This is a genomic window from Pseudochelatococcus sp. B33, assembly GCF_053570585.1.
This window is the reverse complement of the sequence record NZ_JBSEFH010000011.1, coordinates 55,704-113,374: the sequence shown is the minus strand read 5'-3', so window position 1 is coordinate 113,374 and position 57,671 is coordinate 55,704. Positions and strand designations below refer to the sequence as shown.

The following is a 57,671-nucleotide window of genomic DNA, read 5'->3' as shown; positions in this document are numbered from 1 at the left end:
GCGCGGTGATGCTGATAGCGGGCCTCGCCTGGATCGGCATGCTCACCTCGCTCAACGTCGCCGCGCAGATGGCCTCGCCCGGCTGGGTCAAGGCGCGGGCGCTCGCGGTCTATCTCCTCGTCTTCCAGGGCGCGATGACCGGCGGCAGCATCCTGTGGGGGACGCTCGCCGCGCGCACCGACGTCGCCACCGCGCTCGTCGTCGCGGCTGTCGGCCAGGCGGCGGCGCTCCTGCTGGCGCTGCTCTGGCGGCTGCCGAAGGATACCGGCGTCGACCTTTCGCCCTCGAACCACTGGGCCGAGCCCGTGGTCGCCGTCCAGCCCGCCGGCGACCGTGGCCCGGTGCTGATCGAGATCGAGTACCGGATCGAGCCCGGCCGGGTGGCGGAGTTCATCGCGGCGCTGCGCCGGTTCAGCGCGGTGCGCCAGCGCGACGGCGCGATCCGCTGGGACGTGTGGGAGGATACCGCCGAGCCCGGGCGGGTGGTCGAGTGCTTCATCGTCGAAAGCTGGCTGGAGCACCAGCGCCAGCACGCCCGTGTGACCCACGCCGACCAGATCGATCAGGAAATGCTGCATGCCTTCCATATCGGCGACAGGCCGCCTCTGGTCAGGCATCTGCTGCGGCCACTTTGAACCAGAGGAGGCGGTCACATATCCTTGAAGCCCTCTTCCTCGATATCCTCGGCGCCGACGGAAGCGAACTGGTCGAGCAGCCAGGACGCTGCTGGCGCCGGCGGGGTGTCCCGCTTCCAGATCCCGGAGAAGCGATAGGTGCCGCCGGGGTGATCGGGCACCGCAAGCCGGAGAAGCGTCTCCTCGGCCAGATCGGTCTCTATCAACGGCAGCGGCATGAACCCCCAGCCGATGCCCTCGCGCAGCAACGCGTGCTTCGCGCCGAGGTCCGCGAGCCGCCAGGTGCGCAGGCTCAGCACCGAGAAATCGCGCCCCTCGGTGAATCGCGACCGATCGGTCAGCACGAGCTGGCAATGGTTGCGCACCTCTCCGGGGGGAAGCGTCTTCATGCGGCCGAGCGGGTGTTTCGGCGCGGCCACGGGCACCATCGGCACCGACCCCGCCGGCATCGACTCGATGCCGGCGACGCCGGCCGACAACGGGCCCGAGATTCCGATCTCCGCTTTGCCCTCCAGAACCATCGCCGTGACCGCGCCCAGCGCCTCGACATGAAGGCGCAGGGCGACCGTCGGATATTCGTCGGCGAAGGTCCGCAACATCCTCCCGATCCGTTCGGCCGGGATCATGACGTCGACCGCCACGTCGACCTCGGCTTCCAGCCCGTCGAGAAGGCCCTTGACCTTGGCGCGCAGGCCCTCGATGCCGTGCGCGAGCGCGCGGGCTTCAGCCAGCACCGCGCGTCCCGCGGCAGTGAGGCGCGGCCTTCTCGTGGCCTGCCGCTCGAACAGCTCGAGGCCGAGCTGCTCCTCAAGATTGCCGATCGCGTAACTGACGACCGAGACGGCCCGGTTGAGCTGACGCGCGGCGCCCGCGAAGCTGCCCGCATCGACGGCCGCGAGAAAGATACGCAATTGATCGAAGGTGGGTGTGCCTGGATTGGCCATCTGTTCAACTCCTTCGAACGGGGTGAGCGGATGATCGGGTATCGGCGGACTATGCCTTCTTGAGGAATGCGCCGATGGCACCGATTTCTTCCTGCCGCATTTCGTGCCCGCCGTCGTGCAGGCACAGGTCGACCCTTGCGCCCTGGTTTTCGAAATGGAGCGCCAGGGATTCCGTCAGCGAAAGCGGGCTGATGGGATCGTGCCTGCCTGCCGTGACCAGCACCCTGAGCGACGCCAGCGCCGGGTTGGGCTGCGGGGTCCAGGGGATCAGCGGATGCATCAGCACGACGCGGTCGAACAGCTCAGGCGCATCGAAGATCACGGAGGCCAGGATGTTGGCGCCGTTGGAGTACCCCAGTCCGTAGACGGCCCCGCCTTTGTGCGCCTCGCGGTGAGCGCGGATGAAGCCCGCCATTCTGTCGGTCCGGACGGCGAGATCCTCCATGTCGTAGACGCCCTCGCCCGTGCGGCGGAAAAACCGGCTGGCGCCGCGTTCGGAAACGTCGCCGCGCGGGGCGACGATGCCGGCGTCGGGCAGGATCTGCCGGATGAGACCGGTGAACTGATGCTCGTCGCCACCCGTGCCGTGGAAGGCAAAGACGAGCGGCGCGCCCGGCACGGGCGGCCTGGCGATATGATGATAGGCATTCAGGGACATGATCATGCTCCTTGTGCGACGGGCCCCCGCCGGCCGCCGCCGGCGGGGGCCCTTGCATCTAGTCGTTGATCGGCGGCAGGATCTGCTCGATCCGCTCGCGCAGGTGGGCATACTGGGCGGGCACTTTCAGCGCCTCGCCGAGATGCGCGGAATCCTCGTCGCGGTCGAAGCCCGGCTCGTTGGTGGCGACCTCGAAAAGCACCCCGCCGGGCGTGCGGAAGTAGATCGCCCGGAAGTAGTCACGGTCGATGACCGGGGTGACGTGGTAGCCGGTATCGAGCAGCGCCCTGCGGACGTCGAGCTGCGCGGCGCGGTTCTCGACCGCGAACGCGACGTGGTGAACGGAGCCGCCGCCCTGGTGCGCCGGCGTGGCGCCGGGCAGGACCTCCAGGTCGACGATATCGGCGTCGTTGCCGCCGCTGATCGCGTAGCGCGTCAGGGCGCCCTGCCGGTCGACCTCCTCATAGCCCATGAACTTGAGCAGTTCGCCCGTCGCGCCGCCGTCGCGCAGCCGCATGGTGACGCCGCGGAAACCGTGCACGCCTTCCCCGGACGGCACAGGACCGCCCGCGAACGGCGCCCGGCTGTCGCCGTCGATCTCGGCCAGCGAAAAGCCGTCGCCGTCGGGACCGAGGAAGCGCAGGCGCTTCTCGCCGAAGGCCTCGTATTCCTCAAGGCCCGCGAGACCGCGGCCGGCGAGCCGATCCTTCCAGTAGCCGAGCGCGTTGCGGGGCACCGAGAAGACCGTTTCCGAGACCTCGCCCGTGCCGCGTTCGCCCTTCGAGAGATACGGAAAGGGGAAATAGGTCATGACCGTGCCGGGCGTGCCGATCTCATCGCCGTAATAGAGGTGATAGACGGAGGGCTCGTCGAAGTTCACGGTCTTCTTGATCCGGCGCAGACCGAGCAGCTTGGTGAAGAAGTCGTTGTTCGCCTGCGCGTCCGCCGCCAGCGACGTGACATGGTGCAGGCCCTTGATCTGGGTAAGCATCGGATGCTCCTCGCATGAGCGCGGCGGACAGGGAACCTCGATCGGCACCGCCGCGCCATCTCATTGTTTCTGCATCAAATTCACCCAAGAACGCGATCCGTTCGTTGGTTTGATGCTCCGGGTTGCCGTTCCTGATGCGAGAGATAACGGTTGCGATATCGAAACAGAACAGACATAATCTTGCATATATTGTTGCGAAATACGTAATGATCCCCCATGGGCGAGCTGGAGTCCCTGCGCGTTTTCCTCACGGTCGCCGAGCACGGCAGCTTCGCCGGCGCGGCACGCCAGCTCGCCATGACGCCGGCCTCGGTGACGCGCACGGTCGCGGCGCTGGAGGATCGCCTGGGCGTGCAGCTCCTCGTGCGCACGACGCGGCAGGTCTCGCTGACCTCGGCGGGAGCGGTCTATGCCGCGCGCGTCGCGCCGCTGTCGCGCGGACTGGCGGCGGCGGCCGAGGAAACCCGGGAAGCACAGGGCATCACATCGGGCAGGATCCGGATTGCCGCGCCCATGTCGCTGGGACTGAAGGTCCTGCCGGCGGTGCTGTCGCAATTCGCGACCCTCTACCCGAAAACGCATGTGGCGGTGAATCTGTCCGACCGCTTCGTCGACATCGTCGAGGAGGACTTCGATCTCGCCGTCAGGATATCCGGCCCGCCGTCCGACAAATCCACGATCTGGCGCAAGATCTGCGCCGTTCCCCGCGTGCTCGTGGCCGCCCCCGCCTATCTGACGACGAGGGGCACGCCCGCGGAGCCAGGCGACCTCGCCGGGTTCTCGTGCCTGAGCTTCGAGGCCGACGCGCGTGAGGAGACGTGGGAGCTGTCGAAGGGGGCGAGCCGCCACAGCCACAGGGCCAAGGGCGCATTCAGCGCCAACAACGGCGATTTTCTGGCCGAACTCGTCATCAACGGCGAGGGCATCGCCCTGCTGCCGCGCTTCATCGTCGAGGACGACCTGAAGGCCGGCCGGCTGGTCGAGGTGCTGGCGGACTGGACGACGCCGCAGATCTGGCTGACGCTCTACTACCCGCCCTACGAGCACCTGCCGCTGCGGGTGGCGACCTTCTCGGATTTTTTCGAGACCTACGTCGTCGAAACGCGTCCGCTGTGAGCGGGCACACGCCTTTGAACAGGAATTCCGCCAGCAATTACAATTAATTAAGGCAATTAATTCATCTAATACAGTATTTAAAATGTTATTCCATGGCAATATATGGCGAACAGGTGCCTTTTTATTTATTGTCAGAAGTTCTTTGCCGGTTGACCGGCTTAGAGGCAGGCAGTAAGGTTCGTTCTGCCCAATAGATCATCCTTCAATTCGGAGTGGAACGCGCATGTCTGCCGGATCGTTTGCTGATTTCCTGAATGGACTTCGTGCCTACCATTCCGCGGTAAACTGGGAGTTGTATCAATCCGGCGTCATCGCCGAGGGGCAGATCATAAGCTGGGTCGGGCAGGACGACTGGGGCGCCTACCTCTCCGGCAATCTGAGCTGGCGCGATCTGCAATACCGTTCCGTCAGCGCGCTGGGCTTCGTGGGCTATCAGTTCGGCGAGGCCCTGCTGATCGACCTCGGCTACTACACGGCGTCGGCCTATTACGGCAATGGCGCCGCGTCGAATACGTGGGGTGGCGCGTTCACCGGCAAGGACGGCATCCACAGCCTCGACGACCTCAAGACCGGCATTCAGGAGTCTGTCGTCCTGGCGGCTTTCGGCCATAGCCTGGATGTGCTCGCGACCGGTCTGGCCGCGCAGGGCAAGACGCTCGCCGACTACATCGGCACCACGGCGACCTACGTCGACGATTCAGGCGCTACCGCCAGCGTGACGCTGACGCAAAGCGGCATCCTGGCGGCCTCGCTCCGGAGCGGCGCCTGGTCCGTGCTCGATTTTCTCCTGAACGGCGCCGTCGCCACGGACGCCACCGGCAACGCCATCCTGCAGCACGCCGACCGGTTCGGCGACTATGACATCATCGACCCCGCCATCCTGGTCGCGGCCTATCAGGCCGGCGGGACAGTGGCGCTGGCCGAGCAGTTCTGGCAGGTCGACATCGACGGCGATGGCGTGGTCGCCGCCTATCAGGGCGTCGACGGGCAAGATCCCGCCGACTACGACGCCGGCGGCGCACCGGACGCGGGCGATGTCATCACCATCAACTGGTTGTGGGACACGCATATCGTGCTCGACTTCGACCCCGCGACCCACAGGCTCGATTTTCACTGGTTCGCGGCCGAATACTTCAGCATCGCCGAAGACGACGGCTCCGTCGTGATCTCGATCCCGGCGACCCTGCAGACCTACACACTGCGGGGCGTGACGCTCGCCGACCTGTCGAGCGACAACATCCTGAGCTACGACGCCGAGACGCTCGCCAAATGGGCCGATGCGATCGACGCCGCCGGCGAGCCGGAGCCGGGAACCGGCGGCGACGGCCCCTCGTCTCCCATCGTCGCCGCCTATTACACCGAATGGAGCACCTATGCTCCCGACTACGACATCGCGGACGTTCCCGCCGATCAGCTCACCCACCTCATCTACGCCTTCACCCAGATCGACGCCAACGGCGAGCTGGCGCTCTTCGACAGCTACGCGGCCGTCGAGCAGCTCTTCAGCGCTGCGGACAGCGTCGACGGCGTCGCCGACGCGTCGGGCCAGCCGCTCGCGGGCAACTTCAACCAGCTCGCCAAGCTCAAGGAAGCGCACCCCCATCTGAAGGTCCTCGTCGCGGTCGGCGGCTGGACGCTGTCCGGCCCGTTCAGCGACGTGGCGGCGACGGCGGAAGGCCGGGCGACATTCGCCGATTCCGTGATCGACTTCCTCACCACCTATACCATGTTCGACGGTATCGATTTCGACTGGGAGTTCCCCGGCGGCGGCGGATCCGCGGGCAATCCCTCGCGCCCGGAGGACGGGCTCAACTACGCCCTGCTGCTCGCCGAGGTGCGCGCGAGGCTCGATGCGCTCGAAACCGGGACCGGCCGCACCTACGAAATTTCCATCGCCTCACCGGCGGGTTTCGACAAGATCGCGAACTTCAACCTGGAGGGCATCGCCCAGTACGTCGATTTCTTCAACCTGATGGCCTACGACTTCCACGGCCACTGGGACACGACGACCGGGCACCTGGCGCCGCTCTATTCACCGACGGGCAGCCCCTACGACATCGCCACGGCCGTCGATCTCTATCTCGCGGCGGGCGTCGATCCCGGCCAGATCGTGCTCGGCGCGCCGGCCTACACCCGCGCCTGGAGCGGCGTTGCGGACGGCGGCGACGGCGGCCTCTACGGCGCTTCCACCGGCCTTCCGCCGGGCACGTGGGAGGCGGGCACATACGACTACAAGGACCTGCTGGCGCAGCTTCAGGACCCCAACGGCGGCTGGGCGCTGTACTGGGACGACGACGCCCAGGCCGCCTATCTGTACAACGAGCAGCTCGGCATCTTCTCGACCTTCGAAACACCCGGATCGATCGCCCTGAAGTCGGAATGGGCGCAGTCGCTCGGCCTCGGCGGGATGATGTTCTGGGATGTGTCGGGCGATACCGCCAGTTCCGCCCAGAGCCTCGTCCACGCGGCCCATCAGAGCTGGATCGAGGGCAGGACGCTGGCCGAGATCGCGGCCGCCGCCGGTCTCGATCCCGATGTCGTCATCGGCGGCAACGGCGCGCTCGACAGCGTGCACGCGCCTCCCTCCGTCACCGACACGGCGACAGTAGAGGACGACGGCCTGCCGACGACCACGGCCATCACCTGGGCCTGGGGCACCCACACGGTGATCGATTTCGATCCCGGCAGCGATACCCTCGATTTCGGCTGGTTCGCCGCCGAGCATTTCGAGGTCGTGGAGCAGGACGGATCGGTCGTGATCCTGATCCCGTCCAACAACCAGAGCTATACGCTGCAGAACGTCTTGCTGGCCGACCTGTCGATCGACGACATCACCGGCAACGACGCCTCGGCGCTGGAAGAATGGCGGGCGGTCCTCGACGCGGCCCACGCGGCGGCCGATCCGCTCCCGCCCGGCTATGAGCCCTTCTTCGCCTGAGCGATCCCGGCACTCCCGCTCTTCGCTCAGGCGCCGCGCGGGCTTGACCCGATCTCAATGAGGCACGCTCATTGAGATCGGGTACTACAGCGGCACCACGAGCCCGTCGCGGATGGTGATCTGCCGGTCCATGCGCTCGGCCAGGTCGAGGTTGTGGGTCGCGATCAGCGCGCCGAGACGCGAGGCGCGCACCAGCGCGATCAGGGTCGCGAACACGTGGCCCGCCGTCCTGGGGTCGAGATTGCCCGTGGGCTCGTCGGCGAGCAGCAGCCGGGGCGCGTTGGCGACGGCGCGGGCGATGGCGACGCGCTGCTGCTCGCCTCCCGAAAGCTCCGCCGGGCGATGCTCCAGCCGCTCGCCGAGCCCGAGGAAGGACAACAGCTCGGTCGCCCGCGCCCGCGCGGTCTCCCGGTCGAGGCCGCGGATCAGTTGCGGCAGGCAGACGTTCTCCAGCGCCGAGAATTCCGGCAGCAGGTGGTGGAACTGGTACACGAAGCCGATCTCCAGGCGCCGCAGGCGGGTGCGGCCCGCGTCGTCCAGATTGACGGTCGGCTGCGCGCCGATATAGACCTCGCCCGCGTCGGGGCGCTCCAGCAGGCCGGCGCAGTGGAGCAGGGTCGACTTGCCCGAGCCCGATGGCGCGACGAGGGCGACGATCTCGCCCGGCCATACGGCGACATCGACGCCGCGCAGGATCTCCAGCGTCCCCTGCCCTTGCCGGTAGCGGCGTTCGACCCGCGACAGGAACAGGGCGGGCGGCGGCGTGCTGCTCATGGTGTCACCCGTAACGCAAGGCTTCGACGGGGTCGAGACGCGCCGCCCGCCAGCTCGGATAGATGGTGGCGGCGAGCGACAGCAGCATCGCGGTGATCACCACGGTCGCCACCTCGCCGGGCTCGATGACCGCCGGCAGGCGGCTGAGGAAGTAGATCTCGGCCGAGAACAGTTCCGTGCCGCTCAGTGACGACAGGAAGGCACGGATGGACTCGACGTTGAGCGTGATCAGCAGTCCGAGCAGGAAGCCCGCCAGCGTGCCGGTGATGCCGATGGACGCGCCGGTGATCAGGAACACCCGCATGATGGCGCCGCGCGTCGCACCCATGGTGCGCAGGATGGCGATGTCGGTGCTCTTGTCCTTCACCAGCATGATGAGGCCGGAAATGATGTTGAGCGCCGCCACCAGCACGATCAGCAGCAGGATCAGGAACATGACGTTGCGTTCCACCTCCAGCGCCGAAAAGAACGTGCGGTTGCGCTGGCGCCAGTCCGTCATCATGATCTGGCGCTCGGCGACCTGATCGATCGCGGTGCGCACCTCGTCGACGCGGTCCGCGTCCTGCGTGTAGACCTCGATGACGCTGACGTCGCCGTCGCGGTTGAAATAGGCCTGCGCCTCCTCCAGCGGCATGTAGACGAAGGCGGCGTCGAATTCCGACATGCCGATCTCGAACACGGCCACGATCGGGTAGGACTTGATGCGTGGGGCCGTGCCGAAGGGCGTCGCGGCCCCCTTGGGCGAGACGATGGTGATGCTGTCGCCTGCCCGGAGGCTCAACTGCTCCGACAGGCGGCGACCGATGGCCACGCCCCCCTTCTCGTCGAACCCCTCCAGCGTGCCCTCGCGGATGGTGCCGGCGATGAAGGGAATGGCGGTGATGTCGCGCTCGCGGATGCCCCGCACCAGCACGCCGCCGGCGTTGTAGGGCGAGGAGGCGAGCGCCTGCCCTTCCACCATCGGCACCGCCCGCACGACCCCCGGCAGCGCCGCGACCCGTTCGGACACGGCCTCGAAGTCGCGCAGCGGCGAATCGATGGGGGCGATGAAGATGTGGCCGTTGACGCCGATGATCTTGCTGAGGAGTTCCGCCCGGAAGCCGTTCATCACCGACATGACGACGATCAGCGTCGCCACGCCCAGCATGACGCCGGCGAAGGAGAACCCGGCGATGATCGAGATGAACCCCTCGCGCCGGCGCGCGCGCAGATAGCGCCACGCCAGCAGCCACTCGAAGGCTGCGAACGGCGGCGTCGCACTGGGCGCGCCGGTTCCGGCCTCGTTCGATTGTGCCGTCGCCGTCATGACCGCCTCGCCCGTCGTTTCAGGATCATGTGCAGGTCACGAGGCGATGCGCTCCACCGCGTCCTCGACGGACAGGAGCTCGCGCTCGCCGGTGGCGCGGCGCTTCACCTCGACCTTGCCCTCGGCCAGCGATTTCGGCCCGACCAGCACCTGCCACGGCGAGCCGATGAGATCGGCGGTGGCGAACTTCCCGCCCGGCCGCTCGTCGCGGTCGTCGTAGAGCACGTCGAAGCCGCGCGCCGTGAGCGCCTTCTCCAGCCGGCGCGAGGCGAGATCGGTCGCCTCGTCCCCCACCTTGAGATTGAGCAGGCTGACATGGAACGGCGCCACCGGATCGGGCCAGATGATGCCGGCGTCGTCGTGGCTCGCCTCGATGATCGCCGCGACGAGCCGCGAGGGGCCGATGCCGTAGGACCCCATGTGCAGGATGTGCTCGCGCCCGTCCGGCCCGGCGACGGCGGCCTTGAACGGTTCGGAATATTTGGTGCCGAAATAGAAGATGTGCCCCACCTCGATGCCGCGCGCCGACACCTGCCTGCTCGGCGTGATGGCCTCGAAGGTCGCGGGATCGTGCTTCTCGGACGTCGCGGCATAGAGCGACGTCCAGCGGTCGAAGATCGCCTGCAGCCCCGCCTGGTCGTCGAAATCTGTATCGGCGGAGGGAACCGGGAAATCGAGGAAATCCCTGTGGCAGAACACCTCGCTCTCGCCCGTCGAGGCGAGGATGATGAACTCGTGGCTGAGGTCGCCGCCGATGGGGCCGGTGTCCGCCTGCATCGGGATGGCCTTGAGCCCCATGCGCGCGAACGTGCGCAGATAAGCCACGAACATCCGGTTGTAGGAATGGCGCGCGCCCTCGGCGTCGATGTCGAAGGAATAGGCGTCCTTCATCAGGAACTCGCGCGAGCGCATGGTGCCGAAGCGCGGCCGGATCTCATCGCGAAATTTCCACTGGATGTGGTAGAGGTTGAGCGGCAGGTCCTTGTAGGAGCGCACGTAGGCGCGCACGATGTCGGTGACCATCTCCTCGTTGGTCGGGCCATAGAGCATCTCGCGGTCGTGCCGGTCGCGGATGCGCAGCATCTCCTTGCCGTAGGCCTCGTAGCGGCCGGACTCGCGCCACAGGTCGGCCGACTGGATGGTCGGCATCAGGATCTCCTGCGCCCCCGCCCGCACCTGCTCCTCGCGGATGATCGCCGTGATCTTGTTGAGCACCCGCAAGCCCAGCGGCAGCCAGGAATAGATCCCTGCCGCCTGCTGGCGGATCATGCCGGCGCGCAGCATCAGGCGGTGGGAGGCGATCTCCGCTTCCTTGGGCGTTTCGCGGAGGTTCGGGAGGAAATAGCGGCTGAGACGCATGGTGGTCCTGACTGGCGATCCTGGACGACGGACGGGTGGAATCGATTACAAGCCTTTATAGGGCAATACCATCTGTTGCGCATCCTGCACACAGCTTTCCGCAGCCGCGGAGCGGTTCGCCGGGAATTGGCGCGGGTGCGCCGCCGATGGGCGTGCGCGCGGCGGCGGCCGGGCCGGTTCGCATGACACCGGTGACGCGCATTCGGCCATCGGATGATGCGGGCCGACCGTTCTGCATAAAAAGATGACAACCTTCGACGAATGTCGTATGAGTCCCGTCGGCTCGCGGACCGGAGGCTCTATCTATCTGCCGGTGCGGCCCAAGTCTCGGGAGGAAATCCGTCGCGCGTGGCCAACGCCGCTCCAAAAACCAGCGGCCATCGGCGTTGCGGCAGGGTTGAGAATTTGTTCATACTTCACGGGCAGAGCTTCGGCTCTGCTCTTTTGTTTTGGCGGCAGGCTCGAATCGGTGCGCCGAATACAATTTATATGTCAAATAGATAGACTATTATCCTCATGGAACGGATTATCGCACCTCGCTAGAGCGACACGATATTGATGAGCAGCATCACGACGGCGAAGATCACCGCGGCCAGGATCGTCGTGATCAGGGCCTTGCGCCACAGGCGGGGCGCCTGCGGCGCGCCGGGCTCGGTGCCGGGGGTGACCTCGTCCTCCCACTGCCCGCGCACACCCAGCGGCAGCACCGCAAACAGCGTGATCCACCAGATGATGAAATAAAGGGCAAGCATGCCCACGATGGTGTCCATAATCTCACACCGCGTCCGGACCCAAACGATAGCGATGATCTCACAATAGTGAGATCCAGACGGTAATCATCAGACGGTAATCACGTGGACGTGGCAGACGGGCTTCTTGCCCCACTTGCGCTGCACCTCGGCGCGCACCGCCCGCTCCACCGCGTTGACGACGGAATCCGGATCGCGCCGGCGCGCCTTGGGCAACGATTCCAGCAGCTCGATCACGGTCTCGCCGATCACCTCGTCGAACACCTCGCCGTCCACCGTCACCGGCGGCAGGCCGCTCGAGCCGATGGAGACGTCACCGGCGAGTTCGCCGCGATCGGACAGCGCGACGCCCACCGACACCACGCCGGCGAACGACAGCTTCCGGCGCTCGGGAATGGTGCGCTCCTGCGCGTCCACCAGCAGGTCGCCGTCCTGATACACCCGCCCGACGGGCACTTCGTCGATGATGCCGGCCTCGCCCGGGGCGAAGCGCACCATCTCGCCGTCTTCCGCCCGCAGGACGACCTGCACGCCGTGCTTGCGCGCGAAATCGCGCTGGCCGGCCAGATGCATCGGCTCGCCGTGCACCGGCAGCACGATGCGCGGGCGCACCCACTGGTACATCTGTTCGAGTTCGCCCCGGCGCGGATGGCCGGAGGCGTGCACGAGCGCGTCGTGATCGGTGATCACCTCGACGCCGCGGCGCACCAGATTGTTGATAATGGTGTTGATCGCCTTCTCGTTGCCGGGAATGGCGCGCGAGGAGAAGATCACCCGGTCGCCCGCGGCGAGCGAGATGTCCGGGTGGCTGTCGGTCGCCACCCGCGCCATGGCGGCGCGGCCCTCGCCCTGCGAGCCGGTGAGCAGCGCCACCACCTTGTCGCGCGGGAGCTGGTCGTACACCTCGGGCGACAGAAACGGCGGCAGGCCGTCGAGGTAGCCGAGCTCGGACGCGACGGAGATCACCCGATCCATGGCCCGGCCGACCACCACCACCTCGCGCCCGGCCCTCCGCGCTGCTTCCGCCACGGCGCGCACCCGCGCCACGTTGGAGGCGAACGTCGTCACCGCCACCCGGTGCGGCGCGGCGGCGACGAGCTCCGCCAGGGTGTCGGCCACTTCCGTCTCGCTGTGGCTGAGGCCGTCGCGCAGCGCGTTGGTGGAATCGCAGATCATGGCGAGCACGCCCTCGTCGCCGATCGCCTTGAGCCGCTCCGCATCCGTCGGCCTGCCGACGAACGGCGCCGGATCGATGCGCCAGTCGCCGGTGTGCAGCACCGTGCCGAGCGGCGTGCGGATCGCGAGCGCGGTCGCCTCGGGAATGGAATGGGCCACCGGAACGAGCTCGATGTCGAAGGGATCGAGCGCGACGCGCCCGTTCTGCGGCACCACCTTGAGCGGTATCTTCGGCGCGCCGGGCTCGGACAGGCGGCGCGTCTCCAGGAGCCCCGCCGCGAAGGGCGTGCAGTAGACGGGCACGCCGAGCTGCGGCCACAGCCGCGCCAGCGCGCCGATGTGATCCTCGTGCGCATGCGTGATGACGATCCCGAGAAGATCGTGCCGCTCCTCGACGATGAAGCGGATATCGGGGAACACCAGATCGACGCCCGGCGCCTCCTCGCCCGCGAAGCTGATGCCGCAATCCACCATGACCCACTTGCGCCGGTCTTCGGGGCCGAAGCCATAGAGGCCGAGATTCATGCCGATCTCGCCAAGCCCCCCAAGGGCCACGAACACCAGTTCGTCGTTACGACGGGCCATGCGTGAAACTTCCTTTCTTGTTTATCTTTTCGTCGCCACCGTGCCGAAATGGACCTCGCCCGCGGCGATCACCGCCTCGGTTCCATCGGCACGCTGCATGATCAGCCGCCCCATGTCGTCGATCGTCTCGAACACTCCCCCCAGAATGCCCTCCGGCGTCTGCACGCTGATCGGCGCATTGAGCCCCACGGCCCGCTCCAGCCAAAGGTCGCGGATCGCGCCCATGCCCCGCCCCTCGTCCCAGACGGCGACGGCGCGGCTCCACTCCTCGGCCAGCGCCTCGAACAGCGCCGGCGCCGACACGTTCGTGCCCAGCGACACGAGCGAGACCGCCGGATAGGGCAACCCCTCGGGCGCCGCCACCACATTGACGCCGATCCCCACCACGATGGCACGGCGGCGATCGTCGAGCGGCTCGCTCTCCAGCAGAATGCCGGCGAGCTTCGCCCCGTCGGCCAGAATGTCGTTGGGCCATTTGAGGCTGATCCTGTGGCGCAGGTATGGCGCGACGCGCACGATCGCCCGCTCCAGCGCCACGCCCGCCACGAAACCGAGCGTCGCGGCAGTGGCGATCGAGACCTCCGTCGCCACGAGCAGGCTCGCCGCGAGGTTGCCCCTGGGCGAGATCCAGGCGCGGTTGCGCCTGCCGCGCCCGCCAAGCTGGTTGCCAGTGACGATCCACAGCGGCCCCGCGTCGCCCGCGCGCGCGCGCTCCAGCGCCTCCGTGTTGGTGGAGCCGTTCAGCGTATCGAAAGCCGCCAGTCGGAAACCGGCGGCATCGAGATCGGCCGACAGGCGAAACGGGTCGGATGCCATCAGAACAGCGACTTCGCCGCCGCCACCGCCGAACCCACCAGCGGCGCGGGCAGCACCCAGAACAGCAGCACCACCACGCTCGACAACCCGAGCACCAGCTTGAGCGTCGGCGTCATCGGCTCGTAGGGCGCCGCCGCCTCGTCGAAGTAGATGATCTTGACGATGCGCAGGTAGTAGAACGCGCCCACGACGCTGAGCAGTACGCCGATGACGGCGAGCGCGTAGAGCCCGGCCTCGATGGCCGCGCCGAACACGTAGAGCTTGCCGAAGAAGCCCGCCCACGGCGGAATGCCCGCGAACGAGAAGAACAGCATGGCAAAGAAGAATGCCAGCGCCGGCTGGGTGCGCGACAGGCCGGCGAGATCGTCGATGCGGTCGACATAGACATTGCCGTTGCGCAGCGCGAGGATGCCGGCGAAGGTGCCGAGCGTCGTCGCGAGGTAGATCGCCATATAGATGAGCACCGCCTGCACGCCCTGCTCGGTGCCCGCCGCGAGCCCGACGAGCGCATAGCCCATGTGGCCGATGGACGAATAGGCCATCAGCCGCTTGATGGAGCGCTGGCCGATGGCCGCGAACGAGCCGATCGCCATCGAGGCGATGGCCACGAACACGACGATCTGCTGCCATTGCTCGACGATGCCGGGGAACACGCCGACGAGCACGCGCACGGTCAGCGCCATGGCCGCCATCTTGGGCGCAGCGGCGAGAAAGGCGGTCACGGGCGTGGGCGCGCCCTCATAGACGTCCGGCGTCCACATATGGAACGGCACGGCCGAAATCTTGAACGCCAGCCCCGCGATGATAAACACCAGCCCGAAGATGAACAGCACGCCCTCACCGCCCTGCACGGCGGCGGCGATGGCGGCGAAGTTCACGCTGCCGGTGAGACCATAGACCAGCGAGACGCCGTAGAGCAGCATGCCCGACGACAGCGCGCCGAGCACGAAATACTTCAGGCCGGCCTCGGTGGAACGGGCGTTGTCGCGGTCGAACGCGGCGATGACGTAGATCGCAAGGCTCTGCAGCTCCAGCCCGACATAGAGCGTCAGCAGGCTGTTGGCCGAAATCATCAGCAGCATGCCGAGCGTCGACAGCAGCACCAGCACCGGGTACTCGAACTTGTCGAGCCCCTCGCGCACGAAGAATTCGCGCGACAGCAGGATCGCGACGCCCGAGCCGATCAGCGCCAGAATTTTCCAGAACCGGGCGAAGCCGTCGACGATGAACGCGCCGTTGAGCGCCACCACCGTCTCGGCTCCCTGCGCCGCCACCGCGATTGCAGCGAGCGCGATCAGCACCAGCGCCAGCGCGTTGACCAGCCCGCTCGCGCGATCGCCGCGCAACGCACCGATCAGCAGCAGCACGAGCGATCCGGCGGCGAGCAGAAGCTCCGGCAGAACCACGCCAAGTTCCGGCAGGATTGTAACGGTGGTCATCGCGGCGGCCTCATTGCGCAATCACGGCGGCGGTCTTGACGGCCGCGAGCGCTGCTTCGGTGGATTTCAGCAGGTGCTCCGTCGCCGGAGCGAACACGTTCAGGATGTCGTCGGGCCGGACGCCGTACCAGATGATGAGCAGGATCAGCGGCACCACCGCCGCGATCTCGCGCCGGTCGAGGTCGAGAAGCGACCTGATGCTGTCCTTCTCCAGCGGCCCGAAGATGATCCGCCGGTAGAGCCACAGCGCATAGGGCGCGGACAGGATCAGGCCGGTCGCGGCGAAGAACGCCACCCACGGGTTGGCCTTGAACGCGCCGGCGAGCGTCAGGAACTCGCCGATGAAGCCCGAGGTGCCCGGCAGGCCGACGTTCGCCATGGTGAACACCATGAACGCGGTGGCGAAATGGGGCATGGTGTGCACCAACCCGCCATAGGCGGCGATCTCGCGCGTGTGCATGCGGTCGTAGATGATGCCGACCGCGAGGAACAGCGCGCCGGACACGAGGCCGTGCGAGATCATCTGGAACATGGCGCCCTGGATGCCCTGTTCGGTCATCGTGAACAGCCCCATGGTGACGAAGCCCATGTGCGCCACCGACGAATAGGCGATGAGCTTCTTGATGTCCTCCTGCGCCAGCGCCACCAGCGAGGTGTAGATGATCGCCACGGCGGACAGCGCGAACACAAGCGGCTGGAAGTAGAGCGACGCGTCGGGGAACATCGGGATCGAGAAGCGGATGAAGCCGTAGCCGCCCATCTTCAGCAGGATGCCGGCCAGGATCACCGACCCCGCCGTCGGCGCCTCGACGTGCGCGTCCGGCAGCCAGGTATGCACGGGCCACATCGGCATCTTCACCGCGAAGGACGCGAAGAAGGCGAGCCACAGCCACCACTGCAGCGCCGGATCGAAGCGGAACGCCAGCAGGGTGGGGATGTCGGTCGTGCCCGCCTGCCAGTACATGGCGAGGACGGCGAGGAACATCAGCAGCGAGCCGAGCAGCGTATAGAGGAAGAACTTGAAGCTGGCATAGATGCGCCGCTTGCCGCCCCAGATGCCGATGATGAGGAACATCGGGATGAGGCCCGCCTCGAAGAACACGTAGAACAGCACCAGATCGAGCGCCACGAACACACCGAGCATCGTCGCTTCCAGCACGAGGAAGGCGACGTAATAGGCGCGCACCCGCGACTCGACGGACTTCCACGACGCCAGGATGCAGAACGGCATCAGGAAGGCCGTGAGCAGCACCAGCGGGAACGAGAACCCGTCCACGCCGAGCTTGAAGGTGACGTTCTCCGCGAGCCACGGATGCGTCTCGACGAGCTGGAACGCCGGGTCGGCGGCATCGAAGCGCCCCCACGCCACCAGCGACAGGATGAAGGTGACGATGGTCGTCGCCAACGCGATGGAGCGGGCGTTCGACTGCACGGCGGCATCGTCGCCGCGGAGTGTCAGGATCACGGCGGCGCCGACGAGCGGCAGCAGCAGCAGGCCCGAAAGGATGCCAAAGCCAAACATCAGATCGCGCCCCCGAAGATGTACCAGGTCACAAAGGCCGCGACGCCGATCAGCATCGCGAAAGCATAGTGGTAGACGTAGCCGGACTGAAGCTTCACCACCCGCCCCGTCACGTCGAGCACGCGGGCCGAGACGCCGTCGGGTCCGTGCCCGTCGATGAGCCAGCCGTCGCCCTGCTTCCACAGGAACCGGCCGATCCACTTGGCCGACCGCACGAACAGGAGGTCATAGAGCTCGTCGATGTACCACTTGTTGAGCAGGAAGCGGTAGAGCAGCGGGTTGGCCGAGGCGAGCTGGCGGGGCTTGGCCGGATCGAGCACGTAGAACCACAGCGCCAGCACGAAGCCCGCGATCATCATCACCAGCGGTGCGAGCTTCACCCACAGCGGCACCTCGTGCATGTCGTGCAGGATGTGGTTGTGCTCGCCGGTGAAGAGCGCCCCCTTCCAGAAGGCGTCGTAACCCTCGCCGATGAACGGACCGTAGAACACGAGGCCGGCCAGCAGCGCGCCGACGGCCAGCACCGCGAGCGGCACCAGCATCACCTGCGGGCTTTCGTGCGGCGTGTGATCGTGGCCATGGCCGTGATCATCGTGCGCGGCATGCGCGTGATCGTCGTGCCCGTGCGCGGCATGGGCATGGTCGTCGTGCCCGTGATGGGCATCGTGCCCCCAGCGCGGCTTGCCCTCGAAGGTGAGGAAGTAGAGCCGCCAGGAGTAGAACGAGGTCATCAGCGCCGCGAGCACCGTCGAGATGAAGGCGAAGGTCGCGCCGCCCGCGTGCGAGGCGTAGGCCGATTCGATGATCGCGTCCTTGGAGAAGTAGCCTGCCGTGAAGGGGAAGCCGGTCAGCGCCAGCGTGCCGATGGTCATGGCGAGCGCGGTCAGGGGAATGTGCTTGCGCAGGCCCCCCATGTTGCGCATATCCTGCTCGTGGTGCATCGCGTGGATCACCGAGCCGGCGCCGAGGAACAGCAGCGCCTTGAAGAAGGCATGCGTGAACAGGTGGAAAATGCCGGCGCTGTAGGCGCCGACGCCGAGTGCGACGAACATGTAGCCGAGCTGCGAACAGGTCGAATAGGCGATCACGCGCTTGATGTCGTTCTGCACCAGGCCGACGGTCGCGGCGAAGAAGGCCGTCACCGCGCCGACCACGATCACCACCGACGAGGCGGCGGGCGCGTATTCGAACACCGGCGACATCCGGCTCACCATGAACACGCCCGCCGTCACCATGGTGGCGGCGTGGATGAGCGCGGACACCGGGGTCGGGCCCTCCATGGCGTCCGGCAGCCAGGTGTGCAGGATGAACTGCGCCGACTTGCCCATGGCGCCCACGAACAGCAGCAGCGACACCAGCGTCAGCGCGTGCCACTCGAAGCCGATGAAGTGGAAGGTCGCGTCCCTGAACTCCTCCGTGCGGGAGAAGATGTCCGTAAAGCCGACCGAGCCGAACAGGACGAAGGTCAGCAGCACGCCGAGCATGAAGCCGAAGTCGCCGACACGGTTGACGATGAACGCCTTCATGGCCGCGGCACAGGCGGACGGCTTCTCGTACCAGAAGCCGATCAGCAGGTAGCTGGCGAGGCCCACGCCCTCCCAGCCGAAGAACATCTGCACGAGGTTGTCGGCCGTCACCAGCATGAGCATGGCGAAGGTGAAGAGCGAGAGATAGGCGAAGAAGCGCGGCCGCGCCGGATCCTCGTGCATGTAGCCGATGGAGTAGAGATGCACCAGCGCCGACACGGTGTTGACCACCACCAGCATCACCACGGTGAGCGTGTCGATGCGCAGCGCCCAGTCGACGACGAGCGTGCCCGATGTCATCCAGCGCGCCACCGGCACGTGGAAGGTCTCGGCCCCGAAGCCCACGCTGATGAACGCCACCCAGGAGAGCACGGCCGAGACGGCGAGCAGCGACGTCGTGACGATCTCGCTGGCGCGCGCGCCGAAGAACCGGCCGAGAAGGCCCGCGACAAGGAAGCCGACCAGCGGCAGAAAGACGATTGCCTGATACATGCGGCCAGCCCTCAGCCCTTCATCAAGTTGATGTCCTCAACCGCGATGGTGCCGCGGTTGCGGAAATAGACCACCATGATGGCAAGGCCGATCGCCGTCTCGGCAGCCGCCACGGTCAACACCAGCAGCGCGAAGATCTGCCCCGCGATGGTGTTGGTGAAAATCGAAAAGGCGACAAGATTGATATTGACCGCCAGCAGGATGAGCTCGACCGACATCAGGATGATGATGACGTTCTTGCGGTTGATGAAGATGCCGAGCACGCCGAGCGTAAACAGCGCCGCGGCCACCGTGAGGTAATGAACGAGCCCGATTGCCATTCTCTTGCAGCTCCCCTCAGACGCCGGCCCGCGACGGCACGGTTTTCAATTCCACGCTCGTCTCGTGCGAGCGCGCCACCTGGGCGGCGACGTCCTGGCGCTTGACGCCCGGCTTGTGGCGCAGCGTCAGCACGATCGCGCCGATCATCGCCACCAGCAGCACGAAGCCCGCCGTCTGGAACGCGAACAGATAATCGGTGTAGAGCACGAGCCCGATCGCCTCGGTATTGGTGACGCCCGACGCCGGCGCATCGGCAGCGGCCGCCGCCGCGGCCGTCTGCAGGACGGTCGGGTCGACGAACAGCGTGCCCACCACCAGCACAAGCTCGATCAGGAACACGATGCCGACCAGCGCGCCGACCGGCAGGTATTGGAGGAAGCCCGCCTTCAATTCGGCGAAATCGACGTCGATCATCATGACAACGAACAGGAACAGCACCGCCACCGCGCCGACGTAGACGACGACCAGCATCATCGCCAGGAACTCCGCGCCGAGGAGGATGAACAGGCCCGCCGCGTTGAAGAAGGCGAGGATCAGGAACAGCACCGACGTCACGGGGTTGCGCCCGGCGATCACCATGAACGCCGACGCGATGCAGACACCTGCAAACAGATAAAAGAAGGCCGCCGCAACCATGCCCGGTTCCAGTCCTGTCTCAAGATTCTGCCGCGATACGTGAGCATACGGCATCAACCTGTTGTTATCAAACGATGAACCCGGCGAACCGGGTTCAAATTCAACGATACGGCGCGTCCGCGGCGATGTTGCGGGCGATTTCCCGCTCCCAACGCGCGCCGTTGGCCAGAAGCCGCTCCTTGTCGTAGTAGAGTTCCTCGCGCGTCTCCACCGCGAATTCGAAATTCGGCCCCTCGACGATGGCATCGACCGGGCAGGCCTCCTGGCAGTAGCCGCAATAGATGCACTTCACCATGTCGATATCGTAACGGGTGGTGCGGCGCGTGCCGTCGTTGCGGCGCGGCCCGGCCTCGATGGTGATGGCCTGCGCCGGGCAGATCGCCTCGCACAGCTTGCACGCGATGCAGCGTTCCTCGCCGTTGGGGTAACGGCGCAGGGCATGCTCCCCGCGAAAACGCGGGCTCAACTGCCCCTTTTCATAGGGGTAGTTCAACGTCGCCTTGGGCTTGAAGAAATAGCGCATCGACAGCACGAACGCCGATACGAACTCCTTCAGCAAAAAGGCTTTCGCAGCCTGATCGAGCCTCATCGCCCGCCTCCATTGCGCCGCGCGTCCGCGCGACCTTTAAAGCAATTCCGGGAAAAGTGTGAAGCACTTTTCCGTCCGGAATTGCGTCAAAACAAAAGTGAGAGCGTTTCCATGATCCGGTTTCAACCGGAAACGCTCTAATCACCGATCGCAAGGCCTATCAAGAAGCCCGCAACCGGAAACAGGATCACCGTCCCGGCAAAGATCATCCGGCGCAGGCCGGCGATCCGCTCTTCGAGCTCGGCCCGCGTCATCGCCACCGGCTCGTCCTCGTCGCGTTCCGCCGCGTCGAGCCAGCGTTCGATGACACGGTTGACGTGCCCGTGTCCCAACAATCCCGCCGAGAGGCCCAGCACCCCCCCGACGATCGCAGCCAGCGGCAGTGCCGCAAACGACTCGCCCAGCAACGGGCTCAGCCCGCCTGCGCCCAGCCCGTGAGCTGCAGCACGAAGGCCACCACGAACACCGCCACCAGCGAGATCGGCAGAAACACCTTCCAGCCGAGCCGCATGAGCTGGTCGTAGCGGTAGCGCGGCACGAAAGCCTTGGTCATGGCGAACATGAAGAACACCAGCGACACCTTGATCGTGAACCACACCACGCCCGGCACCCAGTTGAACGGCGGCAGGTCGATCGGCGCGCCCCAGCCCCCCAGGAACAGGATGGTGGTCATCGCGCACATCAGCATGATCGACACGTATTCGCCGAGCATGAACAGCAGGTAGGGCGTCGAGCCGTATTCCACCATGAAGCCCGCGACCAGCTCCGACTCCGATTCCGCCAGGTCGAAGGGCGGGCGGTTGGTCTCCGCCAGCGCCGAGATGAAGAAGATGACCAGCATCGGGAACAGCGGCAGCCAGTACCAGTTGAGGAACGACAGCCACGGCACCCCGAGCGATGTCGCGAGCCCGTGCTCCTGCTGGGCGCGGACGATCTCGGTCAGGTTCAGCGAACCGGCGCACAGCAGCACGGTGACGATGACGAAGCCGATCGACACCTCGTAGCTCACCATCTGCGCCGCCGAGCGCAGGGCGCTCAGGAACGGATACTTCGAGTTAGACGCCCAGCCGCCGATGATGATGCCGTAGACGCCCAGTGACGAAATCGCCAGGATGTAAAGCACGCCGACGTTGATATCGGCGATCGCCCATCCGTCCGCCACCGGGATGACCGCCCAGGCGGCGAGCGCCAGCACGCAGGTGATCAGCGGCGCGAGCAGGAACAGGAACTTGTTCGAGCTGTCCGGGATCGTCGGCTCCTTGAACACGAACTTCAGCAAGTCCGCGAACGACTGGAACAGGCCGTAGGGTCCGACCACGTTCGGCCCGCGCCGCAACTGCACCGCCGCCCAGATCTTGCGGTCGGCGAGCAGGATATAGGCGATGAACACCAGCAGCGCGACGAGCAGCAGCAGGCTCTTGCCGAGGATGAGCAGCACCGTGAACAGGGTTTCCATGATGCGCCTCCTACTCGGCCGCCTGGCGGGTGACGCCGAGCGCCAGCGCCGAGCATTCGGCCATGATCGCTGAGGCCCGGGCGATCGGGTTAGTCAGATAGAAGTCGACGACGGGCGACTCGAAGCCTGCCCTGTCGGTCTCGCCACCAAGTGTCTCCCGGTCAAGCGCCGCCAGCCGCTCGATGGCCGAAGGATCGGCCGGCTCGATCGTATCGATGCGCGCCAGATGCGGGTGCGACACGAACAGCGACTGGCGCAGCTGCGCGAGGTTGTCGAACGGCAGCTTGTGCCCCACGAGTTCCGACAGCGCCCGGATGATGGCCCAGTCCTCGCGCGCCTCGCCGGGCGGGAACACCGCCCGGTTGGCGATCTGCACGCGCCCTTCCGTGTTGACGTAGAGACCGGACTTTTCCGTGTATGCGGCGCCCGGCAGGATGACGTCCGCCCGGTGCGCGCCCTGGTCGCCGTGGGTGCCGACATAGACGACGAACGGTCCGTCCGCGACCTTGATCTCGTCGGCCCCGAGCAGGAACAGCACGTCCACGCCGCCCGCCGCCTGTTCGGCGGCGTCAAGCCCGCCCTCGCCCGGCACGAGGCCGAGATCGAGCGAGCCGACGCGCGCCGCCGCCGTGTGCAGCACCGAGAACCCGTTCCAGCCTTCCTTCACCGCGCCGACCGCAATCGCCGCCCGTGCCGCCAGCGACAGCACGCCGAGCCCGTCCGCCCGCGTCAGCGCGCCCTGGCCGACGATGACGAGCGGCTTCTGCGCACCCTTGAGCGTTTCCGCGAAGGAATGCGACCCGTCGGCGATGGCGGCGAGCGTCTCGGGACCGGCGCCGAGATAATCATGGGTATAGGTGAGGTCCACCGACTCGCCGATGACGCCGACCTTGAGATTGCCGGCGCGCCAGCGCTCGCGGATGCGGGCGTTGAGCACCGCCGCCTCGCGGCGCGGATTGGTGCCGACGAGCAGGATCGCGTCGGCTTCCTGCACACCGGCGATGGTGGCGTTGAACACGTAGGTGGCCCGGCCGAGGATGGGGTCGAGCGCGGTGCCGTCCTGCCGGCCGTCGATGTTGGGCGAGCCGAGGCGCAGCAGCAGGGATTTCAGCGCGAAGCTCTCCTCGGCGGCGGCGAGATCGCCGACGATGGCGCCGATCCTGTTCGCCGCCGTCGCCTTCACCTTCGCCGCGACCGCCAGCAGCGCCTCCTGCCACGAGGTGGGGCGCAGACGGCCGTTCTCGCGCACATAGGGCCGGTCGAGGCGCTGGGTCTTGAGTCCGTCCCAGATGAAGCGCGTCTTGTCGGAGATCCACTCCTCGTTGATGGCCTCGTTGACGCGCGGCAGCACACGCATGACCTCGCGCCCGCGCGCGTCGACGCGGATGGCCGAGCCGAGCGCGTCCATGACGTCGACGCTCTCCGTCTTGAGCAGCTCCCACGGGCGCGCCTTGAACATGTAGGGCTTCGAGGTCAACGCGCCGACCGGGCAGAGGTCGATGACGTTGCCCTGCAGCTCCGAGCCCATGGCGCTTTCGAGATAGGTCGTGATCTCCATGTCCTCGCCACGGCCGATGGCCCCGAGATCCGGCACGCCGGCGACTTCCGTCACGAAGCGGATGCAGCGCGTGCAGTGGATGCAGCGGTTCATCGACGTGCGTACCAGCGGGCCGATGTACTTGTTCTCGACCGCGCGCTTGTTCTCGATGAAGCGGCTCGAGTCGACGCCGTAGGCCATGGCCTGGTCCTGCAGGTCGCACTCGCCGCCCTGATCGCAGATCGGGCAGTCGAGCGGATGGTTGATCAGCAGGAACTCCATCACGCCCTCGCGGGCCTTCTTGACCATGGGCGAGCGGGTGAGCACCACCGGCGGCTCGCCGTTGGGGCCGGGGCGCAGGTCGCGCACGTTCATGGCGCAGGAGGCCGTGGGCTTGGGCGGGCCGCCCTTCACCTCGACGAGGCACATGCGGCAGTTGCCGGCGATCGACAGCCGCTCGTGGAAGCAGAAGCGCGGGATCTCGGCGCCGGCGGCCTCGCAGGCCTGCAGCAGCGTATATTCGGCCGGGACCTCGACCTCGACATCGTCAACGATGATCTTTGCCATCGACCCTACCCTTATTCCGCCGCCACAAGTGCCGGGCTGCCGTGCACCGGGTCGTTATGCGGGTTGGCCGCATAGTCGTCGATGCGCTTCTCGATCTCGTGGCGGAAATGCCGGATCAAACCCTGTATCGGCCACGCCGCCGCGTCGCCCAGCGCGCAGATCGTGTGGCCCTCGACGCGCGTCGTCACATCGAGCAGCAGGTCGATCTCGCGCTTCTGCGCCCGGCCCTCGGCCATGCGCGTGATGACGCGCCACATCCAGCCCGTGCCCTCGCGGCAGGGCGTGCACTGGCCGCAGCTCTCGTGCTTGTAGAAGGCGGAAATGCGCGCGATCGCCCGCACGATGTCCGTCGACTTGTCCATGACGATCACCGCCGCCGTGCCCAGGCCCGATTTCAGGCCGCGCAGGGTGTCGAAGTCCATGGGCGCGTCGATGATCTCCCGGGCCGGCACCAGCGGCACCGAAACCCCGCCGGGGATGACGGCGAGCAGGTTGTCCCACCCGCCGCGGATGCCGCCGCAATGGGTATCGATCAGCTCGCGGAACGTCAGGCCCATCGCCTCTTCGACGTTGCACGGTTTGTTGACGTGGCCCGAGACGCAGAAGAGCTTCGTGCCGACGTTGTTCGGCCGGCCTATCCCCGAAAACCACGCCGCGCCCCGGCGCAGGATCGTGCCCGCGACCGCGATCGATTCGACGTTGTTGACCGTCGTCGGACAGCCGTAAAGGCCCATGTTGGCCGGGAACGGCGGCTTGAGGCGCGGCATGCCCTTCTTGCCCTCGAGGCTTTCGAGCAGCGCCGTCTCCTCGCCGCAGATATAGGCGCCGGCGCCGTGATGGACATAAATATCAAAGGGGTAGCCGTGGACGTTATCCTTGCCGACGAGCTTCGCCTCGTAAGCCTCGTCCACCGCTTTCTGCAGCGCGATGCGCTCGGCGATGTACTCGCCGCGCAGATAGACATAGGCCGCATGCGCGCCCATGGCGAAGGAGGCCAGCATGCAACCTTCGATCAAGAGGTGCGGATCATGGCGCAGGATCTCGCGGTCCTTGCAGGTGCCGGGCTCGGACTCGTCGGCGTTGACCACGAGATAATGCGGCCTTCCGTCCGACTGCTTGGGCATGAACGACCACTTGAGCCCGGTCGAGAAGCCGGCGCCGCCGCGTCCGCGCAGACCTGACGCCTTCATCTCGTTGACGATCCAGTCGCGGCCCTTCTCCAGCAGGAACTTGGTCCCGTCCCAGTTGCCGCGCTTGAGCGCCGCCTCGAGGCCGGGGCTGTGGCGTCCGTAGAGGTTGGTGAAGATGCGATCCCTGTCGTGCAACATCGCGATCACTCCTTCGCCTTGTCGGCGGCCTTGGGCGTCTTGTCGTCGGCCTTACGGGCCTCTGCCTCGGGCGCGGTGGCGGGCGAGGCCTCCTGCTTCTGCTCGGGCTTGATCGGTTCCTTGCCTTCGGCCACACGTTGCGCCGGCTGCTGCGCGGCCTGTTCGCCGGCGCGGGTCGTCGCGGGCTTGGCGGGGTCGGGCAGCGCCGCGTCGCGGGCGGCCTGCGCCTTCTCCTCGGCGGCCGCCTTCTCTGCTGCCGCTTTCTCCTGCGCCGCTTTCTCCTGCGCCGCCTTGGCCTCCGCCTCCGCCCTGGCGCGCGCCTCCTCTTCCTCGAAGCGCTTGCGCCAGGCGCCCACAACCGAGCCGTCGTAAAGCGCGGGATCGAGCAGCGTGTTGATCGCATCCTGCGGCTCGGAGGCGACGCGGCCGTTCTGCGGGCCGGGCTTCACCGGCCGGCCGGCGGCGAGGTCGTCGAGGAGCTTGTTGAAGGTCTCGGGCGTCAGATCCTCGTAATAGTCATCGTTGATCTGCACCATCGGCGCGTTGCAGCAGGCGCCGAGGCACTCGACCTCCAGCCACGAGAACAGCCCGTCCGCGGTGACCTCGCCCTGATGGCCGATGCGCTCCTCCAGCACGTCCTGGATGGCCTGCGCGCCGCGCAGGCGGCACGGCGTGGTGCCGCAGTACTGGATGAAGTAGCGCCCCACCGGATGCAGGTTGAACATGGTGTAGAAGGTCGCCACCTCCAGCACCCGGATGTAGGGCATCTGCAGGAGGTCCGCGATAAAGCGGATCGCCGGTTCCGACACCCAGCCGCCGCCCTGCTCCTGCGCCTTCCAAAGCAGCGAGATCACGGCCGAGGCCTGACGCCCTTCGGGATACTTGGCGATGATCCGCTCAGCCCAAGCGGTATTCTCCGGCGTGAAGGCGAAGCCTTCCGGCTGAATTTCCTTTGGCGCAAGCCTGCGAACGGACATTCCGTCACCCACTTTCCAACCGCGTGAAGCTCAGCGGTCGACTTCTCCGAATACGATGTCGATCGAACCAAGGATCGCCGAGACGTCGGCCAGCATGTGGCCCCGGCACAGGAAATCCATGGCCTGCAAATGCGCGAACCCCGGCGCGCGGATCTTGCAGCGGTAAGGCTTGTTGGTGCCGTCCGCCACCAGATAGACGCCGAACTCGCCCTTGGGCGCTTCCACCGCCGCGTAGACCTCGCCGGCGGGCACGTGGAAGCCCTCGGTATACAGCTTGAAGTGGTGGATCAGCGCTTCCATCGACCGCTTCATCTCGCCGCGCTTGGGCGCGACGACCTTGTTGTCGACCGCCGACACCGGCCCCTGGCCCGCCGGCTCGCGCAACTTGGCGATGCACTGGCGCATGATGCGCACGGACTGACGCATCTCCTCCATGCGGATCACCTGCCGGTCGTAGCAGTCGCCGTTCTTGCCCACGGGGATGTCGAACTCCATCTCCTCGTAGCACTCGTAGGGCTGCGCCCGGCGCAGGTCCCACGCCGCCCCCGAGCCGCGCACCATGGTGCCCGAGAAGCCCCACGCCCAGCATTCTTCCAGCGAGACGACGCCGATATCGACGTTGCGCTGCTTGAAGATGCGGTTGGTGAGCACGAGGTCGGACAGATCGTCGCAGACCTTGAGGAAAGGATCGCAGAACGCCTCGATGTCATCGATGAGATCGGGCGGCAGGTCCTGATGCACGCCGCCGGGACGGAAATAGTTGGCGTGAAGCCGCGCGCCACAGGCGCGCTCGTAGAAGATCATCAGCTTTTCGCGCTCCTCGAACCCCCACAGCGGCGGCGTGAGCGCACCCACGTCCATGGCCTGCGTGGTGAAGTTCAGGAGATGCGCCAGGATGCGGCCGATCTCGGAATAGAGCACGCGGATGAGCTGGCCGCGCCGCGGCACCTCGATGCCGAGGAGCTTCTCGACGGCGAGCACGAAGGCGTGCTCCTGGTTCATCGGCGCCACGTAATCGAGCCGGTCGAAATAGGGCGTGGCCTGGAGGTACGTCTTGTACTCGATCAGCTTCTCGGTGCCGCGGTGCAGCAGGCCGATATGCGGATCGACCCGCTCGACGACCTCGCCTTCCAGCTCCAGCACAAGGCGCAGCACCCCGTGCGCGGCCGGGTGCTGCGGACCGAAGTTGATGTTGAAGGTGCGAACGTCCGCCTCAGCCATGATTGCCGTCCTGGGAATTGCTGTCCTGGGACTGTCCGTCCTGACCGCCGGTGAAGAACGCGATGGTCTCCGCCTCCGTCATCTTCTTCGTGTCGTTGGCGAGCGCGTAGAAATCCGGCTTCCGGTCGTAGAATATCTCGAGCGTCAGCCGCACGCCCTCATGGGAGCCGAAGGCGGCGACCGCCACGGCGGTGTGCGAGCCGTCCTTCGCGCGCCAGAACAACGACGATCCGCATTCGCGGCAGAAGCCGCGCTCGCCCCATTCGGACGAGTCATAGACACCGAGCGCCGCGTCCCGGGTCATCGTCAGGTCTGTGCAGGCGCGGGAGATCGAGATGCCCCCCGCCCAGCGCTGGCACATCGCGCAGTGACAGACGCCGGCTTCGTCGTTCTCCGGCACGGCGGTGAACCGGACGGCACCGCAAAGACATTCGGCATCGAGCGCTGCATGGGTCATGACGGACGGCCTCCCGCCTTTTCGTCGCCGGGAAGCCGGTAGTCCGGCCCCTCCCACGGCGACAGGAAATCGAAGGTACGGAACTCCTGCACCAGCTTCACGGGTTCGTAGACCACGCGCTTCTTCTCGTCGTCGTAACGCACCTCGACATAGCCCGTGAGCGGGAAATCCTTGCGCAGCGGATGCCCGTCGAAACCGTAGTCGGTCAAGAGGCGCCGCAGGTCGGGATGGTTCGAGAACAGCACGCCGTAAAGATCGTAGGCCTCGCGCTCGTACCAGCCGGCGGCGGGAAACACCGCGACCGCGCTCGGCACCGGCGTGAACTCGTCCGTCTCCACCTTGACGCGGATGCGGCGGTTATGGCGCGGCGACAGCAGGTGGTACACCACGTCGAAGCGGCGCTCGCGCTCCGGATAGTCGACGCCGCTGATGTCGATGAAAGCCACGTAGAGGGTCGACGGGTCGTCGCGCAGGAACGTCAGCACCTCGATGACGGCATCGAGACGGGTGATCAGCGTCAATTCGCCATAGGCCACCCTGGTCGCCACGATCCTGTCGCCCAGCGCCTGCGCGATGGCCGCCCCGTGCCGTTCGAGCTCCGAGGTGGCAGGCTGGGCGACCGGTTGAGCCTCGGCGTTCCTGTCCGCAGCATCCGTACTCATTCCGCGTTCCTCTCAGCGCTCTATCGTGCCGGTGCGGCGGATCTTCTTCTGCAGCAGCAGCACGCCGTAGAGCAGCGCCTCGGCGGTCGGCGGACAGCCGGGCACGTAGATATCGACCGGCACCACGCGGTCGCAGCCGCGAACCACCGAATAGGAATAATGGTAGTAGCCGCCGCCGTTGGCGCACGATCCCATCGAGATCACGTAGCGCGGCTCGGGCATCTGGTCATAGACCTTGCGCAAGGCCGGCGCCATCTTGTTGGTCAGCGTGCCGGCGACGATCATCACGTCGGACTGGCGCGGGCTGCCGCGCGGGGCGAAGCCGAAACGCTCGACGTCGTAGCGCGGCATCGACAGCTGCATCATCTCGACGGCGCAGCAGGCGAGCCCGAACGTCATCCACATCAGGGAGCCGGTGCGCGCCCAATTGATCAGCTCGTCGGTCGCGGTGACGATGAACCCCTTGTCGGCGAGTTCATCGTTGAGCGCGCCGAAGAACGGGTCGTTCGCGCCGACCGGCTTGCCCGTGTTCGGATCGATGATGCCGCGCGGCGCGGGAGCGACCAGCGCGCCGGGACCGGCGTTCGGCGAGGGCTGTCCGATCAATCCCATTCCAGGGCTCCCTTCTTCCACTCATAGACGAAGCCAACGGTCAGCACGGCGAGAAAAGCCATCATCGACCAGAAGCCGAACCATCCCAGTTGCCCGAACGTAATCGCCCACGGAAACAGGAATGCGACCTCGAGATCGAAAATAATGAACAGGATGGCGACGAGATAAAAGCGCACGTCGAACTTCATGCGTGCGTCGTCGAACGCGTTGAAGCCGCACTCGTAGGCCGAAAGCTTTTCCGGGTCGGGATTCTTGTAAGCGAGCAGGAACGGCGACACGAGAAGCGCAAGCCCGATCACCAACGAGACACCCAGGAAGATCACAAGCGGCAGATAGTCCAACAACAAATCCTGCATCCGATCCTCCGACGGCTCTCCTCGCCCGATTGGCCGGGCGGCTCCATGCCCCGATCATACGCGCCGCGCCATTGCAAATAAGGCGGAAACTACAGCAATACCTGCCGGATTCGCCGCCTTAGACCGGTTCGCATGTGCGCGAAGGCTTATCCCAGCCTCCGCTCCGGCGCAAGTACTGCCTGCACCCTTCGCTGCGCTTTTTGCCATACCTGCGACTTTAGGCTAACATGGTGACATGACGAACGGCACGAAAGGGGGTCGCGGCCAGCGATCATTTGCCGTTTTGTAGATCCGGCGCCTCTGCGCCGGGCATGGACAAACACAAAAACCAGGAGAAAACCATGCAAGACGACCTGCAAAGGCCGGTGCGGCTGCAATACTGGTCGGTTGACCGGGAAGCCCGCCCCGAGGACGCCATCGAATTCCTCACCCTCCACGACGCCGTCGCCTTCGCGATGACGCAGAGGCCCGGCAACCGGGAGATCGCCTGGATTCGCACGGCCGACGGCGAGGTTCTGCTGCCGCCGCGCATCATGGCCCTGTGGGAGCTGCGCAAGAGAGCCGCCTAGAGCGTTTTCAAGCAAAGTGGACACCGGTCTGCTGAAGAAGGCGCGTTAAATCAAAAAGATACCGCATTTCTGCGTTTCAGTGAAACGCAGAAATGCGGTAGAGGCCATGAGTGGCTATAGAGCGGGGTGACGTTTCGCACGAGTCGTCATCGCGGGGCGTCCGCATCACGCTCCGGCGTTCAGTAGTCCCACTCCATGCCGATGCCGACCGCGCTCGAGCCGTCGGCCCCGGCCTCGCCCTGCAGCTTGATGTGATCCGTGATGTTGACGTCGACGGTCACGCGGCTCGAGGCGGCGGACGCGCCCTGCTTGACGCCCAGATAGATGTTGTCGTTGATGCGCTTGCCGACGCCGACATCGACATTGCCGGCATCGTCCGTGCCGACGTCGACCGAATCGAGCCCCAGTGAACGCCCGACATCGCCGAGCCCGCCGCTGCTGCCCATGCCGGTGAGCTCGGCGATGGCGCGCGCGAGCCTGATGGTCTGGGCCGTGGACAGGCGCGTCACCGGCCGCCCGAACAGCAGGCGGGCGAAAACCTCGTCCTGCGGCAGCTCGGGCCGGGACGAGATCGACAATTGCGGATTGGAGGCATAGCCGGTCACGCCGATCTGGGCCGTGACGTCGCTCGCCGGCGCCTCGGCCAGAAAATCGAGCGTCGGATCGAGGCTGCCGCCCACGAACGAGACCTCGCCACGCGTGAACGTCAGCGTGCGCCCGACGGCGGAGAGCGTGCCGCGGCGCATCTGGAAGCCGCCGTCGATGATCGGGTTGTTGCTGTCGCCCCGCACCCTGAGCGTGCCGCCGAGCTCGGCGTTGATACCCTGCCCGCGCACGAAGACGCGGGTGGGGGAATTCACCGTCACGTCGAGCCCGAGCGCGAACGGCCGCTGGGCCGCCGCCTGCGCCTCCGCCTCGGCGGCGCGCTCGATGCGCGCACGCACGCGCGGCGGCGGGTGGACGTGCTGCACGACGATGGGGGTCAGCGACAGCGGGAAGCGGTTCGGGATGGTGATCTGCAGGTTGTCGATGTTGATGGTGCCGGCGAGGTTCGGCGCCTGCGCCAAAGGCCCCGTGACGCCGAGATCGAGGCTCGCCACCATGTTCACCATCTCGCTGCCCACGAGCTGCGCCCTTTGCGCACGGATGGTGATGTTGCCGGGAAAGCCCGCCGCGGGATCGACCGTCACCCGCCCCGAGCCCGTCACCGCGCCGCCGTTGCGGGTGCGCGCCGAGAGGGTCGTGACCGTCAGCTCGCGCTCGTTGCCCGTGAGCACGAGCTGGATGTTGTCGAAGTAGAGCCCCTGCACCGGATCGACGAACCGCCCGTTGCCGATGCGCACGTTGCCGCCGATGGCCGGGGCGGCCGTGGTGCCGCGGATGCGCAGGTCGACGTTCGCCGTGCCGGTCAGCACCTGCCCGCTGGCGGACAGCACCGCGTTGGCGATGCCGAGATCGATGGGCCCGGTCACCGCCAGATCGAGGTTGCCGTCGCCGAGCGGCGCCGATCCCTGCACGCGCAGCGTCACGTTGTTCTGGCCGCGGATGGTGGCGTCCGTCGTCACCCTCCCCTGCCCGAGGGTCCCGTTCGCCGCGATCGTCAGCGGCTGCAGGCCGGCCTCGCTCATGGCCGGCAGACTGAGGCCGGCGACGTTGAGCTGATAGCGCCCGTCGGGACGGGCGGCCGCGCCCGTCACGCTCGCCTCGCCGGAGACAGTGCCGGCGAGCCCGAGGTTCGGTGCGAACAGTTCGGCGATGGCCAGCGGGAAATTCTGGATCGTCGTGTTGAGGTTGAGACGTTCGCCCGCCTCGCCCGCCACCCTGAGCCGGCCCGGGCCGGAGCGCAGTTCCAGATCCGAGATGCGCACCCCGCCGCCGGCGAGGTCGATGCGCGCGTTCGGCTGGACATCGATGCGCTGGTTGCCGCGCGACACGCGCGCCTGATTGATGACGACGCTCGTCGCCTCGCCCAGCGTCACCCGCGCCGCCGCCGTCACGTCCGACCCCTGCACCACGCCGTTGAGCGCGATATCGTTGGCCGTGCCGCTGCCCTTCGCCGTCAGCGCCAGGCGCGACACATCGACGCCGCTGGCATTGGCGCCTTCGACATCGACCCGGGCATCGAGCACCGGCTGGCGCAGCAGATCGCGCCCCGACGCATCGATCCGCACCTGCCGCACCGATGCGCCGAAGCCCGCGAACCGCTCGACCGAGCCGGACACGCGCGCGTTCTGGCCGCCGCCCTCCGCCGAGAGGTCGGCCTGCAGATCGACACGCCCCGCAAGGTCGGTGAGCAGCAGCGGCCCCAGATCGCCGAGGTTGCCGGCGGCGATGTTGATGCGCCCGCTCGCGAGCTGCGCCGGATCGAGCGCCACCGCACCCGTCACGGCCACGGAGCCGAGCGCCATGTCGAGCCCGTCGATCCGCATCGCGCCGTCCGCGGCGCGCGCGAAGCGGCCTGTGCCGCGCGCCGGGCGGCCGTCGACCGTGCCGCCGAGCTTCAGCAGCGCCGTGGCCGCGCCGAGCAGGTTCTGGGCGTCGATATCGAGCTGCAGCGCCTCGACCGGCCGACCCATGGCGCGTGCCCGCGGCACTGACAGGCTGGCCGTGCCGTTCAGATTGTCGAGATCGCCGGTGAGCGCCAGCGTCAACGCGCCCTCGCCCTGCAACTGCGGATCGAGCTTCGCGAGGTCGGGGAGCGACAGCCTGGCGCGCACGTCGGCGCGCTCAGGCGTCGCAGCGCCGTCCGCCGCGAGGCTGACATGGGCGCCGCCGACCTTGAAATCCTCGAAGCCGAAGCTGCCGTCCTCGGCCCGGTTGACGCCGCCCGACAGCGCGATCCGGCCGCCCGTCAGGCCGTCGGCGGCGGCAACGCCGGTGTGCAGCTTCTCCACCGCGCCGTCGAGCGTCACCGCAAGCCGCGACAGGTCGAACGCCACGTCGACGTCGGCATCGAGCCTCGCGGTCCCGGCGATGTCCGGTCCGGCGAAGGCGCGCAGGGCCGCAAGGTCCGCCCGCTCCAGCGCGATCTTGCCGATGACCTCTCCGGGATCGACGAGCCCGGCAAAGCGCAGCGACAGAGGCGCGAGCGCCAGATGCGCCTCCTCGATCTGCGCGACGAGCGAGCGATCGGCGCTGCCGCGCGCATCAAGGCTGACGGCGCCGCCGAGCGCCCGCGTCAGCGCCTCGTCGGGCGTCGTGAGACCGCCGACGTCGCCGTCGAGCGTGAAATCGAAGCGGGTATCCTCCTGGCGCACGTCGCCGTTGCTGCGGGCGTCGAGGGCGACGCTGAGATCGGTCACGCCGTAGTTCTCCGCCGCCAGATCCGAGGCGGTCGCCCTCGCTGAGACCGTGAGCGCCGACAGCGTGCCGCCGACGTCGGCCTCGAACGTCGCGCCGGACCAGGATACCGGCACCGGCGACAATCCGGCGAAGGCGGCGGGCGCGCCCGCCTCCACGCTGAGCGTGGCGGACACCGCTTCCGATCCGGGCTCGAAGCGCCCCTGCGCCTCGGCCTGTGCGGCGGCCGACGTGAGCCGGGCGCGCGTCACCTCGATGGCGCCCGCATCGTGGAAGCGGGCCTCGACGGCGACATCGCTCTGTCCGGCCGCGAGCGGCGCGAGCGTGTCGGGCAGCAACGCCGCGATATCGGCGTTGATCGTCGCGGTGAGCACCCGCGCGTCGTCGGCGCGCCTCACCGCGACCACGCCGTTGGCCCCGGCCTTGCCCGCCATGTCGAGCACGAGCTGGCCCTGCCAGTCGTCGAGCGGCCCCGCGCCCTTGGCGGCGAATGACAGCGGCGGCAGATCCTCGACGCCGGCGATCTGCGAGACGATGCCGCCGGCCGGCTCCTGCGCGGCCACGTCGAGCGTCAGGATGTCGCCGTCGGGCGCGAAGCCGAAGCGGCCGACGATGCGCCCCTCCTGCCCGTCGATGCGGTCGACCGTGAGGTCGACGTTCAGCCCCTGCCGGTAATCCACCAGTTGCGCCGAACCCGCGACGCTGAGACTGGCCGGCTGCCCGAACAGCGCCTCGCCGAGCGCCACCTCACCGACGGCGAGCCGTTCGAGCGTGATGCCGAACGGCAGTTGCGGCAGGCCGCCGCCGGCAGTGTCGGAATCCTCCGGCTCGTCCGTCCCCGACGACGCCGGTGCGCGGGCGACGGTGACCTTGTCCGCCTCGACCACCTCGATGTCGAGCACGCCGCCGAAGAGCGACAGCGGCCGCCAGGACAGCCGCGCCCGGTCGATATCGAGCCAGACGCCCCCGGCGTCGCCGACGCGCACGTCGCGCACCGTCATGTCGAAGGGCACCGGCCCCTCCAGCCTGCCGATGGCGAGCGTCAGATCCGGGCCGCTCACGACGCTCTCTATGACGTTGACCAGTGCCGCCCGGCCGGTGTCGGTGCGGGTGAGGAACAGGAAGCCGCCCACGAGAGCCACGAGGATGCCGGCAGCGAGCCGCAGCAGAAGCCCGCCAATGCCGATGCGCCCGCGTCTGCGCCTATATCCGTTGCGACCGATCAAAACGCTTGTCCCAGGCTGACGTAGAGTCCGTAGGGTGGATCGCCCCGCTCGCGGTTGAGGCCGCGCGCGACATCGAGGCGAATCGGGCCGATGCTGGTGTAATAACGCAAACCGAGGCCGGCCGAGTACCGCAGCGATTCATCAAATTTCGGTGTAGCGGAGCTGTAGGCCATGCCGGCGTCCGCGAACGCCACCACACCGATGGTGTCGGTGATCTTGGCGCGCGCTTCCACCGACGCCTCGAACAGGCTGCGCCCGCCGACCACCACGCCGAGGTCGTCCTTCGGGCCGAGGCTCTGGTAGTCGTAGCCGCGCACGGAGCCGCCGCCGCCGGCGAAGAACCGGTGCGGCGGCGGGATGTCCGCGAGCCCCGCGCCGACGATGGAGCCCACCCGCGTCCGCCCCGCGAGCACGTAGCGCGCGTCGCTGTCCAGCGGCAGGTAGCCGGAAAGGGTGACGTCGATCTTGGTCATGTCCACCGTCGATCCGAGGAACGACGGATAGGGCGTCACCTTGGCCGCGACCCGCACGCCGCGCGTCGGATTGAGCTTGTCGCCGGTGTTGTCGTAGTTGAGCTGCACTGGCAAGCCGACAAGGGTATACCAGCCGCTGTTGGTGTAGCTCGTGTTGGTCGGGGCGGTGAATTTGGCCCGCTCGACGTCGATGCCGATCTGCCCCCACAGCTCGTCCGAGAACGTGCGCTTCACGCCGATGGAGCCGATGAAGCCCTGGCGGGTGTAGGTCTGGGTGATCTCCCTCAGCGCCGCCGCCTCGACGATGAGATCGTCCTTGACGGTGAAGATGCCGGGCTTGAGGAAGCTCGCGCCGATCTTGTAGCCGAGCTTCTCGATGGTGCGCGCCCGCGAGCGGCCGTTGATCGTATCGACGTCCGTGCTCGACACCTGCGCCTCCAGACGCAGGCGCTCGGCGCCGCCGAACAGGTTGCGGTGCCCCCAGTAGACGTTGGCGGCCGGGCCTTCCGTCGTCGAATACTTGGCGCCGAAGCCGATGAAGCGCGGCAGCCGCTCGCTGACCTGCACCTCGATCGGCAGGGAGCCGTCGGCGTTGAGGTGGTCGGCCTCGATCACGCGCACGGAATCGAACACGTCGTAGGCGCTCAGGTCCCGCCGCAGCCGCGCGGTGGCCTCCGGCGAAAAGATCTCGCCTTCCTTGAAGGGCACGCGATCCCTGACGAAATCGGGATCGAGCCTGTCGGTGCCCGACACCGTGACCGGCCCGAACGTGGCGCGCCGGCCGGGATCGACGTGGAAGACGATATCCATCGTCTGGCGGGAGTGATCGACGGTCGCCTGACGCGCCGGCACCTTCGCCAGCGCATAGCCCTGATTGCGAAACTCGCCGATGAGCGCGGTTTCGGCCCGCAGCACGTCGGCGCTCACCGCGGGCTCGCCGGCCTCGAGGCCGAGCTTCGCCCAGTCGGGCGACGGAAGCGGGCGGCGGGTCGTGGCGTCGATGAGCGCGAAGCGCCCGAAAACGTAGCGTTTGCCGGGCGTGACCCTTATCCGCACCGGCACGGGGCCGGAGCGGCGCGCCGCCTCGATGCGCGCCGTGACCGCGGAGCTGTCGAGCGGCTCGCCCGCCAGCAGGATGTCGATGCGGCCGTCGTAGTAGCCGAGCGCCTCCAGCGCCGAGATCAGGCGGCCCTTGTCGGCGTTGGCGCGCGCCACGAGCCCTACCGCGCCGGAGGGCTGCTGCCGCTGCAGGCGCGCCAGGTCGGACACGTCCTCGAGCTGCTCCGCCGCGCTGTCGTCGGGAATGTCGAAGGTCACCGTGTAGCTCACGCCATCGGGAACGGGGATGGTCTCGGCCTCCTCCACCTCGGGCTCGCGTCCGAGCAGGCGATCGTAGAGGCGGCCGAAGAACGAGCGGCGCGGCGCCCCGCTGTCCGCCTCGGCTTCGGTCTCGGCGGACTGCGGCGCGAGAAGCTGCGCCTCGGCCCGCCCGGCGATCGCCACGGCCGAGACGAGCGGCAGCGTCACGACCCCGGCGAGCCACAGCAGCGCGAGGGGACGCGCGTCGCGTCGCCGCCGGCGCTCCGGCACCGGCACTGCCCCCGGGCGGCCGGCTGTCCGGCCGATCGGCGCGGCGGGCGGGATGGTCCGGTCTTCACTCACGCGCCTTCGGGCCTCCAACGCAAACACACCTGCTATACCATCATGGAGCGAAAGATGCATGGCCCGGAATGCCCTCCGGGCAACACGAGCGCTCCGTCGACCGCGCGCCGCGGCAGCCGCTCCCGCCGCCGCACCGAACCGCCATCGCCCGCCCGGCAGCAGCGCCATGCTTCCGGGTATGAGACGAATATCGCAGGGATTGTAACGAATCGCACTTGGCCATTGGTTAACACTGACGGAGAATTCAGCAATTCCAATACCCGGTGACGATGGCGGGGTGCGCCGAAGCCGGGCAAGTTTCGCGCAAGCCATATTCCGGCAGGATATCATCCGGAGCTTCGGAACAGGCCCCCTCGCCCGGCCCGCTTCCTCGTCCTCCAGGGGCGGCGGGCACGGGAGCGCATGGAGGCAAGGCCGGAGATCCGCCCGCGCCGGTCACATAACCGCCTACAAGAACTTATAAAAAAGAACGACTGGCTGACGACGGACCGATGATCGCCCCGGAAAGCACCCGCGTTTTTTCAGAGGTATGTTATCTTGCTGGAGGAGATTTTCCGGTTCACGGGTAAGTTGATCATGGAGCAGCACCGCGCGGGAGACGATCCGCCGGAGCACAGACCGGGGCCCGACGGACAGCGCGCGGAAACGGATGAGACGCCGGCAGGCGGCATGCGCTTCGGCCTGGCGCTCGGCGGCGGCGCGGCCCGGGGCTGGGCGCATATCGGCGTGCTGAAGGTGCTCCGGCGCGAGGGGCTGCAGCCGTCCGTCATCGCCGGCACCTCCATCGGCGCGGTCGTCGGCGGGTGCTATGCCGCGGGCAAGCTCGACGAGCTCGAGGATTTCGCCCGCTCGCTCACCAAGCGCCGCGTCGTCGGGCTGATGGATTTCCACATCAACGGCTCGGGCCTGCTCGCCGGCGATCGCCTGCAGAAACTGCTGGTGGAGAACCTCGGCGCGCTGAAGATCGAGGAACTGCCGCTGCGCTTCGCGGCGGTGGCGACGGAACTCGGATCGGGCCACGAGATCTGGCTCACGCGCGGGCAGCTGGCCGAGGCGCTGCGCGCCTCATATGCTTTGCCGGGCGTGTTCGACGCGGTGAGACTCGGCGGGCGGTGGCTCATGGACGGCGCGCTCGTCAACCCCATCCCGGTGACGGCGACGCGGGTGCTCGGCGCGGAAGCCGCCGTCGCGGTCAACCTGAACGGCGATCCGCGCGCCCGCACCGCGATGGGACCGACCCTCGATCCGGAAGAGGCGCAGGAGCTCATCGACAGCGCCGAACATCCGACGGACAGCCTGCTGCGGCGTTTCTTCGCGCCGTTCCAGAGCGCGCTTCCGGGCGCACGCGGACAGCAGCGCCGGCCCCGCGCCCCCGGCCTCGCGACGGTGCTGATGGACGCGTTCAACATCACGCAGGACCGAATCGCGCGCTCGCGCCTCGCCGGCGACCCGCCGGACATCACCATCGCGCCCCGCCTCGCCCATGTCGGATTGTTCGATTTCCACCGCGCGGGGGAGATCATTGCCCTGGGCGAGAAGGCGACGGAGCGGGCCCTGCCCGACCTGCTGGAATACCTGCGCGGCGAGGACGGGGCGGAGCCGCGCTGATCCGTCCCCGCCCCCGGGATTTCACCTGACCTCTTCAGGTCACTATTCACGTCACGCAGTGGCGATGTACTCGCGCAACGCCTGGTGCTCGGTCTCGAACTCCGCCAGCCGGTGCTTCACCACGTCGCCGATCGAGATGATGCCGGAAAGCCTGCCGCCCTCCATCACGGGAATGTGACGGAAACGGCCGGCGGTCATCATCTCCATGACATCCTCGATGGTGTCGTAGGGCGTGCACGTCTTCACCCGTGACGTCATGACGCGAGACACGGTGTTGTCGAGTGCGCGCGGCCCATCCTGGCCGAGCATGCGCACCACGTCCCGTTCGGACAGTATGCCGAGCACCGCTCCGTCGACGCCGGTCACCACCAGCGCGCCGACACCCCGCGTCGACAGCACGTCGACGGCCTCGTGCAGCGTGCGCTGGGGCGAAATCGTAATGACGGAACGCCCCTTGGACGAAAGAATTGCGGCGACTGTGCCCATATCAACCTCCCTCGATATTCACTGAACCGCAGCGCGCCCGACAGGCGCGGCGGCAGCAGAGCGGTCCGTTTTTCGGTATCTTCTTCGTTATTATCGTGTGTTCTGTATTGTTTACGGGCCCGATCTGCGCACCGCCGTCCATGGGCGGCCTTGAGGCATATTCTGCCTTCCGCCGGCGTGTATGGCAAGGCCGTGAAGCGGCCGGAACGCTTTCCCGCCAACGGAATCGACCGAATCGACGCGTTCAGGAGCGTCGTGCGGCGGGAGGGACGGGATCGAGCGGCCGGAACAGGGCGAGGCCCGCGAGGAAGCCGCCGATGTGCGCCTCCCACGCGATCGCGCCATCGACGCCGAAGGCGCCCGAGGCGAAACCCGCGATCAGGTTGATGACGAGCCAGGCGATGATGAAACCCAGCGCCTGCCTGTTTTCCAGCAGGTTGACGAGCGGCTGCGCCGGCGCAAACAGCACCGATGGCGTGGACCGCCCGAAGACGGCAACCTGCCCGGAGCCGAAGACGAATCGCGCCGCCGCCGCCATCACCCCCGAAATCGCCCCCGAGGCGCCAACCATCGGCGTGACGTCGACGGGCCGCATGAGCCAGTAGAACAGCGATCCTGCGACAGTCGCCGCGAGGAACAGCAGCAGAAACCGCGCCACGCCGAAGCGCCACGCCACCGGCGTGCCGAAGGCCAGCAGCCACAGCGCGTTGAAGCCGAGATGCATCCACGATCCATGCAGCAGGCCGTAAGTGACGACGGACCACGGCGCCGGCCCCTCCGTCAGGACGAAACGCGTCAGCGCCATCTGCATGCCGCCGCCGGCGAAAGCGGATTCGAACAGTTCCTGCGCCCGCGAGGGGTCGAAAAACACGGTCAGCCGTGCCGGAATGAAGGCGAGCGACAGCATCAGGTGGGCGCCTTCCCCGTCCGGAAGCAGCGTGCGCAGGGCATGGATCGCCGCCAGCACGGCGATGACGGCGAGGACCACGCCGGGCACGTTGAACGCCGGCTCGCGCACGGGCGGACGGCCACCGGGCCGCGGGTGGGCTTGATAGTCGTCGGACACGCAATGTTCCCTGCGCTGGAGAAAGGATGACGCGGATGCCGCGGGTGGAGCGGAAGCGCGCCACGATAGCACGATGCCGCATCGACGCCAGCGCCGCCGGAAACGCGGCTTATGCACGGGTTAATTGCGGATTTTCATCCTCCAAGATTGTGGCCGGCGATGCCGCCGTGGCATTCTTGATGCGTTTTCCATACTGGGTCGTCGTCACAGGTCATGGTTCCCCGGCCCCTTGACAGTTCGCGGTACAACTGCATGTTTCCTGTCCGTTCGCCTCGGACGCATGCGGTGTCGCCGTGCATGTCCTGTCCGGGGCGTTCCATTCGGATCGTCCCATGTCGGGTTGTCCCTGGCATGGCTGGAATCTTCATCGGCGGATTGGAATACGGGCGGGCATGATGACGGATGGCAACGACCTTTTCGGCACCCCGGCAGGCGGGGGCGGCGCCGAGCCGGCCACCAGGACGGGCGTCAGCTCTTCAGGCGCCGGTTCGGCCGCCAGAGCCGCCTCCGGCCGTGCGGCTGCCGCGGCCAGGAACGTGGCCGCCGTCAAGCGGGAACAGGCGCAGGCTGCCGGGAACCCCGGCCAGCCCGAGGCAGGCTATGACGCCTCGTCCATCGAGGTGCTGGAGGGGCTCGAGCCCGTGCGCCGGCGTCCCGGCATGTATATCGGCGGCACGGACGAGAAGGCGCTGCATCACCTCTTCGCCGAGGTCATCGACAACGCCATGGACGAGGCCGTGGCGGGATACGCCGGCTTCATCGAGGTGGAGCTGTCGGCCGACGGGTTCCTCGCCGTCACCGACAACGGGCGCGGCATTCCCGTCGATCCGCATCCGAAGTTCCCCGACAAGTCGGCGCTCGAGGTGATTCTCACCACGCTGCACGCCGGCGGCAAGTTCGATTCCAAGGTCTACGAGACATCGGGCGGCCTGCACGGGGTCGGCGTGTCGGTGGTGAACGCGCTCTCGGAAAAGCTCGAGGTCGAGGTCGCGCGCGGGCAGATCCTCTACCGGCAGGAGTTTTCGCGCGGGTTGCCGCTCGGGCCCCTCGCGACGCTGGGGCGCGTCAGCAACCGGCGCGGCACGCGCGTGCGTTTCAAGCCGGACGCCGAAATCTTCGGCCCCGGCACGCGGTTCGATCCGGCGCGCCTCTTCCGCATGGCGCGCTCGAAGGCGTTCCTGTTCGGCGGCGTCGAGATCCGCTGGCGCTGCGCGCCGGAACTGCTGCCCGCCGGCGGCAAGGTGCCGGCCGAGGCGACCTTCCGCTTCCCCGGCGGCTTGCGGGACTATCTGGCGCAGGAGATCGAGGGGCGCGAGCTCGTCGTCGACACCATCTTCTCCGGCCGCATCGACAAGTCCGCCACCAACGGCAAGGCAGGCACGACAGGCGCCCCGACGGGAGCCCACGGCTCGCTGGAATGGGCGATCGCCTGGTACACGCAGGACGACGGCCACGTCGCCTCCTATTGCAACACCATCCCGACGCCCGAGGGCGGCACGCACGAACAGGGCCTGCGCGCCGCCCTGCTGCGCGGCCTGCGCGACCACGCCGAGCGCGTCAACCAGTCGAAGCGCGCGGCGCAGATCACCGCCGACGACATCATGACCTCGTGCGCGGCAATGCTCTCGGTTTTCATCCGCGAGCCGGAATTCCAGGGCCAGACCAAGGACCGGCTCGCGACGACGGAGGCCGCGCGCATCGTCGAGAACGCGGTGCGAGACGCCTTCGACCACTGGCTCGCCGCCGCGCCCCAGCAGGCCTCCCGGCTCCTCGACTGGACGGTGGAGCGCGCCGAGGAACGGCTGCGCCGGCGCGCCGAAAAGGAAGTCGCCCGCAAGACGGCGACGCGCCGCCTGCGCCTGCCCGGCAAGCTCGCCGACTGCACGCGGGCGGGCGCGGAGGGGTCGGAGCTCTTTCTGGTCGAGGGCGATTCGGCCGGCGGATCGGCCAAGCAGGCGCGCGACCGCGCCACGCAGGCCATTCTGCCGTTGCGCGGCAAGATCCTCAACGTCGCTTCCGCCGGACGCGACAAGCTTTTGCAGAACCAGCAGATCGCGGATCTGATGCTGGCGCTGGGCTGCGGCGCGGGCTCCGCCTATCGCGAGGCGGACCTGCGCTACGACAAGATCATCATCATGACCGACGCCGACGTGGACGGCGCCCATATCGCCTCGCTCCTCATCACGTTCTTCTGGCAGCAGACGCCGCGCCTCATCGACGGGCGGCACCTGTATCTGGCCGTGCCGCCGCTGTTCCGCCTGAGCCAAGGCGGCAAGACCGTCTACGCCCGCGACGAGACGCACCGGCAGGAGCTGATGCGCACGACCTTCAAGGGCAAGAAGGTGGATATTGGCCGCTTCAAGGGCCTCGGCGAGATGCTGCCGGCGCAGCTCAAGGAAACCACCATGGATCCGCGCAAGCGCACCCTGCTCCGGGTGGTGGTGGATCACGACGCGCGGCCCGAAATCGGCGAGGCGGTCGAGCGGCTGATGGGCAACAAGCCGGAAGCCCGCTTCTCCTTCATCCAGGAACACGCGGCCTTCGCCACGGATCTGGACATCTGAGATCTCGACATCTGATCCGCGGCGGGCCGTCGTCCGCGGGAACGCGGCCAGCCCCGCCACAGAATCGACGCTGTAGAATCGGCTTTCCCTGTGCGCCGGCCGATGAAAGTCGCACCGCCAGGCGGAAATCGGCGCGCCGCCCCGCTCCAAACAACAAAGTTTTAAGGCTTATCGTGAACAGTGACGCTTGCGGAACACATTAAGAACGTGTATGGTGTTCGCGTTTCGTTTCGTGCCTCGTCATTTGACGTTACGAACTGGCGGAAATCCCGGGAGGACGCGTAATCCATGCTGACGCGCAAGCAACACGATCTGCTTCGGTTTATTCATGAACGGATGCGCGAGTCCGGAGTTCCTCCTTCGTTCGATGAGATGAAGGACGCGCTGAACCTGCGCTCCAAGTCGGGGATCCACCGGCTGATCATCGCGCTCGAGGAGCGCGGTTTCATCCGCCGGCTGCCGAACCGGGCGCGCGCCATCGAGGTGATTCGGCTGCCGGAAGTGCCGACCGCGCCGGTGCCGCGCGGCCGCTTCAGTCCGAGCATCGTCGAGGGCGGCCTCGGCCGCGCTCCCGCCGGCGGACGGGCCAACGTCGACAGGCCCGTGCAGGAAATCGACCCCGTCTCCTCCGGCGGGCTTACCATTCCGGTGATGGGGCGTATCGCGGCCGGCACGCCCATCACGGCGATCCAGAATTCGAGCCATTCGCTGACCCTGCCGCCCGAGCTGCTGTCCCCCGGCGAGCATTTCGCCCTGGAAGTGCGGGGCGATTCGATGATCGAGGCCGGGATTCTCGATGGCGACACAGTCATCCTGCGTCGGCAGGACAACGCCGACACCGGGGACATCGTCGTCGCGCTCATCGATGACGAGGAAGCCACCCTGAAACGCCTGCGCAAGCGCGGTTCCTCGATCGCGCTCGAAGCCGCCAATCCGGCCTACGAGACGCGTGTTCTGGGGCCCGACAGGGTGCGCATCCAGGGCAAGCTCATCAGCCTCGTCCGCCGTTACTGAGGCCGCTGGCAAGGCCCTTCGGGGACGTCACCGATGGGCCGGACGTCGCCAGGGCCGGTTGTCGGACGATCCGGCATCACCTGCCCGGACATTGCCGTTCTCGCCGTCCGGCCGGCCCCTGATGACGAGATCGTCGCCCTCGAAAATCAGCGCCAGAGCGCCGTGCCGGTCGAGGTCGGTTCTGTCGATGACGTGGCGGGCGGCGCAGTTTTCCGGCGCGCGCCAGCGCGTCACGACAACGGCGGCGCGGGTACAGTCCTCGTAGGCGGCCCGCTCGTCGAGGGCGAAGGCGACGCTGCGCCCCTCCGGCAGCACGGTGACGCAGCCGATGCGGTCACAGGCAACGCCGGCACGCAGTGATGGATCACCCGCCCGGCGCGGATCGCCGTCCGACCGCAGCCATTGCTCGACGGTGAAGGCGGACGGGCGGCCGAGAACGAGATAGCGGCCGTCCGCCGCCCGTACCATCGCGCCCCTGCCTTCGCGGTCGATGAGCATGTCCGGCCGGTCGGGCATGGCGGCGAGCGCCACGCCGAGGCCCGCCGGGAGGATGGCGAACCATCTGAGCGGCGTCGTCCAGAGGCAGGTCCACAGGAGGGCTGCCACCAGCAGGACCAGCACACCCGGCCCGAACGAGGGCACCACGACCACGGCGCCGGCGAACCCCTCGATGATCGTCGAGCCGGCAAGCACCGGCGCGGCCGCGAGGCCGGCCAGATGCCAGAACGGGCCGTCGAGCCCGAGCGGATAGGCCATGACGCCCATGAAGGCGAGCGGCATGACGAGCAGTTCCACCAGCGGCAGGCCGAAGGCGTTGCCGACGAGCCCCCACGGATTGAAGGTCTGGAAATGATAGGTGCTGAACGGGCCGGTGGCCAGCATCGCGACCACGGTCGTGGCCGTGCTGACGACGACGAGCCGGTAGAGCCGCCCGCCGCGCAGCCCGGCGTCCGGCAGATGCAGGCCGCCGCCTTCCCTGAGCGGCATCATGCCGTGCGCCCGCGCGCCGTCGCTCCACCGCTCGAACAGCGCGATCAGCGCGGCGACGCCCGCGAACGACATCTGGAAGCTCGGCCCGAGCAGGGTTTCGGGCTGGAACGTGAGGCAGACGAAGGCGGCGAGCGCGAGATTGCGCATGGAGAGCGCCGGCCGGTCCGCCAGGATCGCGCCCATGACGATCAGCGTCACGACGAGCGCCCGCAACGTGTCGATGCCCGCACCCGAGAACACGCAATAGACGCCGGCCCCGGCGATGCCCGCCACCGCCGCCGCCTTGCGCACCGGCCGGCGCAACGCCATGCCGGGAGACAGCGCCAGCAGGGCGCGCGCGAGAAAGAAGATCGTCCCCGCAACCAGCGTCATGTGGAAGCCGCCGATCGACACCACGTGGTAGATGCCCGCCGCGCGCAGGGATTCGTTGGTTTCGTCGGTCAGCATGCCGCGCTTGCCGGTGACGAGCGCCGCCACGAAGGCCGCCTCCTGCCCCCGCGCCCGCTCCTCTCCGTCCTTGCCGTGGCCGCTACCCTGCAAGGGGCCGCCGCCGGCCTCGATGATGCGACGTGTCAATGCATTGCGATGATTGTCTATCCACGCCGCGAGCCGGGCGCCCGGCGGTGTCGGCGGATGCCGGCCGGCGATCGCCTCGACCCGGCCGTTGACGGACCCCACTGCGCCGATGCCGCCGAAGAACGCGTCGCGGGCGAAGTCGTAGCCGCCGGGGCGCGCCGGCTGCGGCGGCGGCACCAGCCGCGCCGTGGCCACGATGCGCGTTCCGGGCGCGATGGCCGTGCCGCGGCGCAGGCCGATGCGCACGCGGGCCGGCCGCTCCCCCGCCGCGAGGCCGCCGATGTCCTCCACGTCGATGATGGCGCGCGGCCCCTGCGGCCGCTCCTCGACGGAGCGCACGAAGCCCGTGACCGGCGCAATGACCGTGCGGTTGAGCACCGGCTGCGCCACCCATTGCGTGCGCATCGCCGCCATGGAGAAGCCGAGGAACAGGACGCCGGCGGCCATGGCCGCCGTCCGCGCCCGCCAGTGCCCGCGCAGCATGACGGCGACGGCTATCATGACGGCCGCCGCCACGGGGCCGGACCACGGCGCGGGCTCGCGGTCGGCGGCGAAATAGAACGCCACGCCCGTGCCATAGGCCACCGGCAGCCAAAGGAAGAGCCGCCGGCGCTCGGCTTCCAGCGCGAGCCAGCCCGTCAGCCGCACGCGCCAGCGGCTGCCGAGATCGCCGGCCTCGGCGGCTGCGAAGCGCAGCCACGCTGGCGCCGCGAGGGGCATGGCCCCCCACCCTCTCCTGCCCGCGCGGTTCACGCCGGGTCCCGCGTCCAGTGCGGTGCGCGGCCGGCGATCTTTCGCATGATGCCTACCCCATACGCCCAAGTCATGATACAGAGCGCCGATGCCGCGTTGCGCGGCGCCCGAGCCGTGTTACACCGCCCATTATCGTCTTCCGGGGCGATTGCGCCAAGCCCGATTTGTCACATCCGTCACGACGGCGCGACAAATCCGTGGTACGTCCGTCGCCCGCCGTCAACGTTTGTGGATCAGTCGCTGCAATGACATCTCCCGTCGTCACGCGTTTTGCCCCGTCGCCAACCGGATTCCTCCACATCGGAGGCGCACGCACCGCGCTCTTCAACTGGCTCTACGCCAGGCGGCACAATGGAAAAATGCTGCTGCGCATCGAGGACACCGACCGCGAACGCTCGACGGAGGCAGCCGTCGAGGCCATTTTCGACGGCCTGCGCTGGCTGGGTCTCGACTGGGACGGCGAGGCCATCCGCCAGTTCTCCCGCGCCGATCGCCATTCCGAGGTGGCGCACGGCCTGCTGGCCCAGGGCCGTGCCTATCACTGCTATGCCACGCCCGAGGAGCTGGAGGCCATGCGCGAGCAGGCCCGCGCCGAGGGCCGCCCGATGCGCTACGACGGGCGCTGGCGCGACCGCGACCCGTCCGAGGCGCCCGAAGGCGTGCGCCCGGTCGTGCGGCTGAAGGCGCCACAGACCGGCGAGACGGTGATCGACGACGTGGTGCAGGGCCGCGTGACATGGCGCAACGAGAACCTCGACGATCTGGTGCTGCTGCGCTCCGACGGCACGCCGACCTACATGCTGGCGGTGGTCGTGGACGATCACGACATGGGCGTCACCCATATCATCCGCGGCGACGACCACCTGACGAACGCTGCGCGCCAGAAGCACATCTACGAGGCGCTGGGGTGGGACGTGCCCGTCATGGCGCACATCCCGCTCATCCACGGGCCGGACGGGGCGAAGCTGTCGAAGCGCCACGGCGCGCTCGGCGTCGATGCCTACCGCGCCATGGGATATCTGCCGGAGGCGCTGCGCAACTACCTCGTGCGGCTCGGCTGGGCCCACGGCGACCAGGAGATCTTCTCGACCGAGGAAATGATCGCGGCGTTCAGCCTGGAGGCCGTCGGCCGCTCGCCGGCACGGTTCGACTTCGTCAAGCTGGAGAATCTCAACGGCCATTACATGCGGGCGGCTGCGGACGCGGACCTCGTCGCGGCTGTGGAGCGGATCCTGCCCGAGGTCGGCCCGACGCGCGGACTTCCGGCGGCGCTCGATGCGCGCACGCGCGCCAAGCTCACGGCCGCGATGCCGGGCCTGAAGGAGCGCGCGAAGACGCTGCTGGAGCTGATCGAGGGCGCCTATTTCATCTTCGCCGAACGCCCGCTCGCTCTCGACGACAAGGCGCTCTCGCTGCTGGGCAACGGCGGACGCGAGCGTCTGCGCACCGTGGCCGACAAGCTCGGCGCGGTGGCGCAATGGTCGCCCGAGGCCACCGAGGCGGCGGTGCGCGAGGCGGCGGCGGAGGCCGGGGTCAAGCTGGGACAGGTCGCCCAGCCCCTGCGCGCGGCGCTCACCGGGCGGGCTACGTCTCCGGGCCTGTTCGACGTGCTCGCCGTGCTCGGCCGCGACGAAAGCCTGGCCAGAATTGCCGACCGGCTCACCGAGGCGTGACGCTTCGCACCCGGCGGGCACGAAACCATGGCATTAACATGGTCAACGGTTACAAAACTGTAATACTGAAACTCGCGGCGCCGACCCCTCTCCATGGCGTCGGTGCGGCCGCCCCGGCCTATGCGGGCGTGGCCCTCCTGCGGCAGACTCCATCGATAAGCCTTGAGTGTTAAAGGGTTATTCCTGCCTGCGAAAATGTGCATCAAGAGTATGCCATAACCACCCGATTTTCATCGGCTTGCGCATGCCGCGGCGTGGCCTGGACGGGTTTTTGCGGGGCGGCTGGCCGCTCGCGGCGCGACGCAAGTCGATCAGCGATGCTTGAACGTCGGCTCCGAATGCGCTAGGCAAGCAGCCGTCTTACCTCGGATCGGATCGAAAACCACAGATTGTCGCGGATTTTTTATGGTCATTCCATTCCCGGCTGTGCGGCTTTCGCCAGATCACTCAGCAAAGGGATTCATCCATGAGCGTGAAGACGAGCACGTTGACGATCGGCGACAAGGCGATCGAACTGCCGGTTAAAGATGGCACGATCGGCCCGAGCGTCATCGACATCGCACCTCTCTACAAACATTCGGGGATGTTCACCTACGACCCCGGCTTCACGTCCACCGCAAGCTGCGAATCGCAGATCACCTACATCGACGGTGACGAGGGCGTGCTGCTTTACCGTGGCTACCCGATCGAGCAACTCGCCGAGCACGGCGACTTCCTCGAAACCTGCTACCTGCTGCTCTACGGCGACCTGCCCACGGCGGCGCAGAAGCAGGACTTCGACTATCGCGTGACCCGGCACACGATGGTCCACGAGCAGATGAACCGCTTCTTCAACGGCTTCCGCCGCGATGCCCACCCGATGGCGGTGCTGGTGGCCTCCGTGGGGGCGCTGTCGGCCTTCTACCACGACTCGACGGACATCTCCGATCCGCAGCAGCGGATGATCGCCTCCATCCGCATGATCGCCAAGATCCCGACGCTCGCGGCCATGGCGTTCAAGTACTCGATCGGCCAGCCGTTCGTGTATCCCAAGAACTCCCTCGACTACACCGCGAACTTCCTGCACATGGCGTTCTCGGTGCCGTGCGAGGAATACGTGCCGAATCCGGTGCTGGCGCGCGCGCTCGACCGCATCTTCATCCTGCATGCCGATCACGAGCAGAACGCGTCCACGTCCACGGTGCGACTTGCGGGCTCCTCGGGCGCCAATCCGTTCGCCTGCATCGCGGCGGGCGTCGCCTGCCTCTGGGGCCCCGCCCACGGCGGCGCGAACGAGGCGGCCCTGCGCATGCTGGAGGAGATCGGCTCGGTCGATCGCATTCCGCAGTACATCGCCAAGGCAAAGGACAAGGACGACCCGTTCCGCCTCATGGGCTTCGGGCACCGGGTTTACAAGAACTACGACCCGCGCGCCAAGATCATGCAGCGCACCACGCACGAGGTGTTGAGCGAACTCGGCATCAAGGACGATCCGCTGCTCGACGTGGCGCTCGAACTCGAGCGGATCGCGCTCAGCGACGAGTACTTCATCGAGAAGAAGCTCTATCCCAACATCGACTTCTACTCCGGGATAACCCTCAAGGCGCTCGGTTTCCCGACCACGATGTTCACCGTGCTGTTCGCGCTCGCGCGCACCGTCGGCTGGATCGCCCAGTGGAAGGAAATGATCGAGGATCCGTCCCAGAAGATCGGCCGTCCGCGCCAGCTCTACACCGGCGCGCCCCAGCGCGACTACGTCCCCCTGGGGCAGCGCTCGTAATACCCGATCGCAACGGGTTCGGCGCCGAGACCGGGCCGGATCCCTGCGGCGATCGGGCAAGGCCGGCCCGGGACGCGGATTCCGGCATCCCATTGTGGCTGCGGCGTATGGCGCCGCAGCCATTTTCGTATGCTTCTGCCCCGCCTTTAGGCACTTATCGCTGGATTTCGTGCCGGAGGGCCTTCGTCGGCACTGGACAAGTTCACTGTTTTCGACTGCTATGGAAGACGGCACATCGAGGGAAACGTGCCGGCACAACGCGTGATCGGAGGCACCGTCAGCCAGGCCACAGGGCGGACCTATCCTACTAGATTACATTGATTCTCGCGCATGATGCCGCCGGAGCGGCGCTTATCGGGGGACGGCACCGCGTGGGTGCCGCCACGGGAAATTGCGTTCTTCACGTGCCGAATCGGCACGTGTCCCGGTCCTGATGCGAAAGGAACACAGAAGGCGCTTCGCCAATGGAAGTTTTCACGCAACAGCTCATCAACGGACTGACACTCGGCTCCATCTACGGCCTGATCGCCATCGGCTACACCATGGTGTTCGGCATCATCGGCATGGTGAACTTCGCCCATGGCGACGTCTTCATGGTCTCGGCCTTCATCGCGCTGATCTTCTTCCTGCTGCTGACGACCTGGCTCGGCGTCGGATCGGTCGCGCTGGCGCTGATGATCGTGCTGGTGCTCGCCATGCTGATGACCTCGCTGTGGGGCTGGACGCTGGAGCGGCTCGCCTACCGGCCCCTGCGCGGCTCATTCCGGCTCGCGCCGATGATCTCCGCCATCGGCGTGTCGATCTTCCTGTCCAATTTCATCCAGGTGACGCAGGGCGCGCGCAACAAGGCCGTGCCGCCCATCATCTCCGACGTCATCGTGCTGTTCGAGCGCAACGGCTATGCGGTGGCGCTGTCGTACAAGCAGATCATCATCGTATCGGTGACGGCGGTGCTGCTGACGGCGTTCTGGTTCATGGTGCGCAAGACCTCGTTGGGACGGGCGCAACGCGCCTGCGAGCAGGACCGCAAGATGGCCGCGCTGCTCGGCATCGACGTCGACCGCACCATCTCGCTCACCTTCGTGCTCGGCGCGGCGCTCGCGGCCGTGGCGGGCACCATGTACTTCCTCTACTACGGCGTGGTCGGCTTCGCGGACGGGTTCGTCCCCGGCGTGAAGGCGTTCACGGCGGCGGTGCTCGGCGGCATCGGCTCGCTGCCGGGGGCGGTGCTCGGCGGGCTGATCATCGGCCTCGTCGAGACGCTGTGGTCGGCCTATTTCTCCATCGAGTACAAGGACGTCGCGGCCTTTTCGATCCTTGCCATCGTTCTCGTCTTCATGCCGTCGGGCATTCTCGGCCGGCCCGAAGTCGAGAAGGTCTGAGGCGGGAGGCCGGCATGGCGAGCATTTCAACCGTTCCCGGACAACAGGTCCGCGCGAATCACCCCGTGCAATCGGCCCTGCTGGCGCGCGCGCTGCGCGAGGCGGGGCTCGCGGCGCTGGTGATGCTGGGGCTGTCGATCCCGATCCTGCTGTTCCGCACCGATCAGGGCGCGGGGCTGCAGCTCGTGCTCACGCCGCGGATCGGGCTGGTGGCGACCCTGTGCGCGCTGGTGTTCGCGGCGCGCTTCCTGACCTATCTCTATGCCGACCACCGGCAGGCCCGGAAGGCGGCACGCGCCGCCACGGCCGGCAGCGCGGCGCAGGGCCGGCTGGCGCAACTCGTCATCAGCGTGGGCGTGCCGCTGTTCCTCGGCATCGCCCTCACCTATCCACTGATCACGAGCCTGCTCGCCGGCGGGCTGAACAGCGCGCGCTACTGGATCGACCTCGGCATCCTGATCCTCACCTATGTGATGCTCGGCTGGGGGCTGAACATCGTCGTCGGCCTCGCGGGGCTCCTCGACCTCGGCTACGTGGCGTTCTACGCGGTCGGCGCCTATACATACGCGCTGCTGTCGACCACCTACGGGCTGTCGTTCTGGATCTGCCTGCCGCTCGCCGGGGTGCTCGCGGCGTTCTGGGGCATTCTGCTCGGCTTTCCCGTGCTGCGGCTGCGCGGCGACTACCTCGCCATCGTCACGCTCGCCTTCGGCGAGATCATCCGCCTCGTGCTGATCAACTGGGTCGAGCTGACCAACGGCGGCGCGGGCATCTCGTCGATCCCGCGCGCGACGTTCTTCGGCATCCCGTTCGAGCGCGGAGAGGGCGGGTTCGCAGCCATCTTCGGGCTGCCGTTCAGCGCCATGCACAGGATCGTGTTCCTGTACTACCTCATCCTGGTGCTGGCGCTCATCACCAACGCCGTGACCATGCGGCTGCGCCGGCTCCCGATCGGCCGCGCGTGGGAGGCGCTGCGCGAGGACGAGATCGCCTGCCGGTCGCTGGGCATCAACACCCGCAATACCAAGCTGACGGCGTTTTCCATCGGCGCGGGCTTCGGCGGCTTCGCGGGCGCGTTCTTCGCCGTGCGGCAGGGCTTCGTCAGCCCGGAGAGCTTCAACTTCCTGGAATCCGCCATCATCCTCTCGGTCGTGGTGCTGGGCGGCATGGGGTCGCAGTTCGGCGTGGCGATCGCGGCCGTGGTGATGGTCGGCGGCCCCGAGCTGCTGCGCCATATGGCGTTCACGAAAGCGATATTCGGGCCGGACTTCGATCCCAACGAATACCGGCTGTTGATTTTCGGCTTGGCTATGGTTGTGATGATGGTATGGCGTCCCAGGGGATTGATAGCCCACCGCAATCCTTCGATCGCGCTGAAGGAACGCAAGGCAATATCGGGATCGCTGGTCAAGGAGGGGCACGGATAATGCGTTGGGAGAGAGATCCCATCCTTCACGTGGAACATCTGAAGATGCGCTTCGGCGGCCTCGTCGCCGTGAACGACCTCTCCTTCAAGGTCGGCCGGGGCGACGTCACCGCGCTCATCGGCCCCAACGGCGCGGGCAAGACGACCGTCTTCAACTGCATCACCGGCTTCTACAAGCCGAGCGAGGGCATGCTGACGCTCCGTCACACCGACGGCGCCTCGTTCCTCCTGGAGCGGCTCCCCGGCCACCGCATCGCCCAGGATGCGCAGGTTGCGCGCACGTTCCAGAACATCCGGCTGTTCTCCGGCATGACGGTGCTGGAGAACCTGCTCGTCGCCCAGCACAATACGCTGATGCACGCATCCGGCTTCACCCTCGCCGGTCTCGTGGGCCTGCCGGGCTTCCGCAAGGCGGAAAGGGAGGCCGTCGACAAGGCGCGCCACTGGCTCGAGAAGATCAACCTCGTCGGCCGTGCCGACGATCCGGCCGGGGACCTGCCCTACGGCGACCAGCGCCGGCTGGAGATCGCGCGCGCCATGTGCACCGATCCGGTGCTGCTGTGCCTCGACGAGCCCGCCGCCGGCCTCAACCCGCGCGAAAGCCAGGAGCTGAACGCCCTGCTGCTGTCGGTCCGCAACGATCACGACACGGCCGTGCTGCTGATCGAGCACGACATGTCGGTGGTGATGCAGATTTCCGATCACGTCATCGTGCTCGACTACGGCACCAAGATCGCCGACGGCACGCCCGAGGAGATCCGCAACGACCAGCGCGTCATCGCCGCCTATCTCGGCGTGGCAGACGAGGAAGTCGACAAGGTGGAAGCGGAGGTCGGACTATGAGCGCGCTCGAACGGCTGCCGGAACCCGCGCGCGAACCGCTGCTCTCGGTGCGCGGCGTCAAGACCTATTACGGCAACATCATCGCCCTCAAGGGCGTCGACATCGACGTGAACGAGGGCGAGATCGTCACCCTGATCGGGGCGAACGGCGCGGGCAAGTCCACGCTGATGATGACGATCTTCGGCAATCCCCGCGCGCGCGAGGGCACGATCACCTATGCCGGGCGCAACATCACGCGGCTGCCGACGCACGAGATCGCGCGCCTCAACATCGCGCAATCGCCCGAAGGGCGGCGCATCTTCCCGCGCATGACCGTCTACGAGAACCTGCAGATGGGCGCGGCGATCAACCAGTTCGCCCATTTCGACCAGGATCTGGAGCGGGTCACGACCATGTTCCCGCGCCTCAAGGAGCGCCTGCACCAGCGCGGCGGCACGCTCTCGGGCGGCGAGCAGCAGATGCTGGCCATCGCCCGCGCGCTCATGAGCCGGCCCCGGCTGCTGCTGCTCGACGAACCCTCGCTCGGCCTCGCGCCGCTCGTGGTGCGCCAGATCTTCGAGGTCATCCGCGAGCTCAACCGCAAGGAAGGCATGACGGTGTTCCTGGTGGAGCAGAACGCCTATCATGCGCTGAAGCTCGCCCACCGCGCCTACGTGATGGTGACGGGCGCGATCACGCTCTCGGGCAGCGGCCGGGAACTGCTGGAGGACCCGCAGGTGCAGGCCGCATATCTGGAAGGCGGGAGGTGAGCATGCAGGGCATCCTGTACGAAGAGCCGTCCGTGTGGCTCTTTCTGCTGGTGACGCTGATCATGGGCGGCGGCGCGGCGTGGATGACGGGCCGGGCGCTCGCCATCACCTGGGCGCCGGTGTGGCAGGGCATCGTGTACTTCCTGCTGCTGGCGGCGGCGGTGCGTTTCATCCATTTCGCCCTGTTCCACGGCACGCTGCTGTCGCTGCACTATTATCTGATCGACGCGCTATTTGTGACCGCCATCGGCCTCGCCGGCTTCCGCTTCACGCGGGCGCGGCAGATGACGACACAATACTCGTGGCTATACACCCGCACAGGCCCGTTCACCTGGCGCGACAAGCCGCAATCTTCATGAGCAGAGGGAAGACCAGAATGAAAAAGTCGATTGTTGGAACGCTGGCTTTGGGTCTGGGGCTGGTTATGTCCACGGCGGTTATGTCCACAGCCGCCCTGGCCCAGGTCAAGATCGGCGTCGGCGCGCCGCTGACCGGCCCGAACGCCGCTGTCGGCGACCAGTTCAAGCACGGTGTGGAACAGGCCGCCGCGGATCTCAACGCCGCCGGCGGCATTCTCGGCGAGAAGCTCGAGATCAGCTTCGGCGACGATGTGTCCGATCCCAAGCAGGGCGTGTCGGTCGCCAACAAGTTCGCCGGCGAAGGCGTCACCTTCGTGATCGGCCACTACAACTCCGGCGTGTCGATTCCGGCGTCCGAAACCTATGAGGAATCGGGCATCCTCCAGATCTCACCCGGCTCCACCAACCCGGTCTACACCGAGCGCGGCCTGTGGAACACGTTCCGCACCTGCGGACGCGACGACCAGCAGGGCGCGGTCGCCGGCGCCTATCTCGCCCAGCACTACAAGGACAAGAACATCGCCGTCGTCCACGACAAGACGCCCTACGGCAAGGGCCTTGCCGACGAGACCATCAAGACGCTCGAGGCCGACGGCATCAAGCCGGTGATCTACGAGGGCGTGAACACCGGCGAGAAGGACTATTCGGCGCTCGTGTCCAAGCTCAAGGCGGCGAACGTCGACGTCATCTACTTCGGCGGCCTCTACACCGAAGCGGGGCTGATCGCCCGCCAGACGCGCGACCAGGGCCTGTCTGCCCCGCTGATGGGCGGCGACGGCATCGCCTCGTCCGAGTATGCGAACATCGCCGGCCCCGGCGCCGAGGGCACGCTGATGACCTTCAGCCCCGATCCGCGCAAGAACCCGGCGGCGCAGGAAGTGGTCGAGAAGTTCAAGGCCAGGAATTTCGACCCCGAGACCTACACCCTCTACAGCTATGCGGCCGTGCAGGTGCTGGCGCAGGCGGCGGAAGAGGCGAAATCGCTCGACCCCGAGAAGGTCGCGGAGGCCATCCATTCCGGCAAGACGTTCAAGACCGTGATCGGCGACCTGTCGTTCGACGAGAAGGGCGACATCACCCGCCCGGACTACATCGTCTACGAATGGCGCAAGGGCGCTGACGGCAACGTCACCTACTCGGGCAACGAGCTCGAGTGATCGACGCCCGGCGGCGAATGACGAACCCCGGCAGGCGCCTGCCGGGGTTTTCCATCGTCGCCCTGTCCGATCTGTCCAAAATTATCCGATCTCCCCCAGCACGGGAAAGGTCTCCAGCAGCCAGAACGAGAACTGGTTGATGCTGCCGGTGAGGAAGGCCACCCCCGTGAGCACCAGCAGGCCGCCCATGGCCTTTTCCACGAGCGAGAACCGCGAGCGCATGCGCTTGATGAGCCCGACCAGCGGCTTCATCGCGAAGGCGGTAACGACGAACGGCACGCCGAGCCCCAGCGAATAGACGGCAAGCAGGCTCGCGCCGCGTCCGACGCTGTCCTCGGTGCCGGCCACCGCGAGGATCGCCGCCAGGATCGGGCCGATGCACGGCGTCCAGCCGAAGGCGAACGCGAGCCCCATGACATAGGCCCCCCACAGACCGGCCGGCTTGTCGATCTGCACCCGCGCCTCGCGATAGAGGAAGCCGAGCCGGAAAAGCCCAAGAAAATGCAGACCCATGAGGATGATCGCGACGCCAGCCAGCGTGCCGAGCACATCGAGATACTGGCGGATGACCTGCCCCAGCGCCGACGCCGTCGCGCCGAGCGTGACGAAGACGGTCGAGAACCCGGCGACGAACAGCAGCGCGGCGAAGAAGGCGCGCCGCGTGACCTCGGCATCCTGCCGTTCGGAAAGATTGTCGAGCGTGGTGCCGGTGAGAAACGTGATATAGGGCGGCACCAGCGGCAGGACGCAGGGGCTCAGGAAGCTCAGAAGGCCGGCGAACGCAGCCGCTGGATAAGTGACACTGATCATGCGAACCTTGTAGCCGCGCCCGCGCCGTTCCGGCAAGATGGAACTGCGCCGCATGAAACTATGCCGCACAGCGCGGGGCCGAGGAGCCGGCCGGCGCGACCCGGCGCCAGCGTCGGCGCATCAGCCACAGGGGAGGCTTCTCTGATCGAGCGGCCCGAACGCATTGTCTGCGGCGGCGGCGTCCGGCAGTTTCAGCCTGTCCCGCCGGACACTCGGCCTTCGCGGCCCCGCGGGTCCGGGTGGCAGACCGGGGCCGTTTTTTGTTTGCCACCCTTCCGGATCGGCGTATGGATGGTTGCGGCGGCAGTCGTGTCCTTGAGGCCGTTGGCGACCGTGGACAACATGACGAGGGGCAGATGACCGATACGGGGCACAATCTCATCATCGACGTTCCGGGGCTCAGCGTCGGCAACGCGGACGACGCGGCGGCCGCGACCGGCGTGACCGTGGTGGTGTTCGACGAACCGGCCGTGGCCTCGCTCGCCATTCTGGGCGGCGGCCCCGGCGTGCGCGACACCGCCCTGCTCGAACCGGAGATGACCGTGCAGACGGTCGATGCGCTGGTGCTCTCCGGCGGTTCGGCCTTCGGGCTCGATGCGGCGGGCGGGGCGATGAGCGCGCTGGCGCGCCACGATCGCGGCTTCGCCGTCGGCACGGCACGGGTGCCGATCGTGCCGCAGGCCGTGCTGTTCGACCTCATGAACGGCGGCCACAAGCCCTGGGCGGCGGGCGACGGCGCCCCCCCCTTCCGGGCGCTCGCGGAAGCGGCGGTCGAGGATGCGCTCGCCTCGACGGGGCCTTTCGCGCTCGGCAGCCGTGGCGCCGGCCTCGGCACGACGACCGTCAACCTCAAGGGCGGCCTCGGCTCCGCGAGCGCGCGCACGCCCGAGGGACACTGGGTCGGCGCCATCGTCGCGGTGAACGCCGTGGGTTCGGGCGTCATCGGCAACGGACCGCATTTCTGGGCCGGGGCCTATGAACGCGGCGGCGAGTTCGGCGGCGAGTTCGGCGGCCTGGGCCTGCCCGCAAAACTGCCGGCCGACGCGCTCGTGCCGCGCTTCAAGGGCGGGCCGGGCGAGAACACCACCATCGCCATCGTCGCCACCGACGCCGCCCTGACCAAGGCCCAGGCGAAGCGTCTGGCGCTGGCCGCCCACGACGGCATGGCGCGGGCGCTGCGCCCCTCCCACGCGCTGCTCGACGGCGATCTCGTCTTCGCCGCCTCCACGGGCAAGCGCCCGCTCGGCCCCTCGCCCTACGAGCTGTCGACGCTTGGCATGACCGCTGGCGACGTGCTGGCACGGGCGATCGCCCGCGGCATCCACGAGGCCACGGCCCTGCCGTTCGACGGCGCGCTGCCTGCCTGGAAGGACAAGTTCGGAAAGAAATAACAACCGATCGTTCGGTAATATTTTTCATTCATATAAATATATACTCGTATAGAATAAACTTTGCGTATACGATGAATGCATATATAGCAT

The 57,671-nt window shown here is 67.4% G+C and carries 46 protein-coding genes and 1 pseudogene (1 of these 47 only partly in view); 16 read left to right on the top strand and 31 right to left on the bottom strand.

All coding sequences use genetic code 11. The features are described from left to right. Nucleotides 1–635: the 3' portion of an MFS transporter gene (locus ACUSIJ_RS13835; protein ID WP_449308988.1), read on the top strand. Its footprint begins 955 nt before the window's first position; only the last 635 of its 1,590 coding nucleotides appear in the window; the start codon falls outside the window, past its left edge; it ends in the stop codon at nt 633–635. Between the two features lie 14 nt (nt 636–649). Here ACUSIJ_RS13835 and ACUSIJ_RS13830 read toward each other — a convergent pair whose 3' ends face one another. Genes ACUSIJ_RS13830 through ACUSIJ_RS13820 form a run of 3 tightly spaced genes read right to left on the bottom strand, consistent with a single transcriptional unit; the run spans nt 650 to nt 3,228 of the window. Beyond that, nucleotides 650–1,579: a LysR family transcriptional regulator gene (locus ACUSIJ_RS13830; RefSeq protein ID WP_449308987.1), complete on the bottom strand. Its 930-nt coding sequence runs from the start codon at nt 1,577–1,579 to the stop codon at nt 650–652. Between the two features lie 49 nt (nt 1,580–1,628). Continuing rightward, a complete protein-coding gene (locus ACUSIJ_RS13825; RefSeq protein WP_449308986.1) occupies nt 1,629–2,237 on the bottom strand; it encodes an alpha/beta hydrolase in 609 nt (202 codons plus the stop codon). A 58-nt stretch (nt 2,238–2,295) separates the two neighbouring features. Continuing rightward, nucleotides 2,296–3,228 (bottom strand): ring-cleaving dioxygenase, encoded by a 933-nt coding sequence (locus tag ACUSIJ_RS13820; protein WP_449308985.1) that lies wholly within the window; start codon nt 3,226–3,228, stop codon nt 2,296–2,298. 216 nt (nt 3,229–3,444) lie between these two features. Between ACUSIJ_RS13820 and ACUSIJ_RS13815 the strand changes: the two genes are divergently transcribed. Both ACUSIJ_RS13815 and ACUSIJ_RS13810 read left to right on the top strand, forming a co-directional pair. After that, complete coding sequence (locus tag ACUSIJ_RS13815) at nt 3,445–4,344, top strand: LysR family transcriptional regulator (RefSeq protein ID WP_449308984.1); 900 nt, start codon at nt 3,445–3,447, stop codon at nt 4,342–4,344. A gap of 223 nt (nt 4,345–4,567) precedes the next feature. Continuing rightward, nucleotides 4,568–7,282, top strand: a complete 2,715-nt coding sequence (locus ACUSIJ_RS13810) for a glycoside hydrolase family 18 protein (protein WP_449308983.1) — start codon at nt 4,568–4,570, stop codon at nt 7,280–7,282. 84 nt (nt 7,283–7,366) lie between these two features. Here the strand turns inward: ACUSIJ_RS13810 and ACUSIJ_RS13805 are convergent, their stop codons facing one another. From ACUSIJ_RS13805 to ACUSIJ_RS13700, 22 genes and pseudogenes are all read right to left on the bottom strand, one after another. Continuing rightward, the gene (locus tag ACUSIJ_RS13805; protein ID WP_449308982.1) at nt 7,367–8,056 is read right to left on the bottom strand and encodes an ABC transporter ATP-binding protein; all 690 of its coding nucleotides are present in this window, start codon (nt 8,054–8,056) and stop codon (nt 7,367–7,369) included. A 4-nt stretch (nt 8,057–8,060) separates the two neighbouring features. Then, nucleotides 8,061–9,362 carry a lipoprotein-releasing ABC transporter permease subunit gene (locus ACUSIJ_RS13800; protein ID WP_449308981.1) on the bottom strand — a complete coding sequence of 434 codons (1,302 nt, stop codon included), beginning with the start codon at nt 9,360–9,362 and terminating at the stop codon, nt 8,061–8,063. A 36-nt stretch (nt 9,363–9,398) separates the two neighbouring features. Next, nucleotides 9,399–10,721, bottom strand: coding sequence for a proline--tRNA ligase (proS, locus tag ACUSIJ_RS13795; protein WP_449308980.1), 1,323 nt, complete (start codon nt 10,719–10,721; stop codon nt 9,399–9,401). 539 nt (nt 10,722–11,260) lie between these two features. Continuing rightward, complete coding sequence (locus ACUSIJ_RS13790; RefSeq protein ID WP_449308979.1) at nt 11,261–11,491, bottom strand: DUF1467 family protein; 231 nt, start codon at nt 11,489–11,491, stop codon at nt 11,261–11,263. A 69-nt stretch (nt 11,492–11,560) separates the two neighbouring features. Next, the gene (locus ACUSIJ_RS13785) at nt 11,561–13,231 is read right to left on the bottom strand and encodes a ribonuclease J (protein ID WP_449308978.1); all 1,671 of its coding nucleotides are present in this window, start codon (nt 13,229–13,231) and stop codon (nt 11,561–11,563) included. Between the two features lie 21 nt (nt 13,232–13,252). Then, nucleotides 13,253–14,047, bottom strand: coding sequence for a biotin--[acetyl-CoA-carboxylase] ligase (locus ACUSIJ_RS13780; RefSeq protein ID WP_449308977.1), 795 nt, complete (start codon nt 14,045–14,047; stop codon nt 13,253–13,255). Continuing rightward, the gene (nuoN, locus tag ACUSIJ_RS13775; protein WP_449308976.1) at nt 14,047–15,486 is read right to left on the bottom strand and encodes an NADH-quinone oxidoreductase subunit NuoN; all 1,440 of its coding nucleotides are present in this window, start codon (nt 15,484–15,486) and stop codon (nt 14,047–14,049) included. The genes ACUSIJ_RS13780 and nuoN overlap by 1 nt, the downstream gene beginning before the upstream one ends. A 10-nt stretch (nt 15,487–15,496) precedes the next feature. Continuing rightward, the gene (locus ACUSIJ_RS13770) at nt 15,497–17,008 is read right to left on the bottom strand and encodes an NADH-quinone oxidoreductase subunit M (RefSeq protein WP_449308975.1); all 1,512 of its coding nucleotides are present in this window, start codon (nt 17,006–17,008) and stop codon (nt 15,497–15,499) included. Continuing rightward, a complete protein-coding gene (gene nuoL / locus ACUSIJ_RS13765; protein WP_449308974.1) occupies nt 17,008–19,026 on the bottom strand; it encodes an NADH-quinone oxidoreductase subunit L in 2,019 nt (672 codons plus the stop codon). The genes ACUSIJ_RS13770 and nuoL overlap by 1 nt, the downstream gene beginning before the upstream one ends. 11 nt (nt 19,027–19,037) lie before the next feature. Beyond that, the gene (gene nuoK / locus ACUSIJ_RS13760; RefSeq protein WP_449308973.1) at nt 19,038–19,346 is read right to left on the bottom strand and encodes an NADH-quinone oxidoreductase subunit NuoK; all 309 of its coding nucleotides are present in this window, start codon (nt 19,344–19,346) and stop codon (nt 19,038–19,040) included. 16 nt (nt 19,347–19,362) lie between these two features. Beyond that, complete coding sequence (locus ACUSIJ_RS13755; protein WP_449308972.1) at nt 19,363–19,983, bottom strand: NADH-quinone oxidoreductase subunit J; 621 nt, start codon at nt 19,981–19,983, stop codon at nt 19,363–19,365. Nucleotides 19,984–20,083: 100 nt separating this feature from the next. Then, nucleotides 20,084–20,572 (bottom strand): NADH-quinone oxidoreductase subunit NuoI, encoded by a 489-nt coding sequence (gene nuoI / locus ACUSIJ_RS13750; protein WP_449308971.1) that lies wholly within the window; start codon nt 20,570–20,572, stop codon nt 20,084–20,086. A gap of 137 nt (nt 20,573–20,709) precedes the next feature. Then, nucleotides 20,710–20,979: a hypothetical protein gene (locus ACUSIJ_RS13745; protein WP_449308970.1), complete on the bottom strand. Its 270-nt coding sequence runs from the start codon at nt 20,977–20,979 to the stop codon at nt 20,710–20,712. Between the two features lie 5 nt (nt 20,980–20,984). Next, the gene (gene nuoH / locus ACUSIJ_RS13740; protein WP_449308969.1) at nt 20,985–22,028 is read right to left on the bottom strand and encodes an NADH-quinone oxidoreductase subunit NuoH; all 1,044 of its coding nucleotides are present in this window, start codon (nt 22,026–22,028) and stop codon (nt 20,985–20,987) included. 10 nt (nt 22,029–22,038) lie between these two features. Then, entirely contained in the window at nt 22,039–24,132 is a 2,094-nt protein-coding gene (gene nuoG / locus ACUSIJ_RS13735) for an NADH-quinone oxidoreductase subunit NuoG (protein WP_449308968.1), read from the bottom strand. Between the two features lie 11 nt (nt 24,133–24,143). Then, nucleotides 24,144–25,460: an NADH-quinone oxidoreductase subunit NuoF gene (gene nuoF, locus ACUSIJ_RS13730; protein ID WP_449308967.1), complete on the bottom strand. Its 1,317-nt coding sequence runs from the start codon at nt 25,458–25,460 to the stop codon at nt 24,144–24,146. A gap of 44 nt (nt 25,461–25,504) precedes the next feature. Next, nucleotides 25,505–26,437 (bottom strand): annotated as a pseudogene (gene nuoE, locus ACUSIJ_RS13725) (NADH-quinone oxidoreductase subunit NuoE); the annotation flags it as partial. Between the two features lie 30 nt (nt 26,438–26,467). Beyond that, the gene (locus tag ACUSIJ_RS13720; RefSeq protein WP_449308966.1) at nt 26,468–27,658 is read right to left on the bottom strand and encodes an NADH-quinone oxidoreductase subunit D; all 1,191 of its coding nucleotides are present in this window, start codon (nt 27,656–27,658) and stop codon (nt 26,468–26,470) included. Next, nucleotides 27,651–28,115 carry a GFA family protein gene (locus tag ACUSIJ_RS13715; protein ID WP_449308965.1) on the bottom strand — a complete coding sequence of 155 codons (465 nt, stop codon included), beginning with the start codon at nt 28,113–28,115 and terminating at the stop codon, nt 27,651–27,653. The genes ACUSIJ_RS13720 and ACUSIJ_RS13715 overlap by 8 nt, the downstream gene beginning before the upstream one ends. Continuing rightward, the gene (locus tag ACUSIJ_RS13710; protein WP_449308964.1) at nt 28,112–28,777 is read right to left on the bottom strand and encodes an NADH-quinone oxidoreductase subunit C; all 666 of its coding nucleotides are present in this window, start codon (nt 28,775–28,777) and stop codon (nt 28,112–28,114) included. Before ACUSIJ_RS13710 ends, ACUSIJ_RS13715 begins: the two co-directional genes overlap by 4 nt. 12 nt (nt 28,778–28,789) lie before the next feature. Then, nucleotides 28,790–29,389 carry a NuoB/complex I 20 kDa subunit family protein gene (locus tag ACUSIJ_RS13705; protein WP_449308963.1) on the bottom strand — a complete coding sequence of 200 codons (600 nt, stop codon included), beginning with the start codon at nt 29,387–29,389 and terminating at the stop codon, nt 28,790–28,792. Beyond that, complete coding sequence (locus ACUSIJ_RS13700) at nt 29,380–29,745, bottom strand: NADH-quinone oxidoreductase subunit A (protein WP_449308962.1); 366 nt, start codon at nt 29,743–29,745, stop codon at nt 29,380–29,382. The genes ACUSIJ_RS13705 and ACUSIJ_RS13700 overlap by 10 nt, the downstream gene beginning before the upstream one ends. Before the next feature lie 341 nt (nt 29,746–30,086). On the opposite strand from ACUSIJ_RS13700, the gene ACUSIJ_RS13695 reads away from it, so the two are divergent. Then, nucleotides 30,087–30,314 carry a hypothetical protein gene (locus ACUSIJ_RS13695; protein WP_449308961.1) on the top strand — a complete coding sequence of 76 codons (228 nt, stop codon included), beginning with the start codon at nt 30,087–30,089 and terminating at the stop codon, nt 30,312–30,314. A 179-nt stretch (nt 30,315–30,493) separates the two neighbouring features. Here ACUSIJ_RS13695 and ACUSIJ_RS13690 read toward each other — a convergent pair whose 3' ends face one another. Continuing rightward, the gene (locus ACUSIJ_RS13690; protein WP_449308960.1) at nt 30,494–34,840 is read right to left on the bottom strand and encodes a translocation/assembly module TamB domain-containing protein; all 4,347 of its coding nucleotides are present in this window, start codon (nt 34,838–34,840) and stop codon (nt 30,494–30,496) included. Then, complete coding sequence (locus tag ACUSIJ_RS13685; protein ID WP_449308959.1) at nt 34,837–36,975, bottom strand: autotransporter assembly complex protein TamA; 2,139 nt, start codon at nt 36,973–36,975, stop codon at nt 34,837–34,839. Before ACUSIJ_RS13685 ends, ACUSIJ_RS13690 begins: the two co-directional genes overlap by 4 nt. Nucleotides 36,976–37,551: 576 nt before the next feature. On the opposite strand from ACUSIJ_RS13685, the gene ACUSIJ_RS13680 reads away from it, so the two are divergent. Then, nucleotides 37,552–38,583 carry a patatin-like phospholipase family protein gene (locus tag ACUSIJ_RS13680; RefSeq protein WP_449308958.1) on the top strand — a complete coding sequence of 344 codons (1,032 nt, stop codon included), beginning with the start codon at nt 37,552–37,554 and terminating at the stop codon, nt 38,581–38,583. Nucleotides 38,584–38,634: 51 nt separating this feature from the next. On the opposite strand, the gene ACUSIJ_RS13675 is transcribed toward ACUSIJ_RS13680, so the two are convergent. Next, nucleotides 38,635–39,069, bottom strand: a complete 435-nt coding sequence (locus ACUSIJ_RS13675) for a CBS domain-containing protein (protein ID WP_449308957.1) — start codon at nt 39,067–39,069, stop codon at nt 38,635–38,637. A gap of 244 nt (nt 39,070–39,313) precedes the next feature. After that, nucleotides 39,314–40,135: a rhomboid family intramembrane serine protease gene (locus tag ACUSIJ_RS13670; protein WP_449308956.1), complete on the bottom strand. Its 822-nt coding sequence runs from the start codon at nt 40,133–40,135 to the stop codon at nt 39,314–39,316. Nucleotides 40,136–40,527: 392 nt separating this feature from the next. Here ACUSIJ_RS13670 and parE point away from each other — a divergent pair, with 392 nt between their 5' ends. Together parE and lexA are read left to right on the top strand one after the other, a co-directional pair. Continuing rightward, entirely contained in the window at nt 40,528–42,699 is a 2,172-nt protein-coding gene (gene parE, locus ACUSIJ_RS13665) for a DNA topoisomerase IV subunit B (protein ID WP_449308955.1), read from the top strand. A gap of 288 nt (nt 42,700–42,987) precedes the next feature. Beyond that, complete coding sequence (gene lexA / locus ACUSIJ_RS13660; protein WP_449308954.1) at nt 42,988–43,713, top strand: transcriptional repressor LexA; 726 nt, start codon at nt 42,988–42,990, stop codon at nt 43,711–43,713. Between the two features lie 27 nt (nt 43,714–43,740). Here the strand turns inward: lexA and ACUSIJ_RS13655 are convergent, their stop codons facing one another. After that, nucleotides 43,741–45,999 carry a ComEC/Rec2 family competence protein gene (locus ACUSIJ_RS13655; protein ID WP_449308953.1) on the bottom strand — a complete coding sequence of 753 codons (2,259 nt, stop codon included), beginning with the start codon at nt 45,997–45,999 and terminating at the stop codon, nt 43,741–43,743. Between the two features lie 278 nt (nt 46,000–46,277). Between ACUSIJ_RS13655 and gltX the strand changes: the two genes are divergently transcribed. The 8 genes from gltX (at nt 46,278) to ACUSIJ_RS13615 (ending at nt 55,380) form a co-directional block, all read left to right on the top strand. Next, the gene (gene gltX / locus ACUSIJ_RS13650) at nt 46,278–47,705 is read left to right on the top strand and encodes a glutamate--tRNA ligase (RefSeq protein ID WP_449308952.1); all 1,428 of its coding nucleotides are present in this window, start codon (nt 46,278–46,280) and stop codon (nt 47,703–47,705) included. Between the two features lie 466 nt (nt 47,706–48,171). Further along, nucleotides 48,172–49,464, top strand: coding sequence for a citrate synthase (gene gltA, locus ACUSIJ_RS13645; RefSeq protein WP_449308951.1), 1,293 nt, complete (start codon nt 48,172–48,174; stop codon nt 49,462–49,464). A 464-nt stretch (nt 49,465–49,928) separates the two neighbouring features. Then, nucleotides 49,929–50,846, top strand: coding sequence for an ABC transporter permease subunit (locus ACUSIJ_RS13640; protein ID WP_449308950.1), 918 nt, complete (start codon nt 49,929–49,931; stop codon nt 50,844–50,846). A gap of 14 nt (nt 50,847–50,860) precedes the next feature. Continuing rightward, the gene (livM, locus tag ACUSIJ_RS13635) at nt 50,861–52,273 is read left to right on the top strand and encodes a high-affinity branched-chain amino acid ABC transporter permease LivM (RefSeq protein WP_449308949.1); all 1,413 of its coding nucleotides are present in this window, start codon (nt 50,861–50,863) and stop codon (nt 52,271–52,273) included. Further along, nucleotides 52,273–53,115 carry an ABC transporter ATP-binding protein gene (locus tag ACUSIJ_RS13630; RefSeq protein WP_449308948.1) on the top strand — a complete coding sequence of 281 codons (843 nt, stop codon included), beginning with the start codon at nt 52,273–52,275 and terminating at the stop codon, nt 53,113–53,115. Before livM ends, ACUSIJ_RS13630 begins: the two co-directional genes overlap by 1 nt. Further along, the gene (locus ACUSIJ_RS13625; protein ID WP_449308947.1) at nt 53,112–53,864 is read left to right on the top strand and encodes an ABC transporter ATP-binding protein; all 753 of its coding nucleotides are present in this window, start codon (nt 53,112–53,114) and stop codon (nt 53,862–53,864) included. The genes ACUSIJ_RS13630 and ACUSIJ_RS13625 overlap by 4 nt, the downstream gene beginning before the upstream one ends. Nucleotides 53,865–53,866: 2 nt before the next feature. Next, on the top strand, nt 53,867–54,223 hold the full coding sequence (locus tag ACUSIJ_RS13620; RefSeq protein WP_449308946.1) for a DUF6867 family protein: 357 nt from the start codon (nt 53,867–53,869) through the stop codon (nt 54,221–54,223). Nucleotides 54,224–54,240: 17 nt separating this feature from the next. Further along, nucleotides 54,241–55,380 (top strand): branched-chain amino acid ABC transporter substrate-binding protein, encoded by a 1,140-nt coding sequence (locus ACUSIJ_RS13615; protein ID WP_449308945.1) that lies wholly within the window; start codon nt 54,241–54,243, stop codon nt 55,378–55,380. Nucleotides 55,381–55,461: 81 nt separating this feature from the next. On the opposite strand, the gene ACUSIJ_RS13610 is transcribed toward ACUSIJ_RS13615, so the two are convergent. Beyond that, a complete protein-coding gene (locus ACUSIJ_RS13610; protein ID WP_449309083.1) occupies nt 55,462–56,190 on the bottom strand; it encodes a cytochrome c biogenesis CcdA family protein in 729 nt (242 codons plus the stop codon). A 356-nt stretch (nt 56,191–56,546) separates the two neighbouring features. Here ACUSIJ_RS13610 and ACUSIJ_RS13605 point away from each other — a divergent pair, with 356 nt between their 5' ends. Then, on the top strand, nt 56,547–57,581 hold the full coding sequence (locus tag ACUSIJ_RS13605) for a P1 family peptidase (RefSeq protein ID WP_449308944.1): 1,035 nt from the start codon (nt 56,547–56,549) through the stop codon (nt 57,579–57,581). The last annotated feature ends 90 nt before the right edge of the window (nt 57,582–57,671 follow it).

What these genes read in the sequence shown, in the direction of transcription:
- ACUSIJ_RS13755 (WP_449308972.1), bottom strand. Translation starts at nt 19,983, where the DNA reads ATGGTTGCGGCGGCCTTCTTTTATCTGTTTGCAGGTGTCTGCATCGCG.
- ACUSIJ_RS13770 (WP_449308975.1), bottom strand. Translation starts at nt 17,008, where the DNA reads ATGTTTGGCTTTGGCATCCTTTCGGGCCTGCTGCTGCTGCCGCTCGTC.
- nuoG (WP_449308968.1), bottom strand. Translation starts at nt 24,132, where the DNA reads ATGGCAAAGATCATCGTTGACGATGTCGAGGTCGAGGTCCCGGCCGAA.
- nuoF (WP_449308967.1), bottom strand. Translation starts at nt 25,460, where the DNA reads ATGTTGCACGACAGGGATCGCATCTTCACCAACCTCTACGGACGCCAC.
- ACUSIJ_RS13655 (WP_449308953.1), bottom strand. Translation starts at nt 45,999, where the DNA reads ATGCCCCTCGCGGCGCCAGCGTGGCTGCGCTTCGCAGCCGCCGAGGCC.
- ACUSIJ_RS13610 (WP_449309083.1), bottom strand. Translation starts at nt 56,190, where the DNA reads ATGATCAGTGTCACTTATCCAGCGGCTGCGTTCGCCGGCCTTCTGAGC.
- ACUSIJ_RS13700 (WP_449308962.1), bottom strand. Translation starts at nt 29,745, where the DNA reads ATGCAGGATTTGTTGTTGGACTATCTGCCGCTTGTGATCTTCCTGGGT.
- ACUSIJ_RS13825 (WP_449308986.1), bottom strand. Translation starts at nt 2,237, where the DNA reads ATGTCCCTGAATGCCTATCATCATATCGCCAGGCCGCCCGTGCCGGGC.
- ACUSIJ_RS13630 (WP_449308948.1), top strand. Translation starts at nt 52,273, where the DNA reads ATGCGTTGGGAGAGAGATCCCATCCTTCACGTGGAACATCTGAAGATG.
- proS (WP_449308980.1), bottom strand. Translation starts at nt 10,721, where the DNA reads ATGCGTCTCAGCCGCTATTTCCTCCCGAACCTCCGCGAAACGCCCAAG.
- nuoN (WP_449308976.1), bottom strand. Translation starts at nt 15,486, where the DNA reads ATGACCACCGTTACAATCCTGCCGGAACTTGGCGTGGTTCTGCCGGAG.
- ACUSIJ_RS13620 (WP_449308946.1), top strand. Translation starts at nt 53,867, where the DNA reads ATGCAGGGCATCCTGTACGAAGAGCCGTCCGTGTGGCTCTTTCTGCTG.
- gltA (WP_449308951.1), top strand. Translation starts at nt 48,172, where the DNA reads ATGAGCGTGAAGACGAGCACGTTGACGATCGGCGACAAGGCGATCGAA.
- ACUSIJ_RS13640 (WP_449308950.1), top strand. Translation starts at nt 49,929, where the DNA reads ATGGAAGTTTTCACGCAACAGCTCATCAACGGACTGACACTCGGCTCC.
- ACUSIJ_RS13625 (WP_449308947.1), top strand. Translation starts at nt 53,112, where the DNA reads ATGAGCGCGCTCGAACGGCTGCCGGAACCCGCGCGCGAACCGCTGCTC.
- nuoL (WP_449308974.1), bottom strand. Translation starts at nt 19,026, where the DNA reads ATGTATCAGGCAATCGTCTTTCTGCCGCTGGTCGGCTTCCTTGTCGCG.
- livM (WP_449308949.1), top strand. Translation starts at nt 50,861, where the DNA reads ATGGCGAGCATTTCAACCGTTCCCGGACAACAGGTCCGCGCGAATCAC.
- ACUSIJ_RS13615 (WP_449308945.1), top strand. Translation starts at nt 54,241, where the DNA reads ATGAAAAAGTCGATTGTTGGAACGCTGGCTTTGGGTCTGGGGCTGGTT.
- ACUSIJ_RS13790 (WP_449308979.1), bottom strand. Translation starts at nt 11,491, where the DNA reads ATGGACACCATCGTGGGCATGCTTGCCCTTTATTTCATCATCTGGTGG.
- nuoI (WP_449308971.1), bottom strand. Translation starts at nt 20,572, where the DNA reads ATGAGGCTCGATCAGGCTGCGAAAGCCTTTTTGCTGAAGGAGTTCGTA.
- ACUSIJ_RS13720 (WP_449308966.1), bottom strand. Translation starts at nt 27,658, where the DNA reads ATGGCTGAGGCGGACGTTCGCACCTTCAACATCAACTTCGGTCCGCAG.
- ACUSIJ_RS13680 (WP_449308958.1), top strand. Translation starts at nt 37,552, where the DNA reads ATGGAGCAGCACCGCGCGGGAGACGATCCGCCGGAGCACAGACCGGGG.
- ACUSIJ_RS13800 (WP_449308981.1), bottom strand. Translation starts at nt 9,362, where the DNA reads ATGACGGCGACGGCACAATCGAACGAGGCCGGAACCGGCGCGCCCAGT.
- lexA (WP_449308954.1), top strand. Translation starts at nt 42,988, where the DNA reads ATGCTGACGCGCAAGCAACACGATCTGCTTCGGTTTATTCATGAACGG.
- parE (WP_449308955.1), top strand. Translation starts at nt 40,528, where the DNA reads ATGATGACGGATGGCAACGACCTTTTCGGCACCCCGGCAGGCGGGGGC.
- nuoH (WP_449308969.1), bottom strand. Translation starts at nt 22,028, where the DNA reads ATGGAAACCCTGTTCACGGTGCTGCTCATCCTCGGCAAGAGCCTGCTG.
- ACUSIJ_RS13810 (WP_449308983.1), top strand. Translation starts at nt 4,568, where the DNA reads ATGTCTGCCGGATCGTTTGCTGATTTCCTGAATGGACTTCGTGCCTAC.
- nuoK (WP_449308973.1), bottom strand. Translation starts at nt 19,346, where the DNA reads ATGGCAATCGGGCTCGTTCATTACCTCACGGTGGCCGCGGCGCTGTTT.
- ACUSIJ_RS13705 (WP_449308963.1), bottom strand. Translation starts at nt 29,389, where the DNA reads ATGGGATTGATCGGACAGCCCTCGCCGAACGCCGGTCCCGGCGCGCTG.
- ACUSIJ_RS13820 (WP_449308985.1), bottom strand. Translation starts at nt 3,228, where the DNA reads ATGCTTACCCAGATCAAGGGCCTGCACCATGTCACGTCGCTGGCGGCG.
- ACUSIJ_RS13815 (WP_449308984.1), top strand. Translation starts at nt 3,445, where the DNA reads ATGGGCGAGCTGGAGTCCCTGCGCGTTTTCCTCACGGTCGCCGAGCAC.
- ACUSIJ_RS13785 (WP_449308978.1), bottom strand. Translation starts at nt 13,231, where the DNA reads ATGGCCCGTCGTAACGACGAACTGGTGTTCGTGGCCCTTGGGGGGCTT.
- ACUSIJ_RS13805 (WP_449308982.1), bottom strand. Translation starts at nt 8,056, where the DNA reads ATGAGCAGCACGCCGCCGCCCGCCCTGTTCCTGTCGCGGGTCGAACGC.
- ACUSIJ_RS13780 (WP_449308977.1), bottom strand. Translation starts at nt 14,047, where the DNA reads ATGGCATCCGACCCGTTTCGCCTGTCGGCCGATCTCGATGCCGCCGGT.
- ACUSIJ_RS13695 (WP_449308961.1), top strand. Translation starts at nt 30,087, where the DNA reads ATGCAAGACGACCTGCAAAGGCCGGTGCGGCTGCAATACTGGTCGGTT.
- ACUSIJ_RS13675 (WP_449308957.1), bottom strand. Translation starts at nt 39,069, where the DNA reads ATGGGCACAGTCGCCGCAATTCTTTCGTCCAAGGGGCGTTCCGTCATT.
- ACUSIJ_RS13830 (WP_449308987.1), bottom strand. Translation starts at nt 1,579, where the DNA reads ATGGCCAATCCAGGCACACCCACCTTCGATCAATTGCGTATCTTTCTC.
- ACUSIJ_RS13605 (WP_449308944.1), top strand. Translation starts at nt 56,547, where the DNA reads ATGACCGATACGGGGCACAATCTCATCATCGACGTTCCGGGGCTCAGC.
- ACUSIJ_RS13710 (WP_449308964.1), bottom strand. Translation starts at nt 28,777, where the DNA reads ATGAGTACGGATGCTGCGGACAGGAACGCCGAGGCTCAACCGGTCGCC.
- gltX (WP_449308952.1), top strand. Translation starts at nt 46,278, where the DNA reads ATGACATCTCCCGTCGTCACGCGTTTTGCCCCGTCGCCAACCGGATTC.
- ACUSIJ_RS13715 (WP_449308965.1), bottom strand. Translation starts at nt 28,115, where the DNA reads ATGACCCATGCAGCGCTCGATGCCGAATGTCTTTGCGGTGCCGTCCGG.